Here is a 56056-nt window from a genome sequence, read left to right as displayed (position 1 = left end):
ACCAACCAGCTCCAGCTCTACCAACCTGCCCAGTACGACATCGACAGGAAGCCGGGCCCGTTCGGCAACGGTATCCACGCTCGTGGTCTCATAATCTACGTTATCCAACAAATCGGCATAAGGCAATTCGCTATTATGCTGCGCCTCGGAAGAACCGTTGGCGGGTCCAGGGGGCAAGACCAGCCTTGGAAACTCTTCCAGGATATCGGCGGCATTCAAGACCAGCTTGGCACCCTGTTGAAGCAGACGGTTGCACCCTGCTGCCTGTGCATTTTGCGGGGCGCCGGGAACGGCAAAGACCTCGCGGCCCTGCTCCAGCGCATAACGGGCCGTGATGAGCGAACCACTCTGTTCTGCCGCTTCCACCACCAGTGTCCCCAGCGACAGACCACTGATGATACGGTTGCGGCGAGGGAAGTGTTCAGCCAGGGGGCCTTGCTGGGGCGCCAACTCGGAGACAAGCAGACCTTCCTGCTCGAGGATCTGCATCGCCAACCCCTGATGACGCTTGGGGTAGAGACAATCCAGACCGGATCCCAGCACCGCCAGGGTGATTCCGCCCGATGCCAGCGCCTGCTGATGGCAGACGCCATCGATGCCCAACGCGAGGCCGGAGGTGATCGCCAGACCACAGCCCACCAACTCGGCACACAAGCGTGTCGCATTGTCTTTGCCGGCATAGGTGGGATGGCGGGTACCCACCATCGCCAACTGTGGCAGGGAGAGGGATGAGACGTTCCCGCGGCAGTAGAGCAAGAGCGGGGCGCCGGGAATCTCTTTGAGCAGGGCAGGATATGCGGGGTCATCGGGACAGAGGAGGTGATTGCCGGACTCGGCGGCCCAGCTCAATCCCTGCTCCACGACAGGAAGAGGCCATCTCATCTGCTGAATCTGGGCACTCTGCAGACCAAGAACTCGCAGGGCGCCATCGTCTGAGTCAAACAGAGTTGTGATGTCACCACCCACATGAGCCAGCAGGCGAGCGGCGGTGACCGGGCCTATGCCTGTAACGGCATCCAGCGTCAGCCATAGCGACAACCGCTCCAGTGGCAAGGACACGTCAGAAATTACTGACCTGATAACCAGAGCCGACCAGATCCTGGCTCTGCAGGATAAGACCGTAACTCAATTTGTCGTAGACCTTGAACAGCATGACTCTGGCAACGGCCTCGGCAGGCAGCGATGACTTGCCGGCAGAATAGAACGCCTTGTCATAGACGGATGAATATTCCCGGTATGACACCTTGCCATTCTTGTCCACCATCTCGGCTCCCGGGCGCAGGATCTCGAGCACATCGCCCGGGGCCACCTGATCACGCTCCCCCTTGTTGATGAGTACCACATCAAATTTGCCCCCACCATGTACCTTGCTCGGCAGCTCGATCACATAGCCGGGGGAAATGGAGGGTGCCGCCTTTGGCATGAACACGGCAGAGATGCTCTCCTGCGACGGCAGCGGCATCACCTTGTCACCCTGATACACCTCACGCCGGTTATGGGTCAGCGTCACTTTGGTGGTGTCGTGGGCAAGATACTCCTCTGCCCGCACCGTGCCGACAAAAATCGCCTCCTGACCGAGCGACTCGCCAGTATGCTTGTCCTTGTATGCCACCCCCGGGCGATAGAGGCCATAACTCTGACCCGGGTTCAAGGCTCCTTTCACATAGAGAATGTCGCCCTCCAGCATCCCGACATGCTTGTCATTGTTGCCGAGCACATAGGGCAGGTCCTTGCTCTGCTGGCTATTGGCCAGAATGTGGTCGGTCTGCAGGAAGGGCGCTATCTCGCTCAGAGGCAGGGTCGGTATGGGATTGGCCTTGTTTTCATAGCGGTTCTTGGGCGAGAGACGGATGACCTGCTTGCCCCCCTGACTGGCTTTGCCGAGCCGAGGCTCACCATTGACCCAGCTCAGGTGCAGCACGTCACCGGGATAGATCCAGTGGGGATTGGCGATCTGCGGATTGATGTTCCAGAGGCGTGGCCAGAGCCAGGGTTCGGCCAGATACTGGCCCGAGATGTCCCAGAGGGTGTCCCCTTTTTGCACCACATAAGTCTCGGGGTAACCGGATTTGAGCGTCAACTGCTGTGCCATGGCGCCACCGGCCAGGGCTGTCGCCAGGCAGGCGACGACGATTTGCTTCAGATACATAACACTCCCTGTTACTTCTGCACGCAAAGTGTTGCTGTTTTTTGTCGGCGTAAATGACTAGAATTACGTCAATATTGACTGCGTTTATATGAAACTAAAGAAAAAATTATGGCCATTCTAGATGTATTGCGTTTCCCCGATGAGCGTCTGCGCACAGTCGCGGCCCCTGTCGAAGCCTTTACACCCGAGTTACAACACATTGTAGATGATATGTTCGAAACCATGTACGCGGAGGAAGGCATCGGCCTGGCCGCGACCCAGGTCGACATTCATCAGCGCATCATCGTCATCGATGTCTCCGAGAACCGCGAAGAACAGCTGGTGTTGATCAACCCGGAGATCCTGGAACAGTCCGGCAGCACCGGCATCGAAGAGGGCTGCCTCTCCGTGCCCGGCAACCGTGCTCTGGTTCCGCGCGCCGAGTGGGTCAAGGTCAGGGCGCAAGATCGCCACGGCAACACCTTCGAGCTGGAAGCGGACGATCTGCTCGCCATCTGCATACAACATGAGATGGATCATCTGGTCGGCAAGCTGTTTGTGGATTACTTGTCCCCGCTCAAGCGCCAGCGCATTCGTCAGAAGCTGGAAAAGATGGCCCGTGAAGATCGCAAAGTCCTCTGAGGATCCGCTCCATTGAACAAGCTGAAACTGATTTTTGCCGGTACCCCCGACTTCGCCGCCCGTCATCTGGCGGCGTTGTTGTCTTCCGGCCACGAGGTCGTCGCCGTTTATACCCAGCCGGACAAGCCCGCCGGTCGCGGCCAGAAGCTCACTGCCAGCCCGGTCAAGGAACTGGCGCTGGCCCACGATCTGCCGGTCTATCAACCTGCCTCCCTGCGCAATGAAGCGGCGCAGGCCGAACTGGCCGCTCTGGGTGCCGACCTGATGGTCGTCGTGGCTTATGGCCTCATCCTCCCCAAAGCGGTGCTCGATACGCCGCGTCTGGGCTGCATCAACGTGCACGGCTCCCTGCTGCCACGCTGGCGTGGTGCCGCCCCGATTCAACGCTCCATCTGGGCGGGGGATGCCGAAACCGGCGTCACCATCATGCAGATGGATGTGGGACTGGATACCGGCGCCATGCTCCGCAAGGTAACCTGCCCCATCGCCAGTGATGAGACCTCTGCCAGCCTCTATGACAAGCTGGCTGGTCTGGGCCCGCAGGCACTGGTCGATACCCTGGACGCCATGGCTGCCGGCGACACCGCTGCCGAGCCCCAGGACGATGCGCTGGCCAACTACGCCGAGAAGCTCTCCAAGGAAGAGGCCCGCATCGACTGGTCGATGGACGCCGTTGCCATCGAGCGCTGCATCCGTGCCTTCAACCCCTGGCCCATCAGCTGGTTCGACGTCGCCGGACAGACCGTCAAGGTGTGGCAGGCCGAGGTCGTCGCACAGGATCACGGCCAGGCAGCCGGCACCCTGCTCAAGGCCGACAAGCAGGGGATCGAGGTTGCCACCGGTCAGGGCGTGCTGCGCCTGCTGACCCTGCAACCTCCCGGCAAGAAGGCCATGTCCGTTTCGGATCTGCTCAACTCTCGCCGCGACTGGTTTGAACCCGGCACGCAACTGATTTGATCTGGATTGAATTGACACAAGCGGGGCCCTGGCCCCGACTTGTGCATCTAAGGTAACGCTATGAAAACACGCGCACAGGCTGCTCTCGTCATTCAACAGGTGCTGGATCAGGGTCAATCTCTCTCCGCCGTTCTGCCTGCTGCCCAGGAGAAGGTCGCCCCTCGCGATCGCGCCCTCCTGCAAGAACTCTGCTACGGCACCCTGCGCTGGCTGCCCCGCCTCGATGCGGCGGTCAGCGAGATGATGGACAAGCCGCTCAAGAACAAGAGCCGCATCTTCCACTACCTCATCCTGGTCGGCCTCTACCAGCTCATCTATACCCGCATTCCGGCTCACGCCGCCGTGGCCGAGACCGTCAACGCCGTCAAGCTGCTCAAGGGCTCTTCACTGCGCGGCCTCATCAACGGCGTACTGCGCAACTTCCAGCGCAGCGCCGAAGTGATCCTGCTGCGCATCGACCGCGTCCCCAGCGTCCGCCTCGGCCACCCCGAATGGCTCACCAAGCGCCTGCGTCAGGCCTATCCCGAGGATTGGGAGTTCATCATGGAGGCCAACAACCAGCGCCCGCCCATGTGGATCCGCAACAACAGCCAGCGCCAGAGCCGCGAGGCCATGCTGGCCCGCATGAGCGAGGCGGGCATCCCGGCCATGGCCGGTGTGGAAGGGGAAGATTGCATCCTGCTGGAGCGCCCCTGCGACGTGACCAAGCTGCCCGGCTTCGAGCAGGGTGACTGCTCGGTGCAGGACGGTGCCGCCCAGCAGGCCGCCGCCCTGCTCGATCCCCAGCCGGGCGAGTGGGTGCTGGACGCCTGCGCCGCCCCCGGCGGCAAAACCGCCCATTTGCTGGAACGCCAGCCGGCCCTTGCCGGCGTGGTTGCCGTCGACGCCGACGACAACCGCCTCAAGCGGGTGCAGGAGAACCTGGATCGCATCGGCCTTCAGGCCCAAGTGATCCACGGTGATGCCAGCACGCCGGATCTGTGGTGGCCACAGGGGCAGTTCGACCGCATCCTGCTGGATGCCCCCTGCTCCGCCACCGGCGTCATCCGTCGTCACCCCGACATCAAGTGGTTGCGCCGGGATCAGGACATCCGCGAGCTGGCCGAGCTGCAACGCCGCATTCTCGATGCCCTCTGGGGCAAGCTGAAGCACGGCGGCACCCTGCTCTATGCCACCTGCTCCGTGTTGCCGGAAGAGAACCGGGAGCAGATCCGCGCCTTCCTGGCCGATACCCCGGATGCCCGCCTGGTGCCGTTGCATGCAGAAGACACCCCGGCCTGTCCGGGTCGCCAGTTCCTGCCCGGCGAGGCGGAGATGGACGGCTTCTACTATGCCAAGCTCATCAAGCTGTAGGCCGAACCGGCGGATGGCAGGCCCGGTGACGGGCCGCCTCATTACGAAGCAACAACCTTGAGTAAGATGGCCTTATGAAAATCATCATTCTGGGCGCAGGTCAGGTGGGTGGCACCCTGGCCGAGAATCTCGCCGGCGAGAACAACGACATCACCATCGTCGACACCGACAGCGAGCGCCTGCGCGAACTGCAGGACAAATTCGACCTGCGGGTGGTGAACGGCCATGGCGCCCATCCCAGGGTGCTGCGCGAAGCCGGCGCCCAGGATGCCGACATGCTGGTCGCCGTCACCAACAGCGACGAGACCAACATGGTCGCCTGCCAGGTCGCCTACTCCCTGTTCAACACCCCGAACAAGGTGGCGCGCATTCGGTCCCCCGCCTATCTGGTGGAGCGGGATCGCCTGTTCCTGCCCGAATCCGTCCCCGTGGATCACCTGATCGCCCCCGAGCAGCTGGTGACCGACTACGTGCGTCGCCTGATCGAGTATCCGGGGGCGTTGCAGGTGGTGGATTTTGCCGACGGCAAGGTGGGCCTGGTGGCGGTCAAGGCCTATTACGGCGGCCCCCTGGTGGGCAATGCGCTCTCCACCCTGCGGGAACACATGCCCAACATCGAAACCCGGGTCGCCGCCATCTTCCGCCAGGGGCGCTCCATCCGCCCCCAGGGCACCACCATCATCGAAGCCGATGACGAGGTGTTCTTCGTGGCCGCGGCGGGCCATATCCGCGCCGTGATGTCGGAGCTGCAACGCCTCGAGAGCCCCTACCGGCGCATCATGATCGTCGGCGGCGGCAACATCGGCGCCGGCCTTGCCCGCCAGCTTGAGAAGCGCTACAGCGTCAAGCTCATCGAGCGCAACCAGAAGCGGGCGGAGCAGCTCTCAGAACACCTGGAACACACCATCGTCTTCTGCGGCGATGCGGCGGATCAGGAGCTGCTGGCGGAGGAGCACATCGACCAGATCGACGTCTTCATCGCGGTGACCAACGAGGATGAGGCCAACATCATGTCGGCCCTGCTCGCCAAGAAGATGGGGGCCAAGAAGACCATGGTGCTGATCCAGCGCGGCGCCTACGTGGACCTGGTACAGGGCGGCTCCATCGACATCGCCATCTCCCCCCAGCAGGCCACCATCTCGGCCCTGCTGACCCATGTGCGCCGTGCCGACATCGCCAACGTCTACAGCCTGCGCCGCGGGGCGGCCGAAGCCATCGAGGCGATCGCCCACGGGGACGAGAACACCTCCAAGGTGGTGGGCAAGACAGTGGGCGAGCTCAAGCTGCCCCCGGGCACCACCATAGGCGCAGTGGTGCGCGGTGATGAGGTGCTGATCGCCCACGATCGCACCCAGATACAGCAGGATGACCACGTGGTGATGTTCCTGGTGGACAAGAAGTACATCCCGGAAGTGGAGCGTCTGTTCCAGCCCAGTCCCTTCTTCCTGTAAGCCGGCCATGTCTCTGGCAACGGTATCCGGACCCGGCCCCTTTTCTCAGGAAAGGTCCGGGTCTTTTTTCAATCAACGACCAGGTTTTCTTGCATGATCAAGCTGCATCCCATCGTCTTCACGCTCGGGCTGGTGCTCTCCAAGCTGGCGCTCTTCATGTGGCTGCCCACCCTGCTGGCCCTGCTGACCGGTTCGGAAGGTTTCGTCGAATTTCTCAAGTCGGTCTTGATCACCCATGGTGCCGCCCTGCTCTGCCTCCATTACGGTCGCAAGGCAGAGTTTCACCTCGGCGTGCGGGAGATGTTCCTGCTCACCACCTCCGTCTGGGTGGTCGCCTGTGTCTTCGGGGCCCTGCCCTTCGTCTTCATCACCCATATCGACTTTGCCGACGCCTACTTCGAGACCATGTCGGGGGTCACCACCACGGGATCCACCGTGCTGTCGGGGCTCGACGGCATGGCCCACAGCATCCTGCTGTGGCGATCCATCCTGCAGTGGCTGGGCGGGGTCGGCTTCATCGTGATGGCGGTGGCGGTGCTGCCCTACCTCAACGTCGGTGGCATGAAGCTGTTCCAGACCGAGAGCTCGGATTGGTCCGACAAGAGCGCCCCCCGCGCCAAAACGGTGGCCAACAACATAGTGCTGGTCTATCTGGTGCTCTCCATGCTCTGCTTCCTCGCCTACTGGGTGAGTGGCATGAACCTGTTCGAAGCGGTCAACCACGCCATGACGACCCTCAGCACCGGCGGCTACTCCACCTCCGATCAATCCATGTCCCACTTCTCCCACGCGGCGCACTGGATAGGCACCCTCTTCATGTTCCTCGGTGGCCTGCCCTTCCTGCTCTATGTGCAGGCTCTCTCCCGCCGTGACAACAGCCTGTTCAAGGATGCCCAGGTGCAGGGCTTCTTCTGGCTGATCGTCTGGGTGACCCTGGTCGTCACCTTCTACCTCTGGGTGAGAGACATCTACGGCTTCATGGATGCCTTGCGCATCAGCAGCTTCAATATCGTCTCCGTGCTCACCACCACGGGTTTCGGACTCGGCGACTTCGGCACCTGGGGCCCGCTCACCACCATTATCTTCATCATCCTGCTGGCACTCGGCGCCTGCTCCGGCTCCACCTCGGGCGGGCTCAAGATCTTTCGGGTCCAGGTGGCCTTCGCCCTGTTCAAGAAACAGATGCGCCAGCTGATGCACCCCTCCGCCGTGTTTCCCCAGAAGTACAACGGCCGTCCGGTCAACGACGCCATCATCCGCTCCCTGATCTCCTTCGTGCTGGTCTACTTCGCCATCATCCTGCTGATCGCCGCCCTGCTCGCCGCCATCGGGCTGGACCCCCTGACCGCCATCTCGGGCTCCATCACCGCCGTGGCCAACGTGGGCCCGGGCATGGGGCCTGTCATCGGTCCCAGCACCAACTTCGCCAGCCTGCCGGATGCGGCCAAGTGGATACTGTCGTTCGGCATGCTGCTGGGACGCCTCGAGATCCTGACGGTGGCGGTGCTCTTCTTCCCCTCCTTCTGGAAGCAATAAGCAGCCGTCCAGGCTGTTGCATGAAACGAAAAGGGCAGCCAATGGCTGCCCTTTTCGTTGTCCCGGCGAATGACGACTCCCCTCAGTCCGCCGACTCCTCCCGCTCCAGCGCCCTGTCCACCAGCGCGTCCGGCAAGGGCTTGGTCACCTCGACCCCCAGCTCGCGAAAGCGCTCGGCCTGGGCGATCAGGTTGCCACGACCGTTGACCAGCCGGCCCATCGCCTTGTCGTAGCTCTCCTGCGCCTTGTGCAAGCTGCCCCCCATCTGCTGCATCTCCTCCACGAACAGCCGCAACTTCTCGTAGAGGCGACCGGCCCGCTCCGCTATCTGGCGCGAGTTCTGGTTCTGCCGCTCGTAGCGCCACAGGTTCTCTATGGTGCGCAGCGCCACCATCAGGTTGGTAGGGCTCACCAGCAGGATGTTGTGTTCCAGCCCGTAGCGCACCAGGGAAGGGTCCGCTTCCAGGGCAGCGAGGAAGGCAGGCTCCACCGCCACGAACATCAGCACATAGTCCAGGGTGCGCACCCCGGGCAACTGCTGGTAATCCTTGCGGCCCAGCTCGCGGATATGGTTGCGCACCGAGGCGACGTGCTCCTTGAGCGCCACCGCCTTCTCCAGATCGTCAGCGGCGTTGTACCAGCGCTCATAGGCGGTCAGCGACACCTTGGCGTCGATGATGATGTCCTTCTCCTGGGGCAGGTGGACGATGACGTCGGGCTGGTAGCGCTTGCCCTTGTCCACCTCGATGTTGACCTGGGTGTGGTACTCATGCCCCTCGCGCAGGCCGCACTCGGAGAGGATCCGCGCCAGCACCACCTCCCCCCAGTTGCCCTGCTGCTTGCTGTCGCCCTTGAGGGCCCGGGTCAGCGCCGCCGCCTCTTCGGTCATGCGGGCGTTGAGCTCGGCAAGGCGCTCCAGCTCGAACTTGAGGTTGTGGCGCTGGACCGTCTCCTGGGCGTGGGTCTCTCCCACCTGGCGGCGAAAGCCCTCCAACTGCTCCTTGAGTGGAGTCAGCAGGAGATCCATGCTGTTCTGATTCAGTTCGCGGAAGTTTCCAGCATTTTGTTCAAAGATACGATTGGCGAGGTTCTCGAACTGTTGGCCGAGGCGCTGCTCAGCCTCTTGCTGCAACTGCAGCTTCTCGGCGCTGGCGATGCGTTCGCTGCGCAGGGTCGCCTCGGCCTCCTTGAGGCGGGCGGTGAGCTTGAGCAGCAGGGTCTGCTGCTGATCCAGCTTCTGCTGAGCCAGCATCTTCTCGTCCTGCAGCGCGTCCCAGCGATCCTGCAACCCCTGATAACGCTCCTCCAGCAGCAGCGCCTCTTCACGGCCGCTGCGCCGCCCCCACCACCAGCCGAACAGCAGCGCCAGCCCGCCAGCCAGCATGGCAGGCCACCAGGTCAGCAGCGGGGTCATCGGCGCCCCCGCTGGCGCAGGAAGAGTTCGAGATAGCGGTTGAGCAACAACCAGATCAGCACATAGAGCAGGTAGGCCGCCAGCACCACCCACTTGTGGCTGTTGACCCCGGTATCCAGTTCACTGAACTCGATACCCTTGAGATGGCAGTAGGCCCACATCAGCAGGGGGAAGACATAGAGCAGAGAAGCACGCCACAGAAATAGCCACATGAGTTCATTCAATCCCGCAAAAAGACCCGCCTAGCTTACACAAGGGCAACCCGGCTTGCGATCCTGCCCGCCGCTATTCTCTGGCTTGCCGGCCCAAAACTGGATAAAATTAACCCCTAATAGGTATGGGAGTGGGCATGACGCATTTTTTCTGTCGCTGGCTGGCACACGCATGGGGGAGCCCCCGCAGACCCGAGGTGGTCTGCCATGAGGCACGCCCGCCCTGGGCCATCGACGAGTCCCAGTTCCTCACCCTCTGCACCCGTTGTGGCGACTGCTTCAAGGCGTGTCCCAACGGCCTCATCAAGCCCGCCGATCGCCCCGAATATGACGGCAGCCCCATCGCCGGTACCCCAGTGCTGGATCTCGCCTGTGGCCAGTGCAGCTATTGCGGCAGCTGCGCCAGAGCCTGCCCCACGGGCGCACTGGATCTCTGCCTCGGCCGTCAGGTGCAGACCCGGGTCAGGATAGAGGCGAGCTGCCAGGCCCGTCAGGGCTACTACTGCCTGCTGTGCGAAGATGCCTGCCCCCAGCAGGCGATCAAGGTCGGCAGCGAGGGAGTGACCGTCAACATGGCCGCCTGCGATGGCTGCGGCGCTTGCGGCCTCGCCTGTCTGCACGGAGCCATCACCCTTGTGCCCCAGCTCTGACCGCTGGCAATGACAGAGGGGCCCGCAGGCCCCTCTGTCATTCACCGTGGCATCATGCCATGGTCAGAATATTATCCTGCTCTATGCCGAGAAGGTGGCATAGACGAGTGGGATCCCGCACCGCATCCGCCAAAGTGTACTCCCCCAGCACCTCCAGGAAGGCGTGCATGGCGCGGCGCAGAATGCCCTGGATGCGGCAGCCCCCGGAGAGACGGCAGTTTTCGCGCTTGCAGTCCACCGGGCAGAGCACGTGCTCCATGTCCATCACCACATCGCGCAGGTTGATGGAGACGGCGGCACGGCCGAGGCGGATGCCCCCATGCTTGCCACGCACCGTCTCGATGTAACCCTTGATGCCGAGCTGATGCACTATCTTGACCACGTGATTGCGGGAGATGGCGAAGGTGTCGGCCACTTCCGTGATGGTCGACAGGCGATCACCGGGCTGGATGGCCAGGAAGGTCAGGGTACGCAGGGCGTAATCGGTAAATCGTGTCAGTTGCATGGTCGCACTTGCCTCTTACTACAAGCCAGAAATCAGGACGACAGCCGGTGGCCAAAGAGGGGGTCTGCACATGCGTGCGCACGGGATGGGCTTCTTCGACCGAGTCGTGAAGTCACAAGGGTAAGAGCAGCCCGGGCGGGTGTCGACGAAGATGTACATAAATCGACACTTTCTTTGATTGATCGCAAACTTGCCGCCTCAGCGAGGGGTTTTGGCGGTTTCCGTCGACAAACCCCCACCTCCTCTGCCATCGCCGGAGCCGTTGTCCGGCGAGTTCAGTGGGGCTGCTTCAGCCAGTTGCGCAGCGCCTGGGAGGGGATGGAGCTCTCGGAGGCCACCGCGAAGGCGCCCCAGTCCACGGCGCACTGCAGCGCATCGGCCATGGCCATGCCCCGCGCAAGACCGTGGATGAGACCGCCCGCGAAGGCATCCCCCGCCCCCGTGGTATCCACCACGGAGACCGGTCGCGCCGCCACCCTGACCTGCTCCTCCCCGTGAATGGCCACGGCGCCCGCCTTGCCCTCGGTCAGCACCAGCCATTCAAGCTGCTCCCCCGCGAGCTGGCGGGCATGCTGCCAGGGGTCGCTCACCTCGCCGAGATCGGAGCGGGAGGCCACCAGCACGTGGCAGGGGCGGCGGGCCTGCCCCCCCTTGGGATACTGGGCCACCACGAAACTCTTGGCGAGCATCTGGCGCATGTAGCCCACGATGGCGGTGCCCGGATAGTTCACATAGAGGCAGTCCACCCCTTCGGTCGGCAGATCCCCCGGCAGATCCGGACGACGTGGGCGCCTGAGAATGGTGCGCTCACCGGTGGCGTCCACCAGCACCAGCAGCTCGCCGGTCTCGCCGCCAAAGCGTTCCACATGGCTGCAATCCAGGCCGTATGAGGCCGCCTGCTCCAGCAGCCAGTCACCGGTGTCGTCCAGCCCGACCCGGGAGGCGATGATCACCTCGTGCCCCGCCCACACCAATCCGATGCCGGTATTGGCGGCGCCGCCGCCGAGCCTGCGCCCCTGATCCACATATTGCAGCCGCGCCCCCGCCACCAGAGGTTCGGCCAGGGAGAGCACATGATCACAGTTGAGATTGGCGAGCAGCAGGATGCGGGACATGGAAACCTCGGCGGGAGGAGGCCGACACCCCGGGGTGCCGGCACAGAAACGGAAGCGGGATCAGTAGACGGGCAGCTCCACCCCTGACAACAGCTCGTCGATACGTGCCTGGGTCGGCTGCTGCATCACGTTCTGGATCATCTCCTTGGTGAGATGGGGGGAGAAGGAGCTGATGAAGTCATACATGTAGTTCTGCAAGAGGATGCTCTTGCTGAAGCAGATCTGGGCCGGGCAGGGCTCGAACAGGTGCTCCAGATTGATGGCCACGAGGCCGGGGGCATCGCTATCGTTGGCCACCAGGGAGGAGATGATGCCGATGCCAAAGCCCAGCTCCACGTAGCGCTTGATGACGCCGGCATCCATCACCGTCATGTAGTAGTTGGGAGTGAGGCCGGCCGCCTGGAACACCCTGTCCTGCACCTGACGCCCGGTGGCGCCGCTCTCGTAGCTCAGGATGGGATACTGGCAGAGCTGCTCCAGGGTCGGCTTCTTCACCTTGGCCAGGGGGTGCTCCTGGGGCACCACCAGGGAAAGGGTCCAGAGGTAGGCGGGCAGCGCGATCAGCTCCTTGTCGAAGCCTATCTCGTGGGCCACGATGGAAAAATCCGAGTATCCCTTGCTGATCTGTTCCTTGGTGGCGGACATCACAGGATGCAGGTGGAACGAGATCTTGGGGTACTTTTTGGTGAAGTAGGTGACGCTTTTCGGCAGCAGGTAGCGGGCGATGGTGTGGGTGGTGTGGATGTTGAGGGTGCCCACGGTCGGATCCAGGTACTCCCGGGAGATGGCCTTGATCTTGCTCTCGATATTGAGCATGGCCTCGGCACACTTGATGATCTCCTCCCCCACCGGGGTGATCCGGTGCAGGTGCTTGCCGCGGCGCTCGAAGATGCGCACCCCCAGCTCGCTCTCCAGCAAGCCGATCTGCTTGCTCACCCCAGGCTGGCTGGTATAGAGCGCATCGGAGGCAACGGAGACGTTGAGATTGTGGTCCCGCACCGCGATCAGATACTTCAACTGCTGTAGTTTCAAGGTTGCCCCCTCACAGACTGACGCGGCGCTCGTCGATGGACTAGGCCGCCAAAAATGGCGGCCAGTGTATCATCCGGACTGGGCATATCGCCGCTTGATCCTTCATTTTGCTACAAAATCTAGCATCAGCGCGGTGGATATGACAAACGGGGTTCAGCGCGCGTCGGCCCCGATCGGCAGGATGCCGAGGAACTGCAGCAGCCACTGCATCATGGTGGCGGAATCCACCTCCCCTTCCAGGGAAGAGAGACTGCTCTGGTAATGTGCATCGGGCAGCCTGTCCCGTCGCCGCTCGATCAGGGCCCGGTTGTACGCCACCGAGAATTCCGGGTGCCCCTGGATGGCGACGATGTGATCCCCCTGCAGGAACATGAAGTTGGGGCAGAAGTCGTTGCCCGCAAGCAGGGTCGCCCCCGGCGGAAGCTGCTCCACCTGATCCTGGTGGCTTGCCAGGATGCGGATGGTGTCCAGACCCGGCGCCATCCAGGGTTTTGTCGTCTGCATGGCATGGACCGACACCCCCAGCCCCCACCCCTTGGTGGACTTCATTACCTCCCCTCCCAGCGCCTGGGCGATCACCTGGTGGCCGAAGCAGACCCCGGCCAGCTTGACGTTGGCATCGTGGGCCCGGCGGATCCAGTCGCGCAGCGCCAGGATCCAGGGGATGTCGCTGTAGGCATCGTGACGCGAGCCGGTAATGAGCCAGGCATCGCATTCGGTCAGATCCGGGGGCAGATCGCCGTCGAGGGCGGACCAGACCCGAAATTCCAGCTCGGGGGCCAACGCCCGGAAACCCTTGATAAACATCTCGGAGTAAACGGGACCAAAATCCCCCACCAAATCGGGGTCCAGCCGGTCACAATCGAGAATACCCAGTCGCATCTGTTACTCCTTGACAGAAGCGCCCCCGCAGACCGGCGGCCTGCGGGGGCAAGAGATTAAAGCCATGGCAGCGAGCCGGTGGCTCACTTCATGGTCGGCATGGAGAACTCGGCGCCGGCGCGCAGGCTCTGGGGCCAGCGGGCGGTCACCGTCTTCATCCGGGTGTAGAAGCGCACCCCATCCGGCCCGTGCATGTTGAGCGGCCCGAAGATGGACCGTTTCCAGCCACCGAAGCTGTGAAACGCCATGGGCACCGGAATGGGAACGTTCACCCCTACCATACCGACCTGAACCCGCGTGGTGAAGTCCCTTGCGGTATCTCCGTCACCGGTGAAAATGGCGGTGCCGTTGCCGTACTCGTGTTCGTTGATGAGGCGCAGGGCCGTCTCGTAGTCCGGGGCCCGCACGATGGCGAGCACGGGGCCGAAGATCTCCTCCCGGTAGATGCGCATCTCGGGGCCGACCCGATCGAACAGGCTGCCCCCGATGAAGTAGCCCTCGCCATGGCTCAGGCCCCGGCCATCCACCACCAGCTCGGCCCCCTCGGCCACCCCCTGATCCACGTAGCCGCGCACCTTGGCCAGGTGTTCCCGGCTGATGAGGGGCCCCATCTCGTTCTCCGGACTCTGACCGAGGCCGGGGCCGACCCGCAGGGCCGCCACCAGGGGCGAGAGCTTCGCCACCAGGGCATCGGCGGTCTCGTCACCCACCACCACGGCCACCGAGATCGCCATGCAACGCTCGCCCGCCGCACCATAGGCGGCCCCCATCAGGGCGGAAACCGCCTGATCCAGATTGGCATCCGGCATGACCACCATGTGGTTCTTGGCGCCGCCCAGGGCCTGCACACGCTTGCCGTGGGCCGAGGCGGTGGCATAGATGTACTGGGCGATCGGGGTGGAGCCGACAAACGACACGGCACCGACCCTCGGGTCGGTCAGCAGCACATCCACCACCTCCTTGTCGCCGTTGACCACGTTGAGCACCCCGTCCGGCAGGCCCGCCTGCTTGAGCAGTTCGGCCATGCGCAGAGAGAGGGACGGATCCTTCTCCGAGGGCTTGAGGATAAAGGTGTTGCCGCAGGCCAGGGCCACCGGGAACATCCAGAGCGGCACCATGGCAGGGAAGTTGAACGGGGTGATGCCGGCGCAGACCCCCACCGGCTGCATCATGGAGTGACTGTCCACCCCGCGGCCCACGTTGAGGGAGTGCTCCCCCTTGAGCAGATGGGGAATGCCGCAGGCAAACTCCACCACCTCCAGCCCCCGGGTCAGCTCCCCCTGGGCGTCGGAGAAGACCTTGCCGTGCTCGCGGCTGATGAGCTGGGCCAGCTCGTCCCTGTGCTGCTCCATCAGCTCCTTGAAGCGAAACAGCACCCGGGCCCGCACCAGCGGCGGGGTCTGGGACCACTCCCCAAAGGCGCGCTCGGCGCAGGCAATCGCCTCGGCACACTCGTCGGCCGTGCTGAGAACGACGGAGCCCTGCTGCTGGCCGGTGGCCGGATTGAAGATGGCACCGAAACGCTCGCTGCGACTCTCGGTCGTCTCGCCGTCGATGAAGTTGTCGATCCTGTAACTCATAAATCCTCCGTGATGGGTCATCCGTCCTCCCCTCGCCGCGCCGGGGCAGCACAGGGGGATGACGCCCGGGACGAGCGCCATCCTGTGTGATGTGGGGGTCAGTCCTGGGCCTGCAGGGCGTCCTGCAGCAGGGTGAAGAGATCGTCTATCTGGCTGCGCTCGATGATGAGGGGAGGCGACAGGGCGATGATGTCGCCGGTCACCCGGATCAGCGCCCCCTTCTCGAAACAGCGCACGAACACCTCGTAGGCCCGCTTGCCCGGCGCATCGGGCATGGATTCGAGCTCGATGCCCGCCACCAGGCCGTAGTTGCGCACGTCCTTCACGTGCTTGCAGCCCTTGAGGGAATGGGCCCCCTCCTCCCAGTAGCCCGCCAGCTCGGCTGCCCGGGTCAGCAGATTTTCGCTCCGGTAGATCTCGAGGGTGGCCAGACCCGCCGCCGCGGCCACCGGGTGGCCGGAGTAGGTGTAGCCGTGGAACAGCTCGATGGCCCCCTTGCCCGCCGCCATCATGTCGTCATAGATATGGTTTTGCACCAGCACGGCCCCCATGGGGATGGCGCCGTTGGTGAGCCCCTTGGCGCAGGTGATCATGTCGGGGATGACGTCGAACTCCTGGGCGGCGAAGGGGGAGCCGAGGCGGCCGAAACCGGTGATCACCTCGTCAAAAATCAGCAGGATGCCGTGTTTGGTACAGATCTCCCGCAGCCGCTTGAGATAGCCCTTGGGGGGCATGATGACCCCGGTGCTGCCGGCGATGGGCTCGACGATGACCGCCGCGATGTTGCTGGCGTCGTGCAGGAAGACAATCTTCTCCAGTTCATCGGCCAGGGTGAGGTCTTCTGCTGGCAATCCCTTGGTGAACGCATTTTTCCCTATATTGAGGGTGTGGGGCAGATGATCCACCCCGGTCAGCAGGGAGCCGAACCACTTGCGGTTGCCGGGAATGCCCCCCACCGAGATGCCGCCAAAACCCACCCCGTGGTAGCCGCGCTCGCGGCCGATGAGCCGGGTACGGGTCCCCTGGCCGCGAGCCCGCTGCCAGGCCAGCGCAATCTTGAGCGCGGTGTCCACGGACTCCGATCCGGAGTTGGTATAGAAGACGTGACCGAATCCCTTGGGGGCGATCTCCACCAGCTGGTTGGCCAGCTCGAACGGCAGGGGGTGGCCCATCTGGAAGGTGGGGGCAAAATCGAGGTGGGAGATCTGCTGGGAGACCGCCTCGGCGATCTCGCGCCGACCATGGCCTGCGTTGCAACACCAGAGTCCGGCAGTGCCATCCAGTATCTTGCGGCCATCCTCTGAGTGATAATACATCCCCTCTGCCGACTTCAGGATGCGCGGCGCCGCCTTGAACTGCTGGTTGGCGGTGAACGGCATCCAGAATGCGGACATGTCGGGGGTATTGATGTCGCTGACAGGTTTCATGGTCACCTCATCCTTAAGGCGTTTAGTAACACCCGGCTCATGCCTATTAAATTAAACACCTGAATCCATAAAAAAGGGCTTTTATCGCCCGGCTTGGTGTCACCCCTCAGGGGTGGTATAAGATATTTAACACAATTTTAATAATAGTAAACAGTCAAGGAGTGTCTATCGATGGATATCGGTCACCGCCTCAAGGCGGTTCGCACCAAGGCGGCCCTCTCCCAGCGCGAGCTGGCAAAACGCTCCGGTGTGACCAACGGCTTTATCTCCCAGATCGAGAAAAATCAGGTGAGCCCCTCGGTGGCCTCCCTGCGCAAGGTGCTGGAAGGCATCCCCATGTCATTGGCCAGCTTCTTCACCGACGAGACGGAGATGGATTCCGAGGTGATCTTCCGTGCGGACGACATGCCGGATCTCGGCACCCACCCCATCAGCTACCGTCTGGTGGGTCACAGCCGCGCCAACCGCGCCATCGGCATGATGCAGGAGATACTGCCCCCGGGCGCCGACACCGGTGACGACATGCTGAGTCACGAAGGGGAAGAGTGCGGCATCGTCATCCGGGGTCAGGTGGAAGTCACCGTGGGCGAGCAGGTTCACCTGCTGGCACCGGGGGATGGCTACTACTTCGACAGCCGCACCCCCCACCGTTTTCGCAACGTGGGGGATCAGGAGTGCGTGCTGATCTCGGCCAACACGCCCGCCAGCTTCTGACGGGCCTTCTCCCGGAACAGCCCGCCGGGATCCACCCCTGCCCGACCCGGGGAGCAGGCCCGCGACACGGGCTCCAGCCCCGCCGCGCGGCCCCCGACACCACAGGCCAGGGCGCCCGGTTTGCCCCGCCGTTGGCCCGGGTTGTTCGGGGTCAGTGTTTAATGAATTGTTACAAGATGGATTTACAAGCGGCAGGATGTTTAGCATATTGATACGCGGAGACTGACTTTCTGCCGGTTCAAGGAGTGAACATGAGTGACCTGACCCTGGCCCAGTGGCAACACAAGGCCGCCCATCTGACCCTGCCCTCGCAAGCCTTTATCGACGGCACCTACCGGGATGCCGTCAACGGCGCCACCTTCGATTGCATCAATCCGGCCAACGGCCAACTGCTGACCAGGGTCGCCTCCTGCGACGCCGCCGATGCCGAGCTGGCGGTCAAGGCGGCCCGTGCCGCCTTCGACGACAAGCGCTGGTGCGGCCTCTCTCCCAAGCAGCGCAAGCTCATCATGCAGCGCTTCGCCGAGCTGATGCGCCTGAACCTGGTGGAGCTGGCACTGCTGGAGTCGCTGGATATGGGCAAGCCCATCGGCGACGCCATGGGGTATGACGCCCCCGCCGCCGCGAACTGCATCGCCTGGAACGCCGAGGCGATAGACAAGATCTACGATCAGGTCGCCCCGGTGGAAGAGTCCGCCCTGGCCCTGGTGACCCGCGAGCCCCTCGGTGTCGTGGCTGCCATCGTGCCCTGGAACTTCCCCCTGGTGATGGCCTGCTGGAAGCTGGGCCCGGCGCTCGCCACCGGCAACTCGGTGATCCTCAAACCCTCCGAGAAATCCCCCCTCACCGCCCTGCGCATCGCGGGTCTGGCGAAGGAGGCGGGCATCCCCGACGGTGTCTTCAACGTGCTACCGGGCTTTGGTCACACCGTGGGCGAGGCGCTGGCCATGCACATGGACGTCGACTGCATCACCTTCACCGGCTCCACCAAAATCGGCAAGCACCTGGTGCAGTGCTCCGGCAAGTCCAACCTCAAGCGCGCCTTCATGGAGTGCGGCGGCAAGAGCCCCAACATCGTGCTGGCGGATGCACCGGATCTGGACGCCGCCGCCAAAAGCGCCGTCGGCGCCATCTTCTACAACCAGGGGGAAGTGTGCACCGCCGCCTCCCGCCTGCTGGTGCAAAACAGCATCAAGCCCCAGTTCATGGAGCGGCTGCTGGCCCATGCCCGCGAGTGGATCTCGGCCAACCCGCTCGACCCCACCACCCGCATCGGTGCCATGGTGGACCACATCCAGATGGAGCAGGTGCTCAACTACATCGCCATCGGCCAGCAGGAGGGCGCCAAGCTGCTGCTGGGAGGCAAGCGTACCCAGCCCGAGGAGGGCGGCTACTACATCGAACCCACCATCTTTGACGACGTGACCCCGACGATGCGCATCTTCCGCGAGGAGATATTCGGCCCCGTGCTGGCGGTGACCGGCTTCGACACCCTGGAAGAGGCCATCGCCCTTGGCAACGACACCGACTACGGCCTGGCCGCGGCGATCTGGACGGCGGATCTCAACCAGGCGGTGAAAGGGTCGCGCGCCCTGCGCGCCGGCACCGTCTTCGTCAACAACTGGGATGGCGGCGACATGACCATGCCGTTTGGCGGCTTCAAGCAGTCCGGCAACGGGCGCGACAAGTCCCTGCACGCCCTGGAGAAGTACACCGAGCTGAAAAGCACCTGGATCCAGCTCGAATAACGTCATAAATGACGCTTATCAACAAAACAGGGGGAGAAATCCCCCTTTCTCATTTTTACTCTTTTATCCCCTCGCTCAATCGATATAATCGTCAAATAGCAAGCCATTAAATTTAAAGATAAAAATGCTGTTTTTTCTGGGAAGTGTACTGTTTCTGGTGGTGGGACTGCCGCTGTTGTTCTTCGTGCTGGGTCAGGGGGAAGCCTATGTCACCTGGGGCCCCTGGATCTCCGCCATCGCCCTCATGCTGTGGCTGCTGATGGACGTGGAGAAGATCCGCCGCGGGGGCGGTCGCTGAAGTCGCTCCTGCTGTTAAAATCCCGTCAGACCCATTTATTGTCTTCTTTCCCTGCAAAAGGATCGCTACACTGACTTTTTGCGATGTTTCCCGACATCCGCACTCCAGTGAAGGTTATCCGCATGCAACAACAGATCCAGCGCCAGGGCGTCCTCTATGCCCTCGGCGCCTACACCCTTTGGGGCCTGGCACCCATCTACTTCAAGTCCCTCTCCGCCGTGCCGGCCGCCGAGATCCTGACCCACCGCATGATCTGGTCCTGCGCCCTGCTGATGGTGCTGGTGCTGCTCGGACGCCAGTGGCACAAGGTGCAGGCGGTGCTGCGCCAGCCCAAGGTGCTGCTCACCCTGGCCTTCACCTCCGTCACCGTCGGCGGCAACTGGCTGCTGTTCATCTGGGCCATCAACAACGGCCACATGCTGGATGCGAGCCTGGGCTACTACATCAATCCCCTGTTCAACGTGCTGCTCGGCATGGTGTTTCTGAGCGAGAAGCTGCGCCGCCTGCAGTGGTGGGCGGTGGGGCTCGCCTTTGTCGGTGTCGCCGTCCAGCTCATCGCCTTCGGCTCCCTGCCCTGGATAGCCCTGGTGCTGGCCTCGAGCTTCGCCATCTACGGCCTCATTCGCAAGAAGCTGGCCCTGGACGCCCTCACCGGCCTGCTCATCGAGACCCTGATCATGCTGCCGCCGGCCGCCTTCTATCTGTGGGGCATCGCCGACAGCCCCACCAGCCACCTCACCCAGAACGACTGGCACCTGAACCTGCTGCTCATCGCCGCGGGCGCCGTCACCACGGCCCCCCTGCTCTGTTTCACCGCGGCGGCCACCCGGCTCAAGCTCTCCACCCTGGGCTTCTTCCAGTACATAGGCCCCAGCCTGATGTTCATCCTGGCGGTGACCCTGTATGGCGAGGCGCTGGCGCTGGACAAGATGATCACCTTCGGTTGCATCTGGAGCGCCCTGGTGCTGTTCAGCCTGGATGGCCTGCGCAGCGGCAAGCGGCGCCAGGAGGCCGGCTGAGGCGCCGGCGCAATAATCTACAAGCCAAGGGGCCGCTTTCGGGGTATCAATAGGGGATGAACGCACCCCACTCCCGCATCCACTACTGGCAATCCCGGCTGCTGCCGGGGGTTGAACTCTCCCACTCCCACCACAGGGAGTTCAGCTATGGCCGCCACGTGCATCTGGACTACCATATCGGTCTGGTGCAGCGGGGCGGCCAGAAGTTCATCCACAAGGGGAACAGCCACAACCTGGTGCGCGGCGAACTCTCCACCGTCAACCCGGACGAGATGCACGACGGCCTCAGCCTGCTGCCGGAAGGGTACGAGGTGCGGGTCTTCTCCATCGCCCCCGAGCAGCTGGCCCGCTGGCTGCCGGAGCACCCCGAGCCCTTTTTCCACCAGGGATTGCAGAGCCGCCCCGACCTCTATCAGGGCTTTGCCCGCCTGCACATGCACCTGGACGGCCCCGCCCCCGACGGCCTGCTGGCGGAGAGCCAGTTGCTGGCCCTGCTGGGCGAACTGTTCCGGCTCGCCCCCGAGCGCCACGCCCTGGCGGATCCCCAGCTCAGGTACCTGCGCGACCATCTGCTGGCCCGGCTGGACGAGCGCCACACCCTGGAGGACCTGGCCGCCCTGTTCGGGCTGGATCGCTTCGCCTTCCTGCGTCAGTTCAAGAAGAAGACCGGCATGACCCCCTATGCCTGGCTCAAGCGGCTGCGCCTCGAACAGGGCAAGCGCCTGCTCGGCAGCGGTCTGCCGGTGAGCGAGGTGGCACTGGCGGTGGGCTTCTTCGATCAGAGCCACTTCCACCACGGTTTTCGTCAGGCCTTCGGGCTCACCCCGGCGGAGTATCGCCAGCAGATGCTGCCCGCCTGAATCACCGCTGCTGCAATCTTTTACAATCTCCCGTCCCCCGTCCTGCCCCATGCTGTCACCTCCATACCGCTGTCGGAGGTCTTTTATGTTCACCAGCCTGTTTCTGACCCTGGGTCTCGTCCACCTCGTCGCCCTGGCGAGCCCGGGCCCGGATTTCGCACTCATCCTGCGCACCAGCCTGCACAGGCCCACCGCCCTCGGAGCGGCCCTTGGCATCGCCCTTGCCATCCTGCTCCACGCCACCCTGAGCCTGACCGGCATCAGCCTGCTGATCGCAAGCCAGCCCTGGCTCTTTCTCGCCGTGAAACTGGTGGGTGCCCTCTATCTGGGCTGGCTGGGCTGGGGGGCGCTGAAGGCGGCCTGGCAGGGAAGCGGGGATCTGGCGCTGCGCGCCGGGGGCGAGCGGCCGGGCTGGCGCAAGGGGGTGAAGAGCGGGCTGGCCACCAATCTGCTCAACCCCAAGGCGATGCTGTTCTTCATGGGACTGCTGGCCGCCATGGTGACGCCCCAGGTGGATGGCCTGACCCGGGGATTGCTGATCCTAGAGCTGTTCCTGCTCTCCCTCGTCTGGTTCAGCGCCCTGGCCTGGAGCCTCTCCACTCCCCGCGCCCAGCACCTGCTCGGCCGCATCCAGCGCCCGCTCAACCTGATGACAGGCCTGCTGTTTGGCGCGGTCAGCCTCTCCATCCTGGTGGATCTGCAGGGGCACTGGCCAGCGGCCTGACCGGCACGCCCTTGTTGGCGGCAAGCAGGGACAGGCCTTGACGGACGGCGCGACTACTCCCCGCGCCGCATCCCCTTGCGCAGGTAGACGTAACCCTCCCCCGGGCTGCCCCAGCGCTGATGGGCGCCGTTGTCATAGGCCCTGTCCAGCAGCCGGACACTGTCCGGGCCGATCCAGAGGTACTGCACCAGGGTGGTGGCACCGCCAAAATCGGTGGCGCAATGCCCGACCCGGGTCTGTCCCTTGTACTCCCCGCCCGGCTGGCGGGTCAGCCAGATCTCGCACCCTTCGCGCAGGGAGAGTTGCTGCGGGGTGAGGGAGTCAAGCAGCTCGGGCCGACGCCAGGCGCCGGCAAAATCCGTGGCCCTCGGCATGGTCAGTTCGGCCATCAGGATGCGGCCATCGGGCAGGGAGGAGAAGCGGTAGATGCGCTGGCGAAACGGTCGCTGCGCCCGCTCGGTCAGAAACTGCTCCGCATAGACCCAGCGGAAGGGGCCTTCCCCGGGCCAGATCTCCACCAGCCGCAGCTCGGCGCTGGTGAAGCGGGCATCGAAGGTGGCCTGCTCCTGGCTGGAAAACTCCCCCGAGAACCAGGAGAGCAGGGGCTCCAGCCTCCCCTGCGTGGCATGGGGGCCGGGGGCCGTCACGAAGGGGACGGGCGCCGCCCAGATCAGGCTGGCGTAAAACAGCCCCAGCAGGGCCGCCATCAGCTGTGTCATCGAATCCTTCCGAGTCGCTTGCATGGCGGCGATTATATGAGCGAACGGTGACAATAACCTCTATCTTGATCAACTCCTTGAAGAGAAAACGAAAAATCCTCTCTGCAGGCGAAAGGAGGCGACGCCCCCCGCAGGCCACGGGGATGACGGCTATCCTTGCTGCGACCCGTCCCTGTTGCCACCAAGAGGAGTCTCCCATGAACACTGTCACCCTGCATCGCGTACTCAAGGCCCCGCCACAACGGGTATACCAGGCCTTTATCGAGCCGGACGCCCTGGCCAAATGGCTGCCCCCCCATGGCTTTACCTGCAAGGTGGCGGCGCTGGATGCCAAGGTCGGCGGCCAGTTCAGGATGTCGTTCACCCACTTCGCCAGCGGCCACACCCACGCCTTCGGCGGCGAGTATCTCGCGCTGGAGCCGGGCAAGCGCATCCGCTACACCGACCGCTTCGACGACCCCAACCTGCCGGGGGAGATGCACGTCACCATCACCCTCACCCAGGTGCTGTGCGGCACCGATCTCGCCATCGAACAGGCGGGTATTCCGGCGGTCATCCCGGTGGAGATGTGCTACCTCGGCTGGCAGGAGTCCCTGATGCAGCTCGCCACCCTGGTAGAGCCCGAGATCCCCGCCGAGTGACCCGACACGGGGGCTCCCACGGTGGCCCCCGCACAGATACCCCTTGTGAGAGAGGGGCCTGATCAGGTATCTCTGTGGGCAGGGCGGGCTGCGTTCTTGCAGCGACCATCCACCGCCAGGAGCCCCCATGAAGCGAGTCTTGATGATGACCATGGCCGCCGCCCTGCTGGGCGGGTGCGCCGTGAAGAACCAGGTCACCCACAGCCTGCAGGCGATTCCGCTCACGGCCTTCCAGCAAAGCGAGAGCAACCCCAACCAGCGCATCTACAAGGAACCCGGCGTGGATCTGCGCCAGTACCATCAGGTGCTGCTCGATCCCTTGCAGTTCATCCGCCAGGAGAACGGCCAGTGGTATCTGCTGACCGCCAACGAGCAGAACGAGATCGGCCGCTACTACCACGCCACCTTCCAGCGGGAGCTGATGAAGCAGGGCGTCAAGATGGCTACCGAACCCGGCCCCGGCGTGATGCGGGTGCAGGCGGCCATCACCAACTTCGACCTGACCCGACCCGACCCCAAGCTGCGGGATCTGCTGCCCGCCAAGATCGCCATCAACGTCACCCGCGAGGTAATAGGCAAGGAGCCCTATCTGCTCAAGGTGGGCAGCATGGCCCAGTTGCTCGACGCCCAGAGCGGCAAGCTGCTGGTGCGGGTGATGGACGCCCGCGAGAGCCCGAACACCACCCACAAGGATTCCCCCATCACCGCCCTGGAGATGGAGAAGATGATCGATCAGTGGGCCGCAAGCCGCGCCAAACAACTGGCCGACAACCTGGGGCGCTGAGCCGGGCCGAAAATGACAAAGCCTGCCAGGGGGCAGGCTTTGTCGTCGCTGAAGCGCGGCTTATTGCAGGTTCAGACCGCCCAGGTAATCCCGCTTGCCCAGATCCACCCCGGCCTGGCGCAGCAGGGCATAGGTCATGGTGAGGTGGAAGTAGAAGTTCGGGATGCCGTATTCGTGGACGCAGCTGTGGCCGTCCATCCCCTTGCCACCCGCCCAGTAGGGGTAGTAGTGGCCGCTCGCATACTGGCTGAAATCCGCCTCCAGCTTGCTCTGCAGGTAGGCGATGGTCTTGGCCACGTGGGCGCGCAGATCCGCCATGGTCTTGGGATCATCCCCCAGCACCGGCGGCTCGCTCAGGCTGGCGGTGGCCACCACGGCGCGGGCGCTGTCACAGCAGATCAGCACCTGCTTGCTCAGGGGCAGCATGTCGACGATGAGGCGCTCATTGAAGAAGTTGTCCACGTTGAACTTCTTCGCCTCGGCGTGGGCCTCGGCCTTGGCCAGACACTGGTCCAGGTTGGTCAGCATCTTGATGAACTGGGCGGCAATTTCACGATTCATAATGCACTCTCGGTTGGTTGAAGGCAGTAAAACGAGCGGCTCCACTATAGCGCATCCCCCTTGCAGTTCGAGCCCGAGGGGATGAAAAGCGGGGGCGTCCTCCTTGCCCTGCGACAGGCAGTGGCGATCACCGGCGAGCTGCGAGGCCAGAGCGCCATACCCCGTCGCCGCCCCGAGTCCCTCTTTCCCCTTTTTTTGATCTGTGACAGGCATCTCGTTTTTCGAGGGGCGTAGTCTGGAGCCCGTTGCCCCGGCACGGGCCGGGGCACCCATCCCACAAGGAGAATGCCATGAAGATCTACGACAGAAACCGCAATGTGCTGACCCTGGGCCAACGGGTGATGATTGCCGCCACCGGCGCAGTCGACACCCTCAAGGAGGCGCACACCGACAACCTGAGCCCCTATGAGGCGGAACATGAGAAGTGCGTGCTGCTGACGAACAGCCAGGAGCGCTACGCCCCCATCGAGTTGATTAGACTAGGCTGATCCCGTTTTCCGTCACCCTACTCTTTACAATTCACCCGGCCGCACGTCCGTCGCTGGCCGGGTTTCTCTCTCCCCTCTCTACTCCTTCTCCGAGCCGCTGCACCTTATGAGGGCGAGGCGATGCAGCTGGCCGGGATCCAGCCTGATTGCCCCGCTTCGTTGTGAACCCAGAGCCAGCCTGCCAGCTCCCGATCCACCCGTACCCGCTCCCCCGCCGCCACGTCCAGCTCCCGGGCGGTATAGTCCTGGCGCGCCTGCGCCTCCTCCGTGCCGATCGGGGTCAGCAGGGACAGGGGCGCCCACCCCTCGTTGCCGTCTGCGGTAAAGGTGCGCACCCAGCCCGGGAACTCGTCGTCCTCGTGGCCGATGCGCACCCGCTCTCCGGCCCGAAAGGCGATGGGATTGGGGTAGCAGGTGTGGTGCGCCGTGGTGATCAACGCCAGCATTGTCTCGTCCTCCGACAGGTTCTGATGAGTAACGTCCAGAGTCATACCACAAGCAGGGCCCCGTTGCGTCAACCGGGCTCACACCCTCTGGCAGAGGGCGATCTCCCCCGGGGCGGGCCGACGACCCTGACCCCCACGATTCATTACTGTCAGTGAATTTTCATATCATCCGAGTGTCATTTCAGTGAACACATCGCCGCCCTAGACTGCTTCTCGAACCTTAACGAGGAGTCTTGTATGAAACTCACCCCTATCCCGTTGCTGGCCGGCACCCTCGCCTCGGCCTTCTCTTTCAACACCTTCGCCGGTGACCTTGTCTCGGTGCAGTTCAGCGATGGCCGCCCGGCCGTGACCGGCGTCGAAGCGGTCAACAACGCGCTCAACCCCATCGGCGTCAACGTGGTCACCGTCGACATTCCCGAGGCCGCCAGGCCGCTGCTCGCCGCTTCCCACCGCCGCGCGTTGACCAAAGCGGAGCACGGCGCCCTGATTGCGGCCTTCAACCTGAGTCAGGGGGAGCTGCTGGAGCAGGCCAGGCTCGCAGGGCGCGAGCCCGCAGTGCAAGGGGGCGGCGTCGCCACCGAGGAGACCGGTGTCGGCCCCTACCCCAAGGTCTATGACCTGATGGCGCTGGACGAGCGCACCCGCAGCGCCGTGCTCGGCAAATATGGCCGCATGCACGTCAACTCCGCCGAAGACGGCACCGACATCGACGAGGTGATGACGGTGGTCAGCGGCGGGCCGTTCCGCTGGGGCTTTACCCTCAAAGACGGCAGCATCGCCCGCTTCCAGATAGACAAGGTGGGCCTTGAGGACAAGGCCGTGCGGATCAGCTATCACGGGCTCGGCATGCACGCCGGGTTGATGGATGCAAAACAGGGGCTGCTGGTGGCCTTCGCCCACGGTCCAAAGGCATTCACCATGCGCTATCAGGCGGACGTGCCCCACGCCCAGCTGCTCGGCACCAACCCCTGGGCCGATGTCGGCATCACCCTGCCCCCCGCCCCCGGCAAGGTGCAGTAAGCCGGTGCGTGCCATCTGGCGGCGGGACCCGGGCCCTGCCGCCTGCTTTTATGCCTGCCGTCACGGGCCGGGGTGCCCGGGGCTCATCGCCTCTCTTTCGTCTGCGTCTCTGCCGGGCCCGCCACGCCCCGGAGGGCCATGATCCGGGCCGCTCTACCACCGGCAACTCTCTGTCTGGCGGGGGATGGGGGGTGGACACCCCGGGGATCCGCACTATTGTGATAAAAGTGCGCAATGATGGCGCCATCATTTACCAGTAGTGAATTAACGGGGGCAGGATGAACAAGATCACGGCGCTGAACGTCTTTCGCCGGGTGGTGGAAATGGGCACCTTCAGGGCGGCGGCGGATGACCTGCGCCTCTCCCAGGCGGCGGTCAGCAAGAACATCAACGAGCTGGAAGCCTTTCTCGGCATTGCGCTTATCAACCGCACCACAAGGCGGCTGAGCGTCACCGAATCGGGTATGGCCTATTACGGCCAGATATGCGCCGTGCTGGACAGCCTGGAGGCCGCCGACCAGTCCATCATGGCCGCCTCCTTCACCCCCAGAGGCAGGCTGAGGATCGGCATGCCCATGTCCTACGGGCTGATCCGCCTCAACCCCCTTGTCTGCGAATTCCAGCGCCGCTATCCGGAAATCGGCATCGAGGTGATCCTGAGCGACGCCTACATGGATCTGGTGGATCAGGGGCTGGACGTGGTGATCCGGGGGGCAGGCACCCTGGAGGACTCCACCCTGCGCGCCAAACCCCTGTGCGAGGTGCAGCGGGTGCTCTGCGCCGCCCCCGACTACCTGAAGGAGGCGGGCCAACCCGCCCACCCGGCGGATCTCAAGGGCCACAACTGCCTGCGCTACAGCCTCTCCTCCTCCCCCAACAAGTGGTTCTTCACCCGGGACGCGGAGAGCGTGGCGGTGGAACTGCCCCCCGCCAGCTTCTGCGCCAACAACGGCATCGCCCTGAAACAGGCGGCGGTGCAGGGGCTCGGGGTGATCCTGGTACCGGATGAATTCGTGTCGAACGAATTGGCAGACGGCACCCTGGTCAGACTGCTCCCCGACTGGCAACCCGACCCCCACGCCCTGTTCGCCGTCTACCCCTTCCACAAGGAGCAGTCCCGCAACGTGCGGCTCTTTATCGAATTTATCGTCAAGGCGTTTCAGCCGAGGTGAGCCAGACAGGCGGGAGTGTGAGGCATTCACCTGTTGGAACCCGCCTGCATGTAGGTTCGATTAGCGAAGCGTAATCGGACGATCGCGTGATTGGTTATATAGCGGCAAGGCTATGCTTGGCTTTATCAAAGGAAGCGAGGGGAAGGTATGGCCAATTGGCGGCGGGCATGGTGGCCCGGCGGAACCTGGTTCTTTACCGTCAACCTGCTGGAGCGGCGCAACAACCGGTTGCTGGTGGAGCAGATTGACCTGCTGCGCCACAGCGTTGCCAAGGTGCAACAGGCTCACCCCTTCGCCATCCACGCCTGGGTGGTGTTGCCAGACCATCTCCACTGCATTCTCTCTTTGCCGGAGGGGGACACCGATTTCCCCCTGCGCTGGCGGCTGAGCAAAAGCCACTTTTCCCGCGCCTTGCCGGTGACTGAGCGGCGCAGCCAGACCCGGTTACGCCACGGGGAGCGGGGTATCTGGCAGCGCCATTATTGGGAACACCTGATCAGGGATGAGCAGGATTACCGCCACCATATGGATTACGTCCATATCAACCCGCTCAAACATGGTCATGTCACCCGGGTGGCTGATTGGCCGTATTCCACCTTCCATCGTTATGTGGCAAATGGCGTCTATCAACCGGATTGGTGTGGGTCGGTGGACGGAGTGTTGGGGGGATTGGAGTAAACTTCTAAAGGACTTTTCCTTCGCGAATGTCCGATTACGCTTCGCTAATCGAACCTACGGCCCTAAAACTGACATAAATCAGAGCACATATTAGTCTATCAAGCGATAGACTTGCCCATATAAGGTGGGTGTCCCAAACTTTCCTAGTATAGATTCCTGCCCCATGATATGTAGTTGTATAGATGAACATTTACGTATGAAAATAAGAGGATACCATGGACATAACATATAAATTACCACATCCAGTACGTTTATGTTGCACGGAAACTATGGAACAGGGTGTCAGAAAGCAAGACGCTTTCTTTGACCTTATATTTTCCGATTTGGATTTGGAACTGTGTAGCATGGATTATCTAACCTCTGTTCTTAATGAAAGAGCGCCTGAGATTATAAAGGCTCAATGTTTTCAAGGCCTCAGCGAGCATAACATTGGAATGGCCATTAGTAGCATGCTCATTCCTTATAAGTTTAGAAAGTCAGATGGGAATATATTGACGACATCAAATGATATTGATGCGTTACTTGAAAAAACCGATATTGGTGATGAAATACCAATCGCATACTTACGTCCTCCATTTAAGAACTGTTATATAGAGTTTACGGAGGATAGACTGTCATCTCTCAAAGTCTTCAATGAAGAATCAGGTGAGCACATACTGGAGGGTGTTTATCTTTCTGAGGTTGAAATATCACCAAATACTCCACAAATGGCAAGCTATGAAAAAAGTGAGCTTTTTCTAAAAGCATTTTCAGATGTTTTCAACAAGGACAAACCTTTTAGAGTTATAGACATGATGTTTACTGGCTCACCTGTAGGTAAGAAACATAACGCCGATGATGCTTTGAGAATTCAAGGTTTTTATGTTCATGATGATAATCTTACAATTAAAGAAGAATTGAAACTAATAATTAACCGATATGGTAATGATGATGATTTTGCCAATGATGTAAACTATTTATCAGGAATTCTAGAGCACATGGCAAAAGTGCTATTGTTCACAAACTGCAAACAATATAGAGATACTGCATTTAATGAGAGGGAAGAGTTAGAGAAAGAAATAAGCGCTATTAAAAGTCCATCTAAAATCATTAAATACAATAAAAAACTGAGGCGTACCTATAACAGACTAATTATTAAGCCAGAGGATAACGTAATTTATAATAGCATCCATAATAACAAGCATAGTGATGGACATAGTCCCAAAAAAGCTCATTGGCGTAAAGGCCATTTTCGTATGCAACCTTATGGCACAGGTGCAACAAGCAGGAAGGTTATATATATAGAACCCACTATTGTTGGCGGTGTGTTTGCTGATAAAAAACCATACTATGTACGTGAAAAATGATTTATAGCAACACGTAGGGTAAATACCATCTCCATACACGCCGTCACCAGCCACTTGGCGCCGACGTCGTCGAACTGGATCTGCACCCGGCTCTGCTGGCCGACCCCTTCGAAGTTGAGCACTATGCCTTCCCCGAATTTCGGATGGAGCACCCAAGCCGAAGGCAGGCACGGTATTGATCCCCCTCCAATCCGCCGAGGGGAAGGCACAAGGTCAGGAGCGCCATCAGGGATGATGGCGCAGCCGCAGCGGGGCATGGATGCCCCATCTGCGGCGCTCCGTCCGACCTTGTGACTGACCCGAGGGCAACCGCGAAGCGGTCGGATTGGTGGGGGAGAAGACCTTTGGTGACTTTGGGTCTTTCCAAAGTCACTCGCCCAAGCCCGAAGGGCGGGCGAAACCCTGTCGAGGGCCATGCCCTCGCGTCCTGCACGGCGCCAGCCGTGCCATCAGAAAGCGCCCCTCATCCCCAACCCTTCTCCCGCAAGGGGAGAAGGGAGCAAAGACGATCTCAGAAACAGGCCCCTCTCCCGCCATGGGAGAAGGAAGCAAAGACGATCTCGAGAACAAGCTCCTCTCCCACCATGGGAGAAGGAGGCAAAGACTATCTCGGGGATGAACCCCTCTCCCGTTGGGAGAGGGTCAGGGTGAGGGGATTAAAGCGCCTCCAATCTCGCGTAAGCCGTCACCAGCCACTTGGCGCCAACGTCGTCGAACTGGATTTGCACCCGGCTCTGCTGGCCGACCCCTTCGAAGTTGAGCACTATGCCTTCCCCGAATTTCGGATGGAGCACCCGCTGGCCGAGCTTGATGCCGCTGGCGTCGAAGCTCTGCTGCACCTCGTTCTGGCTAAAGCGGCCGTACTGGGTGGGGCGGCTCACCTGGGTGCGCAGCCGGATCTCTTCCAGACACTCGGCGGGCATCTCGCGGATAAAGCGGCTCGGCTTGTGGAACATCTCGCGGCCATAGATGCGGCGGCTCTCCGCATAACAGATGTAGAGCTTCTCCATGGCGCGGGTCATGCCGACGTAACAGAGGCGCCGCTCCTCCTCCAGCCGCCCCGACTCCTCGGTGGATTGCTGGCTGGGGAACATGCCTTCCTCGACGCCGACCAGCAGCACCAGGGGATATTCCAGCCCCTTGGCGCTGTGCAATGTCATCAGTTGCACCGCGTCGGCATATTCGTCCGCCTGATTCTCGCCGGATTCCAGCGCCGCGTGGGCGAGGAAGGCGGAGAGATCGCTCATGTCTTCCAGCTCGTCCGGGCGCTGGTACTGGCGGCAGGCGGTGACCAGTTCGTCCAGGTTCTCTACCCGCGCCTGGGATTTCTCGCCCTTTTCCGCCAGATACATCGCCTTGAGGCCGGAGTGCTGGATGGCGATATCCGCCTGCTGGTGCAGGGGCAGCAGGGAGACCTGCTCCTCCAAGGCGTCGATCAGCTCGACGAAGCCGCGCACCGCGTTGCCGGCGCGACCGGTCAGCACCTTGTCATTGAGCAGTGCCTTGGCCGATTGCCACAGGTTCTGGCCCTGATCCCGGGCGTTGTTGCGCAGGATTTCGAGGGTGCGATCGCCGATGCCGCGGGTCGGGGTGTTGACCACCCGCTCGAAGCTGGCGTCGTCGCCACGGTTGTTGATAAGCCGCAGGTAAGCCATGGCGTCCTTGATTTCCTGGCGCTCGAAGAAGCGCAGGCCGCCGTAGATGCGATACGGCATGGCGTCCTGCATCAGCGCCTCTTCCAGCACCCGCGACTGGGCGTTGGAGCGATAGAGGATGGCGCAGTCGGCCAGCAAGCCACCTTTCTCTTTCCAGTCCTTGAGGCGGCCAACCACAAAGCGGGCCTCGTCCACCTCGTTGAAGGCGGCGTAAAGGGAGATCGGCTCCCCCTCGGCCCCTTCGGTCCACAGCTCCTTGCCAAGGCGCTCCGAGTTGTTGGCGATGACGCTGTTGGCCGCTTTGAGGATGTTGGCGGTGGAGCGGTAGTTCTGCTCGAGGCGGATGGTCTGCGCCCCCTGATAGTCGGTCAGGAAGCGCTGGATGTTTTCAATCTTGGCGCCGCGCCAGCCGTAGATGGACTGGTCATCGTCTCCGACGATCATCACCTTGCCGGAATCCCCTGCCAGCATGCGCAGCCAGGCGTACTGGATGCCGTTAGTATCCTGGAACTCGTCCACCAGGATGTTCTGGAAGCGGTCGCGGTAGTGCTCGAGGATGTGGGGCTTGTTCAGCCACAGCTCGTGGGCGCGCAGCAACAGCTCGGCAAAATCCACCAGCCCGGAGCGATCACAGGTCTCCTGATAGGTCTTGTAGATCTGCTGATAGGTGCGGGTGACGGGGTCGCCGTAGAGATCGATGTCGCCGGGGCGCAGCCCCTCGTCCTTCTTGCCGTTGATGTAGCCCATCACGGCGCGCGGGGCCCAGTGCTTCTCGTCGAGGTTGAGCGCCTTGAGCACCCGGCGGATGAGACGGTACTGATCGTCGGAGTCGAGGATCTGGAAGTCCTGCGGCAGCCCTGCATCCAGATGGTGGGCACGCAGCAGGCGGTGGGCGATGCCGTGGAAGGTGCCGATCCACATGCCGCGCACGCCGTCGCCGATCACCTTCTCGACCCGGCCGCGCATCTCGGCCGCCGCCTTGTTGGTAAAGGTCACCGCGATGATGGAGAAGGGTGAACAGCGTTCCACCTGCATCAGCCAGGCGATACGGTGCACCAGCACCCGGGTCTTGCCCGAACCGGCACCGGCCAGCACCAGCAGGTTGCAACGGGGGGCCGCCACCGCGTCTCTTTGCTTGTCATTGAGCCCGTCGAGCAGGGTTGAAACGTCCATCACCACTCCTGTTTATTTATACAGGCGGGGATTATACGGCCTGAGCCGCCAGAGACCAAGCCGTGAGCAGCCGGGGGCCAGCCCGCCCGCCAACGTGACGTCGATGAGGCCGCAGGGCTGGTGCCGATGGAAGCCAGTTTTTTCATCAGGGGAGGAAAACGGTTGCGCCTAACGTCATGAATCCAAACACAAATGTCGATCGAGCCCTATTAATCCCGGAATTTAATTCTGCAAAAATACCATAAAACAAACACTTATAAGGCAATTTGCTTATATTTCAAACCGTTAACGCAAACGTTTTTCCTCTATGATCCCCTTGACCAACGGGCTGGCTCACTTACAGTTAGCCAGCGTGCTTTATGACCTGCCAAGACAGGTTGTGGACCCTCACATAACAATCAAGGATACGATCGTGACTAAAGTGCTCAAGCTGGCCACCGTGGCCGCCCTCACCCTCGCTGCCCTGTCCGCCCAGGCAGCCTCCGAGCCCGCCGTCATCTATGACACCGCAGGCAAATTCGACAAGTCCTTCAACGAAGCCGTGTTCCGCAACGGCGTCGAAGTCTACAACAAGGACAAAGGCGTCAAGGTCAAGGAGTTCGAACCCCAGAACGAAGCCCAGCGCGAGCAGGGCCTGCGTCGTCTGGCCAGCCGTGGCAACGGCCCCATCGTCGCCGTCGGCTTCAACATGGGTTCTGCGGTAGAGAAAGTAGCCACCGAGTTCCCGAACACCCAGTTCACCATCATCGACATGGTGGTCGACAAGCCGAACGTCCAGTCCCTCATCTTCAAGGAGCATGAAGGTTCCTTCCTGGTGGGTGCCCTGGCGGCCATCGCCTCCAAGACCGGCAAGGTCGGCTTCGTGGGCGGCATGGACATCCCGCTGATCCGCAAGTTCCAGTGCGGCTATGAGCAGGGCGCCAAGTACATCAATCCGAAGATCGACGTCTATCAGAACATGACCGGCTCCACCCCGGCAGCCTTCGCCGACCCGGCCAAGGGTGCAGAACTGGCCAAGTCCCAGTTCGCCAAGGGCGCCGACGTGGTCTATGCCGCCGCCGGTGGCACCGGTATCGGTGTCTATCAGGCTGCCAAGGACGAAGGCAAGCTGGCCATCGGTGTGGATTCCAACCAGAACCACCTGCAACCGGGCACCATGCTGACCTCCATGGTCAAGTCCGTGGGTCTGGCCGCGTACAAGAGCTGGGATGACGCCGCCAAGGGCAGCTGGAAGCCGGGCATCCAGTCCCTGGGTCTGGCCGAAGGCGGGGTTGACTGGGCGCTGGACGAGAACAACGCCAAGCTGATCACCCCGGAAATGAAAGCCAAGGTCGAGAGCATCAAGGCCGACATCATCGCCGGCAAGATCAAGGTGCACGACTACATGAGCGACAACTCCTGTAAGTACTGATCCTGCAAATACCGAGTCACTGCTACGACTCTCAACCAGTGATGACCGGCCCGCACGGGCCGGTTTTTAGTCTCTACTTCATGACCCGCAAGGACTGCATCATGGACCAGACAGATCGCTATGCCATCGAATTAAGAGGTATCGATAAGCGCTTTGGCGAGGTTTACGCCAACAAGCAGATCGACCTTCAGGTTCGTAAAGGCAGCATTCACGGCATCGTCGGCGAAAATGGCGCCGGCAAGTCGACCCTGATGAGCATCATTTACGGTTTCTACCACGCCGACAAAGGCGAGATGCTGATCGACGGGAATCCGTTCAAACCCCATGGCTCCCAAGATGCGATTGCCGCCGGGGTGGGCATGGTGCACCAGCACTTCATGCTGGTGAACAACTTTACCGTATTGGAAAACGTCATCCTGGGGGCCGAGAACGGCTGGCGCCTGGGCAAGAGCCTGGCGGCCGCCGAGAAGCTGCTGGGCGAGCTGGCACGGGACTATGGTCTCGAGGTGCCGCTGCACGAGAAGGTCGAGGATCTGCCGGTGGGCCTGCAACAGCGGGTCGAGATCCTCAAGGCGCTCTATCGCGGTGCCCGCATCCTGATCCTCGACGAGCCCACCGGGGTGCTGACCCCGCAAGAGGCGGATCACCTGTTCGAGGTGCTGAAAAAGCTGCGGGATCAGGGGGCGACCGTCATCCTCATCACCCACAAGCTGCGGGAGATCCTGGCCATCACGGATCAGGTCTCCATCATGCGCCGGGGGGAGATGGTGGCCCATGTCGCCACCAAAGACACCGACAAGGAGCAGCTCGCCGAGCTGATGGTGGGCCGCAAGGTGCGCCTCAAGGTCGACAAGGGCACCGCCCAGCCGGGCGAGGCCAAGCTCAAGGTCGAGGGCCTCTCTTACGTCGATGACGCCGGGGTGGAACGGGTCAAATCCGTCAGCTTCGAAGTGCGGGCGGGGGAAGTGGTCGGCATCGCCGGGGTCTCCGGCAACGGCCAGTCCGAGTTGCTCAGCATGCTCGGCGGCATCCTCAAGCCCAGCAAGGGCGGCTTCATCATCGCCGGGGCGCAGTGCCACGAGGTGAGCCAGAGCCACCCGGCCGATCCGGAGCAGGTGCGCAACTTCGGCCTCGGCCACATCCCGGAAGACAGGCACAAGATGGGGCTCATCAACCGCTTCGAGGCGAAAGAGGCCTTCATCCTCGGTTATCACCGCCGTGCCCAGTACAACAAGGGCTGGCTGCAGGACAAGGAGGCGATCCGCCAGGATTGCCAGGCCAAGATGGACAAGTGGGACGTGCGCCCGCCGAGCCCGGAGCACAAGACCGCCAACTTCTCCGGCGGCAACCAGCAGAAGCTGGTGATCGCCCGGGAAGTGGAGCAGGACCCGGATGTGCTGCTGGTCGGCCAGCCGACCCGGGGCGTCGACATCGGCGCCATCGAGTACATCCACCAGCAGATCATCGCCATGCGCGACAAGGGCAAGGCGGTGCTGCTGGTGTCGGTGGAGCTAGACGAGATCATGAGCCTCTCCGACCGCATTCTGGTCATCGCCGATGGCCGCATCGTCGGCGAGCTGGACGGCGCCAGGGCGGATGAACGCACCATCGGCCTGATGATGGCGAACATAGTTCCTGACGACGTGGCGGCAAGCCAATCACAAGGAGCCACATCATGAAGGTCACAACCACTTGTAACGGATTCGGCCTGATGATGGTCAACACACCAGTCCCCGACGATATCAAGGAGGCCCATTCATGAGCCAAGCACGTGTTCCTGCCTGGATATCCGTGGGCGTGCTGCCCGCAGTCAATATCCTGCTGGCCTTCCTGGTGTCGGCCATCCTGTTCTATTACCTCGACATCAGCCCCATCGAGGCAGCCGAAATCATGTGGTACGGCGCCTTCGGCACCGGCGAGGGGATAGGCTTCACCCTCTATTACGCCACCGGTTTCATCTTCACCGGTCTGGCGGTTGCGGTGGCCTTCCACGCCGGCCTGTTCAACATCGGCGGTGAGGGGCAGGCCTATATCGGCGGCCTCGGGGTCGGTCTGGTCTGTCTGCTGCTCGGGGACGTGCTGCCGTTCGCCCTCTTGCTGCCGCTCGCCATCATCGCCGGCGGCCTGTTCGGCGCGGCCTGGGCCTTCATCCCGGCCTGGCTGCAAGCCAAGCGGGGCAGCCATATCGTCATCACCACCATCATGTTCAACTTCATCGCCGCCTCCCTGATGGCCTACCTGCTGGTAGACGTCTTCAAGCCGCCAGGATCCATGGCGACCGAGAGCAAGGTGTTCGCCGTGGCGAGCTGGCTGCCGAAGATGAGCGAGCTGGCGGCCGGTTTCGGCATCGCCATGCCCAACAGCCCCCTCAACATCAGCTTCTTCTGGGCGCTGATCTGTGCGGCCCTGGTGTGGGTCTTCATCTGGCATACCCGCTGGGGCTACGAGATCCGCTCCGTGGGCGCAAGCCAGAGTGCCTCCGCCTATGCGGGTATCTCCTACCCCAAGGTGGTGATCCTGGCCATGGTGATCTCCGGCATGCTGGCGGGCTTCTTCGCCCTCAACGTGCTGCAGGGTGAGCTGCACCAGATCAAGCTCAACTTCGTGGAAGGCTTCGGCTTCACCGGCATCGCGGTGGCCCTGATGGGCCGCAACCACCCGGTCGGCGTCATCATCGCCAGCCTGCTGTTCGGCTTCCTCTACCAGGGCGGCGCCGAGCTCAGCTTCGAGTTCGGGGTGGACCGCAACATCGTCGTGGTGCTGCAGGGTCTGGTAATCCTGTTCTGCGGCGCCCTGGAGCACATGCTGCGCCCGCGCATCGAGCAGGCCTATCTGGCCTTTGCCAACCGCCCGGCCGCCCAAGTGAAAGGAGCCTGATCATGTTCGAAATGCTGATCCTGATGCTGGATGCCACCATCCGCACCGCACCGCCACTGATCCTGGCGGCCATGGATGACGGGGATGTTTTGCGAGCCGAAGGGAGTCCAAGCCATGTTTGAAATGCTGATCCTGATGCTGGACGCGACCATTCGTACCGCGCCTCCGCTCATTCTTGCCGCTATGGCCGGGATGTTTTGTGAACGCTCCGGGGTGGTCAACATCGCCCTGGAGGGCAAGCTGCTGGCCTCCGCCTTCGCCAGTGCGGCCGCGGCCGCCGTCACCGGTTCCGCCTGGATTGGGCTGGGAGTCGGGGTGGGGATCTCCATCCTGTTCGCCCTGCTGCACGGCTTCGCCACCATCACCCACCGGGGTGATCAGGTGGTGAGCGGCATGGCCATCAACATCCTGGCGGCCGGTCTCACCGTGACCCTGGGGCGCTACTGGTTCGATCAGGGCGGTCAGACCCCGGCGCTCTCCGGTGCGGCACGCTTCGCCCCCATCGACCTGCCCTATGCCAAGGAGCTCTATGACGTGCCCGTCATCGGCCAGCTCTACAGCGAGCTCTTGAGCGGTCACTCCCTGCTGGAGTACGTGGCCTTCGCTGCCGTGCCCCTGGCCTGGTGGGTGCTGTTCCGCACCCGCTTCGGCCTGCGGCTGCGGGCGGTGGGCGAGGCCCCGGCGGCGGTCGACACCGCCGGTATCTCTGTGGTGCGGATGCGCTACACCGCCCTCATCATCGGCGGCCTGCTGGCGGGGATCGGGGGCACCTATCTGGCGGTGGCCCAGACCGCCCAGTTCATCCCCAACATGAGCGCGGGCAAGGGCTTCATGGCGCTGGCGGCCCTGGTGTTCGGCAAGTGGCGCCCCTGGAACGCCATGGCGGCCTGTCTGCTGTTCGGCTTCCTCGACGCGGTCGCCATCCGGCTGCAAGGGGTCAGCATCGGCGATGTCCCGATCCCGGTGCAGGCCATCGAGGCGCTGCCCTACATCCTGACGGTCTTCCTGCTGGCCGGTTTCATCGGCAAGGCGGTGGCCCCCAAGGCCCTCGGCACCCCCTACGTCAAGGAGCGGGAATAGCCCCGCCCTTCATGCCATGCAAAAGGCCCGCACATGCGGGCCTTTTCTTTGAGATATCCAGGATGTTCTTGGCTGAATAGAAAAATAACCCGGCCTTGTCAAAGAGCGGGTTATTCCTTCATCAGCACAACATATCAATAAACCTGTAATTAGCCGGGTAATTTATCGGCTAGAACCATACTTTCTTATTGATAATATAGGTCTGCTCAAATTCTTCATCCGACTTGGAGATATAAACAACAAATTCGATGAAGGCAATGATCCCGATAACAACCGACGGCAAACCAAGCAGAATGAAACCAAGCAGAAATATCAGCAGCATGATCACACCTTGTTTGGTGTAACCCAGGTAGAACTTGTGAGCACCGAAAGCGCCCAGGAAAAATGCAAACAGCGCAGCTGCGACCTTCTTGGAAGAACCAGCATTAGAGGCTATGGCATAGATGGCTTTTGCATGCTCGCCTTCAATAGAAAAATCAACTTTCAAGCCACTCTTCGGGAGCTGATTCCCTTTCCATTCAATAATGTCAAACTGATATCTATTACTATCATCCCCAGAAATCAAACCAGTACGAGCTGATTCATTAAAATCAATAACCGTGCCTTTCATTATTATCTGTCCTTTAGCAATAAGAGGATAAAGACCCGGTATGAACAGGTCTATTGCGTTTGACAGGCTACAACAACAAAGGCTCATTTGAAACAAAAATTCATTTATGAATACTTGTATTCTACCAACCCATTCAAGCCTCTTTCTTATACCTGTATCGCCCCCATCAACCGATGGGCCGAACCAGGGCGGGTTGGTGGGGATCGCTGAGGCGCTCGGCCAGATAGTCCACCAGCAGCCGCACCTTGGGGGAGAGGTGGCGGTTGTGGGGATAGAGGGCCCAGATCCCCTCCTCGGGGGCCCGCAGCTCCGGCAGCAGCTCGATGAGCTCCCCCCGGGCGAGGTGGTCGCTCACGTAGTAGTCCGGCAACTGGATGATGCCGATCCCCTTGATGGCCGCATCCAGCAGGGCGTGGCCGCTGTTGCACTGCAGCAGACCGCGTACCCGCACGCTGTGGGGTTTACCGTTCAGGGTGAAGTGCCACTCGTCCCCGTTGCCCACCAGGCAGGTGTGACGGGCCAGCTCCGAGAGACTGTTGGGCATGCCGTGGCGGGCGGTGTAGGCGGGGGAGGCGCATACATAGGGAACCCGCTGCGCCAGCTTGCGGGCCACCAGGGTCGAATCCTTGAGGTGGCCGAGGCGGATCGCCAGATCGAACCCCTCGTGCACCAGATCCAGCAACTGGTTGGTGAGGTTGAGGGTCACCTCCAGCTGGGGGAAGCGCACCATGAAGTCATTCACCAGGGGGGCGATGCGGCTCTCGCCGTAGGAGACCGGGGCCGTGATGCGCAAGGAGCCCTGGGGCACCGCCTGATGGCGTCCCACCGCCAGCTCCGCCTCGTAGAGGTTGTCCAGCAACTGGCGGCAGTGACGAAAATAGATCTCCCCGAGTTCGGTGAGACGCACCTGACGGGTGGTGCGCAGCAGCAGCTTGGCCTGCAGCCTGTCTTCGAGCTGCGCCACCTGGCGGCTCACCTGGGCCACCGACACCCCGAGCTTGCGCGCGGCCGGGGTAAAGCCCCCCTGCTCCGCCACGCTGACAAATTCACAGACCCCTTCCCAGCCGAACATTATTACCTGTGTGTAAAAGTGATTTGATACTTAGCGTTATTATCACCAAATCGGCGGGAAACTACACTGGATCTCCGAACTCATTTCCGTTCATCCAACCACTACGAGGACGACATTCATGGCACAGGTTCAGAGCATCAAGTGTAAAGCCGCCATCGCCTGGGGACCGGGTCAGCCCCTCTCCATCGAAGAGGTCGAGGTCATGCCGCCCCAGGCCGGCGAGGTGCGGGTGCGGATCGTCGCGACCGGCGTCTGCCACACCGATGCCTTCACCCTCTCCGGTGAAGATCCGGAAGGGGTCTTCCCCTGCATCCTGGGCCATGAAGGGGGCGGTATCGTCGAGTCCGTCGGCGAGGGCGTCACCAGCGTCAAGGTCGGCGATCACGTGATCCCGCTCTACACCCCCGAGTGCGGCGAGTGCAAGTTCTGCAAATCCGGCAAGACCAACCTGTGCCAGAAGATCCGCGCCACCCAGGGCAAGGGGCTGATGCCGGACGGCACCACCCGCTTCTCCAAGGACGGCCAGCCCATCTATCACTACATGGGCACCTCCACCTTTAGCGAATACACGGTACTGCCCGAGATATCCATCGCCAAGGTGGATCCGGCCGCCCCCCTGGAAGAGGTCTGCCTGCTGGGCTGCGGTGTCACCACCGGCATCGGCGCCGTGATGAACACCGCCAAGGTGAAAGAGGGTGAGAGCGTCGCCATCTTCGGGCTGGGGGGCATCGGCCTCTCCGCCATCATAGGCGCGCGCCTGGCCAAGGCCGGCCGCATCATCGCCATCGACATCAACGAGAGCAAATTCGAGCTGGCACGCAAGCTGGGCGCCACCGACTGCATCAACCCGAACACGTTCGACAAGCCCATTCAGGAGGTGATCGTCGAGATGACCGACGGCGGCGTCGACTTCTCCTTCGAGTGCATCGGCAACGTCAAGGTGATGCGCGCGGCGCTGGAGTGCTGCCACAAGGGCTGGGGCGAATCCGTCATCATCGGCGTGGCCGGTGCGGGCCAGGAGATCAGCACCCGTCCGTTCCAGCTGGTCACCGGCCGGGTGTGGCGCGGCAGCGCCTTCGGGGGCGTGCGCGGTCGCAGCGAGCTGCCGAGCTACGTACAGCGCTACATGCAGGGTGAGTTCAAGCTGGACGACTTCATCACCCACACCATGCCCCTCGAGCAGATCAACGAGGCGTTCGATCTGATGCACGAAGGCAAGAGCATCCGCACCGTCATCCACTACTGATCCCATGAGCGCCCCGCCCATCGCATGGGCGGGGCAAGGAGTCCTTACATGAATCTGGACATCATCAGCAGCAACAAGAGCTTCGGCGGCTGGCACAAGCAGTATCGCCACCGCTCCAATGTGCTGGGGTGCGAGATGCGCTTCGCCATCTACCTGCCGCCCCAGGCCCTCACCGGCCAGAAAGTCCCGGTGCTCTACTGGCTCTCCGGTCTCACCTGCACCGACGAGAACTTCATGCAAAAAGCCGGGGCCCAGCGCATCGCCGCCGAGCTCGGCATCGCTCTGGTAGCGCCTGACACCAGCCCCCGCGGTGAAGGGGTGGCGGACGATCCCGGCTATGACCTCGGCATGGGGGCGGGTTTCTACGTCAACGCCACCCAGACCCCCTGGCGGGATCACTACCAGATGTATGATTACGTCACCCGGGAGCTGCCCGAGCTCATCGAGACCCACTTCCCGGTCTCGACGAAGCGCGCCATCAGCGGCCACTCCATGGGGGGCCACGGCGCCCTCATCGCCGCCCTGCGCGAGCCGGGTCGCTACCGCTCGGTGTCGGCCTTCAGCCCCATCAGCCACCCGAGCCGCTGCCCCTGGGGCCAGAAGGCCCTCGGCGCCTACCTCGGCAACAACCCCCTGCTGTGGCAGGAGTGGGATGCCTGCCAGCTGCTGCGCCACCACGACAGCCCGCCCCTGCCGACCCTGGTGGACGTGGGGCTGGACGACCCCTTCCTGGCGGAGCAGCTCGGCATCGACACCCTGGCCGAAGTGGCCGCCACCCGGGCGTGGCCCCTGACGCTCAACCGCCATGCCGGCTACGACCACAGCTATTACTTCGTGGCGAGCTTCATCGAGGCACACCTGCGCTTTCACGCCAACCACCTGGGCGAACCGGCCTGAGGCTGACCCGCTCGTGGCCGCCCCGTCAGCGGGCGGCCATTCACCCGGAAACAGGAGACAAGGATGCCTCTCTTCACCACATTGCTGGCCATGCCGGACCAGTTCGAGCGGCTGCTGGCACAGGTCCCCACCGGCCATCTGGACTGGGAACCCGCCAACTGGGCCGGGATCCCCTCCGAGCGTTTCAGTGCCAGGGGGCACCTCTGCCACCTGCTGGACATCGAGGTGCTGGGCTATCAGGTGCGGTTTCGTCGCACCCTGGCAGAAAGCCTGCCGGAGCTCGCCTCCCTCGATGGTTATCAGCTGGCGCTGGACCATGATTACCCCCGGCAGGATACCGCCACGCAGCTCGACCGGTTTCGCACCGCCCGCCTGCAGACCGTCGAATGGCTGAAGACGGTGCCGTCCGACGCCTGGCAGCGCCGCGCCCGCTATGGCGGCTATGGGGAGGTGACCCTGGACGGTCTGGTGCGCCTGCTCGTCAGCCATGACCACCAGCACCTCGCCGGCATGCAGTGGCTGCTGATGCGCCTGAACGCCGATCTGGGCCTCGCACTCCCCCTCGAGTGAGGCGTCGCCCCACAGTGTCGCATCCTGCAAAAAAGGCCCCGAGGGGCCTTTTTCATTGTTGCGATGATGGGATCAGCTCCCCAACCGGCTCACCTGACCCGAACCCGCGATCTCGCTGGTCAGCGCTGGGCTGCCCCAGTAGTTGACCGCACCGGCACCGGCGATCTCTATCTTGAGCCGCGACCGGGCCCGCACCTCGACCTCGCCACTGCCGGCGATGCTCACCTCGACCTCCTCGCTGGCGAGCCCGGCCCCCTTGACGCCACCGGCGCCGGCGATGTTCAGCGCCATCACCCGGGCGGAGCCCTGCCCCAGATCCAGGTTGCCCAGCCCGGCGATGTTGCCTTCCAGCCGATCCAGCGTCAGCCCGCTGGCGACGATGTCCCCCGTGCCCGCCAGGGAGAGCACCAGATCATCCCCCTTGAAGTCGCGCAAGGCGCCGTTGCCAACCCCCGCCAGTGCCAACTCGTGCAGCGTCGGCAGGGTGATGGTGATCTCCAGCGGCTGGGTGGGGTCGAGCCGGTAGCCATCCTTGACCTCGATCTCCAGCTTCTCCCCCTTCTCGGTGAGTACCAGATAGGGCAGCAGGTTGGCCTCCCCCTTGACCCTGAGGGTGTGGCTCTCTCCCGCCACCAGGTACAGGTTGGCGGGCACGCCTGCCAGCACCCGGGTCACCTCCCGCCCCAAGGGATGCTGCTGCTCCACCACGGCCCCCTCCCCGCGCACCTTGACGTCATCCTGCCAGCTGCATCCGGTCAGTCCCAGGGCCAGCACCACTCCCAGCATCCATTTCATCCCGCTACTCCTCGTTTCCTCTTTGCCGCACGGCGCGGCAGGTGAGTGGCAATCAGCAAACCCTGTGCCATATAGCTAACATAATGATTTATCTATGCATTTCAATATTTCGAGGCTCGAAGGGCACACAACAAAGAGCCATTCAGACCACAATCTGGTCAATCTGACCACACCCGAAGGGGGGCGTTGACCCATTTTTTTGGTTGCCGCCCCGGTTCGTTGAGCCAATAGTGATACCTGGTGCGTATAGAGCACTCCATCGCTGCTTCACCCGCCAGAATCAACAAGGAGTCAGAGCGTGACCCAAGCCAGCCACCCATTCGTCCATCCGGGCCTGCCTGCCCCCACCCGCACCCCGCTGCTGACCGGCGACGATCCCGACCACAAGCGCCGCGAGCTCCTCGCCTACTTCTGCCAGACCTTCGATCTCTACGACTCGCTGTTCGACTGCCTGGCCGACGAGCAGGCCTGGTTCAACAAGGCAATCCCCCTGCGCCACCCCCTCATCTTCTACTACGGCCACACCGCCGCCTTCTTCGTCAACAAGCTGCTGGCGGCCCGTCTCATCGAGAGCCGCCTCGACCCCCGCATCGAGGCCCTGGTCGCCATCGGGGTGGACGAGATGAGTTGGGACGATCTGGACGAGACCCACTACGACTGGCCCACGGTGGCCGAGCTGCGTGACTACCGCGGCCGGGTGCGCGCCCTGGTGTGTGATTTCATCGAGCGGATGCCGATCGAGCTGCCCATCCATTGGCAGAGCCCGGCCTGGGTCATCCTGATGGGGATAGAGCACGAGCGCATCCACCTCGAGACCTCCAGCGTGCTGATCCGCCAGCTGCCCCTGGCCTGGGTGCGCAGCCAGCCCCAGTGGCCCGTCTGCCCCGAGGCGCGCCACGAGCTCGCCGCCGTCCCCGTCAACACCCTGCTGCCGGTGGCCGGCGGCCAGGTGCGCCTCGGCAAACAGGATGCCACCTACGGCTGGGACAACGAATACGGCGAGCGCCACATCGAGCTGGCCCCCTTCCAGGCCAGCCGCATGCTGGTGAGCAACGCCGAGTACCTGGCCTTCGTGCAGGCGGGCGGATATGAAGCGCCCGCCTGGTGGGACGACGAGGGCCGGGGCTGGCGCCAGTATGCCAACGCCCGCATGCCTACCTTCTGGGTCGGCGATCCCAATGAACCCGAGCAGTTGCAACTGCGGCTGATGACCGAGCAGGTCCCCATGCCCTGGGACTGGCCGGTGGAGGTGAACCAGCTGGAGGCCGCCGCCTTCTGCCGCTGGAAGGCGGATCAGACCGGCCTGCCCGTCCAGTTGCCAAGCGAGGGGGAGTGGATGCTGCTGCGGGAGCAACTGGCCGGCGATCAGCCGGACTGGATGGAGGCCCCCGGCAACATCAACCTGGCCCGCTTCGCCTCCTCCTGCCCGGTGGATGCCTGCCCCCAGGGCAGCTTCTTCGATCTGGTGGGCAACGTCTGGCAGTGGACCAGCACCGCCATCGACGGCTTCGAGGGGTTCAAGGTGCACCCCCTCTACGACGACTTCTCCACCCCCACCTTCGACGGCAAGCACACCCTCATCAAGGGCGGGAGCTGGATCAGCACCGGCAACGAGGCGCTCAAATCCTCCCGCTACGCCTTCCGTCGCCACTTCTTCCAGCACGCGGGCTTCCGCTACCTGGTCTCGCGCCATCAGGAGCCCGTCATCGTGAACCCTTATGAAACCGACACCCTCGTCGCTCAGTACCTCGACTTCCAGTACGGTCCGAGCCACTTCGGGGTCGCCAACTACGCCGAGGCTCTGGCCGGTCTTGCCAGCGAGCTCTGCGGCCGCCATGAGCGGGCGCTGGATATCGGCTGCGCCACCGGCCGCGCCAGCTTCGAACTGGCTCGCCGCTTCGCCCACGTGGACGGGGTGGACTACTCGGCCCGCTTCATCGACGTGGCCCTGACCCTGGCAAGACAGGACAGCTTCCGCTATGCGGTGCCGGTGGAAGGGGATCTGGTGGAATATTGCGAGGCGCGCCTCTCCCGCCACGAGCTCGGTCGCGAGCAGAGCGAACGGGCCCACTTCAGCCAGGGGGATGCCTGCAACCTCAAGCCCAAGTACGGCGACTACGACCTGGTGCTCGCCTCCAACCTGATCGACCGGCTGCGGGAGCCCGCCCGCTTCCTGCGGGACATTGCTCCGCGCCTTCGCAGCGGCGGCCTGCTGGTGCTCACCAGCCCCTACACCTGGCTGACCGACTACACCCCCAAGGCCAACTGGCTCGGCGGCATCCGGGAAAACGGCGAGGCCCTCGGCACCTATCAGGCGCTGCAACGGCTGCTGGCGGAGGAGTTCGAGGAGCACATGCCCCCGAGGGACGTCCCCTTCGTCATCCGCGAGACCGCCCGCAAGTACCAGCACACGGTGGCCCAGCTCACCGTCTGGCGCAAACGCTGACGACGCGGCAAACGAAAGAGGGAGGCCCATGGCCTCCCTCTTCTTTATCCGGACCGCTTACCCCTCCTGTACCTGGGGCACCGCCTCCTGCTCGCGGTAGCGGCGGGCCAGCACGGCGCACACCATCAGCTGGATCTGGTGGAAAATCATCAGCGGCAGCACCATGACACCGACGCTGGCGGCGGGGAACATGACGTTGGCCATGGGCACCCCGTTGGCCAGGCTCTTCTTGGAGCCGCAGAAGACGATGGTGATCTCGTCCGCCCTGTTGAAACCGAGGCGACGGCTGATCCAGACGTTCCAGCCCAGCACCAGCGCCAGCAGCACGCAGCTCAGCAGCACGATACTGGCGAGATCGTACCAGCCGACCTGGTGCCAGATCCCCTGCACCACCGCTTCGCTGAAGGCGACGTAGACCACCAGCAGGATGGAGCTCTGATCCAGCTTGCCGATGAGCGGACGGTGGCTGTCGACCCAGCGACCGATGAGCGGACGCGACAGGTGGCCGACCACGAACGGCAGCATCAGCTGCACCATGATGGACTGGATGGAGTGCCAGGTATCGACCCCCTCCCCCTGCACATTGATCATCAGCCCCACCAGCACCGGCGAGAGGAAGATGCCGAGGATGCTGGAGGCCGAGGCGCTGCACACCGCCGCCGACACATTGCCCCCCGCCATGGAGGTGAAGGCGATGGCCGACTGCACGGTGGCGGGCAGGGCGCAAAGGTAGAGGAAGCCGAGATAGATGGCCGGGCTCAGCCACTGGGGCACCAGGGGCGTGAGCAAGAGCCCCAGCAGCGGGAAGAGCAGGAAGGTGCTCGCCATCACCACCAGGTGCAGCCGCCAGTGGCCGAGGCCCGCCAGCAGGTTCTGGCGCGACAGCTTGGCACCATGCATGAAGAACAAGAGCGCCACCGCCAGCTTGGTCAGCAGACCGAACCAGACGGCCACCTGCCCCTCGCAGGGGAAGAAGGAGGCCAGGGCCACCACGGCAATCAGCACAGAGGTAAAAGGATCCAGACGCACGGAGAATCTCCAGAGAAAGCGCGTCCCGCACGGGATGGGGACGACAGGGCACGGGGAAGGCGTCATCAGGCGGCGACCCCGGATACGAAGGGACAAGCTTACCCCGAACACCCTGTGGTGCAAAGTTGAGCGGCAGCTTCATTTGTTTCATTTTGTTAAACGATAACGCACATTCTCACAGCAAAACTAAACGATTTTGACCCTCCGGCCCCGGATCCGGCCAATAAAAAACGGGCGACCCTGGTCGCCCGTCTCCTGTTTGCCACATGCCGATCAGCGCTGGCTGGCCAGCTTGCCGTTGCCGGTTTTCTTCTCATTGCCACCGAGCTTGCGGGCCTGCCGCTTCTCGAAGCGGGAGATCCACCAGTAAGCCAGCGCCGAGAAGACCGCGGTCATAAAGACGTTGATGAAGAAGGCGCGCACCAGATCCACCCCGGCCGGGAAGGCGGAGGCGCTCATGCTCACCACGAAGATGGCGATCAGCACAGACACCACCCCCATGCCGAATTTGCGCGACCCCATGCGGAACTCGCGCGGGGTGTCGTCATGTTTCCAGCGGAACACGAAGTAGGCCACCATGATGAAGATCGGCGGCAGCATGGCGGTGCCGGCGGTGAGGTTGATGGCGGTGTTCATCATCTGCTGCACCGATTCCGAGCCGAAGCCGTTGACCACCAGCATCACGAACACGAAGACAAACTGCCACCAGGCGGCGCGCACCGGCACCCCGTGCTCGTTGAGCTGGGTGGTCTTCTCGCCGTAAACCCCCTGCGGGATCTCGGAGAAGTGGATCTTCACCGGCGCCGAGGTCCACATCATCATGGAGCCGAACATGGCGATAAACAGCACCACGCCGACGAAGCGGCCCACCAGCGCTTCCGACAGCTGGAAGTACTGGGCCATGCCGGTGAAGATCTCCACCATGCCGCCGGCGTAGGTGAGGCTCTCGCGCGGCACGAACACGTTCACCAGCAGGGAACCAACCGCATACATGGCACCGATGACGATACCGGCGCTGATGATCACCTTGATGAAGGACTTCTGACCCCCCTTCACGTCATTGAGGTAGGCCGCCGCCGTCTCGGCACCGCCCGCCGCCTGGAAGATCCAGCACATGATGCCGAGGGTCGCCCAGTTGACGGTGGGAGTCATCGCCTCCAGCGTGATGGGCTGGGCCGGCACATGATCGCCACTCAGAGCCATCAGGGCGCCCAGCACATAGATGGCGAACAGGGCAAATACCCCGTAGGCCACGATCTCGGCAATCTTGCCGAGCCAGCTCGCCCCCTTGGTGGAGATGTGGGTCGCCGCCGCAAACAGCACGATGGAGATGACCGAGGTGACCATGGGCGAGAAGCTGTACTCATAGCCCAGCATGGCGTAGGAGGCGTAGGCGATGACGTTGGGCAGCAGGGAGACGAACCAGAACAGGTTCACGAACCAGTAGAGAAACGAGCCCAGATAGGCCATCCGGGTGCCGAGCGGCTTTTTCAGCCAGTCGTACATCCCCGACTCGGAGTTTTTATTGGCCGAGACGAACTCGGCGATGATGAAGACGAACGGGATGAAGTAGACGATGGTCGCCAGCAGGAAGATGGGGGCGGAGCTGAGCCCCAGCTCGATGTTGTTGTTGACGATGTTGCGCACGTTGAACACGGCGGCAAAGGTCATCGACAACAGGGCAAACTTGCCTATGGTGCCGCGTACGGATTCAGACATGGTGTCCTCCAGTGGACTCGCGCTCCCTGCGGGGAGCGCTGTGACTCAGTGATGTGTTCGGCAAGGGTCTGTCGGCCCCGCGCGTTACTCTCTTGTTATGATCGGGCCGCGTGGACGGCCTCGTTGGTGAACCGGTGCAATCTCACCGCACCGGCTCGCAATACCAGTCAGACGATCGGGGTGCCCGGCGCCATCGGCACCCGCGGTTGCAACAGCACGCTCTGGCTCTCGTCCGGGGTCTCGGCACAGAGCAACATGCACTCGGAACGCTCGCCGCGCATCCTGGTGGGTTTCAAGTTGGTCAGTACCACCACCTCGCTGCCCATCAGCTCCTCTTCGCTGTAGTAAGGCACCAGACTGGTGACGGTCTGCAGCGGCCGCTCGCCACCCACGTCGATCTGGACGATGTAGAGTTTGTCGGCACCGGGGTGACGCACCACCTCCAGCACCTTGCCCACCTTCATCTCGACCCGTTTGAATTCGGCAAACTCGATCGTCTCGCTCATGCTCTTTTCCTTTTCTGGTTCAACGGTTTGCGGGTGGCCAACGGCCACCCGGTTTGATGGGGAGTCAATGCCGTGCCTATGGCGTCTGCATGGCGACCTGCGCCGCCGGCTGGGCCTCTTTCGCGCGCGCCTCGGCGCTGAGGGAGGCCTCGTATCGGTTGTATTTCCACCAGGCGAAGCCGAGGAAAATCACGATCCCGCCGACGTTGTAGAAGACGATGGTCATGATGTCGGCACCGGTCGGGAAGGTGGAGGCGAGGAAGCCCACCGAGAAGAGGACGATCAGCACCGAGACCACGGCGATGCCGGTGGAACGCGACCCCATCTTGAAATCCCGCGGCAGGTGGTCGAGCTTCAGCCGCAGATTGAGGTAGGCCAGCATGATGAACAGCGGCGGCAGCATGGAGGCGGCAGCGGTCATGTTGATGACGGTGTTCATCAGATCCTGCGCTGTGTTGGAGCCCAGGGTCGGGATCACCATCAGCGGCAGCACGATGAGGTACTGGATCCAGGCTGCGCGGGCGGGCACGCCGTGCTCGTTCAGCTCGACCGTCTTCTTGCCGAAGATGCCGGCCGGGATCTCGGAGAAGAAGATCTTCACCGGGGTCGCCGTCCACATCAGCAGGGAGCCGAACATGGCGGTGAAGGAGACCAGACCGACGAAGCGGTTCATCAGGATCTCCGGCAAACCGAAGTAGGCCGCCAGCCCTTCAAACACCTGCACCGAGCCGCCGGTATATTTCAGGGTGTCGCTGTGGACGAACACGTTGATCAAGAGCGAGGCGATGGAGTAGAGCACGCCGATAAAGATCCCGGCGACGATGATCACCTTGACGAAGGACTTGGAGCCGCCTTTTACGTCATTGACATAGACCGCCACCGACTCGGCGCCACCGGCTGCCATAAAGATCCAGGTGGTGATGCCGAGGAAGGCCCAGCTGAAATCGGGGACCATGGCCTCTACCGTGATGGGGTCAGCCGGCTGCACGCCGCCCACCAGTGCCGCACCCGCCAGCAGGATGTAGGAGAGGGTCAGCAGCAGCATCAGGGACGAGGTCACCGAGGTGATGGGGCCGAGCATCTTGGCACCGTTGGTGGAGACGTAGGTGGCAAAGGCGAACAGCACCATGCTCAAGGCCGTGGTCGCCACCGGGGTGAGAATGTACTCGTAGCCGAGAAAGGCATAGGAGGCGTAGGCGATGACCCGCGGCAGTAGCGAGGTGAAGAAGAAGAGGTTCACGAACCAGTAGGTGTAGGCGGAGATAAAGGCCCAGCGACCGCCGAGGGAGCTCTTCACCCAGGCATACACCCCCGCTTCGGAGTTCTTGTTCAGTGATACGAACTCCGCAATGATCAGGCAAAACGGAATGAAGTAGAAAATGGTGGCCAGAAAGAACATCGGGGCCGAAGCCAGACCGATCTCGATGTTGTTGTTGATGACGTTGTTGAAGCTGAATACCGCCGCGAAGGTGAGCGACAGCAGACCAAACTTGCCTATCGTATTGCGTTTGGAATCAGACATGGTGCATCTCCAGACCTGTAGTTATCTCAGCGAAAGGGCGGGGCATGATGTGTAGGGTGAGCCCCGCCCTTCCGGCTTTGTCAGTGCAGAACCGGCGGCTTGTTATTTGTTCTTGAAGTAGCCGCCTTCGACGGTGACCTTGATGATCACCTTGCGCACCGGCCCGTCGCCGACGAAACGGTAGGCCTCGTCGTTCTCGAAGATCACCACCTGACCGTTGCCGACCTGCTGGCGCTCACGCACCTCACCGGCCAGCCACTCGCGGTCTGTGGTGTCGTCATAGGCCTGCTCGACCCGCAGCTCCGACTTGAGGGCCCACTCCACCGTCTCTGCCCCTTCCAGGTAGTAGTGAACGTTGAAGTAGCGGCGCTGCCCCTCGAACAGTGAGGTGGCCGGACTGGCCCCCTCCTGCAAGCGATAGGTGAGGGAGTCACCGATGGAGTGGCAGATGCCGGGCTTGAGGTTCGGCAGGTTGTTGATGGCCTCCACGCAGCGGCCCCACTTCTTGCCCTCCCGGTAGATGTTTTTGAACAGGGTCAGGTTGTCCAGGGTGATCATGCGAGGTTCCTCCCGCCGTTGATGGTGAGATCGAGCCCGGCCAGCGCAGCCGGATTGAGGTTGCCACGGGCGATGGGCAGCAGGGTCAGACCGAAGCTGAACGGCTCGAAGCGCACCCGCCAGGAGTCCAGCACCTCGGAGCCCCAGGAGTTGGAACCCAGCCCCAGCACCTTGTGATCCAGATTGAGGGTGAGATAACCGCAGGGTTCCAGCTCGTTGATGTGCTGAGCCGCGTGGATATGCTCCCAGCTGTAGGGCCAGACGCTCAGGTTGATGGGGGCATCGGGTCGCACGTAGAGACCGGCACCGTGACGATTGGTCAGGGTCGCCCAGCGCACCTGCTGGCGGTTGCCGTTGTCCTGCGGGAAGGGGTAGTGCTCCCACATCTCGCTGACTGTGCTCTGGAAGCTGTCGATCCAGTTGCTCTGGCGGCTGTCCTGATAGTTCTCGCCCGGCCCCATGCCGTAGTAGTGCACCCGGTCGAGATCCTGACGAATGCCCAGCTCGAAGCCGATCTTGGGGATGATGTCGTCATAACTGCCGTAGGGCTGGCCGGACAGTGCCACGTGCAGCTGGCCGTTCGGGCTCAGGGTGTAGACGTAGCGGCAGCGCATGCCGAAGTCGAACACCGGCGGCGCGATCAGACTCTCAACCGTCACCTCGACCGCCTCGCCCAGCTGACGCCAGCTTAAGGTGCGGAAGTGCTCCTGCATGATCTGCAGGTGGTTCGGGTGCCACAGGCTCTCGTACTCCTGCTTGTGGTTGTCGATCATCGGCTTGAAGAAGGTGAGGCGTGGGGCTCGCTCGATGAGTTCGATACCATCCTGCTGCCAGCTCACCAGCTTGCCGTCGAGGCGCGAGAAGCGCAGGGCAAAGCCGCTGCCACTCAGGGTCAGGTCAAGGCGCTCATCGGCGATATGCAACGGGGTAGCGTTGGGATTGGCAAAGGGCTGCAGCTGACGAGTCGATGCCTTCAGCTGGAACTGGTACTGGCCCAGCTCGTGCTCCGCCGCGCTGTAGCGGGTGGCGGTGGCCTTGATGACCCGCAGCTGGACGAAGGTTTCCCGTCCATCGAGGGATGGCAGTTCGAGTTGCAACTCGGTGGTGGCACCGGGGGCAATCCCTTCCAGCCGGATTTGCTGGCTGGCCAGCAGTTCGCCCTCGGCCTTCACTTCGACCAGCAGGCGGATGTCGTCGAGAGTGGAGAACCAGTAGCGGTTTTCCACCGCCAGCTTGCCGCTGGCCAGATCCAGCGCGCGCACCTTGACCGGGCAGATCACCTGCTTGTATTCGCGCAGGCCCGGCCCCGGGGTTTGATCCGGATAGATGAGGCCATCCATGCAGAAGTTGTAGTTGTTGGGGTAGTCGCCGTAGTCGCCGCCGTACTTGTAGACCGGGCGGCCCTGCTCGTCCTGATCCAGAATGCCGTGATCGCACCACTCCCAGATGTAGTGACCCTGAATGTGGGGATGACGGTCGAACACCTGCTGGTATTCGCTGAGGCCACCCGGGCCATTGCCCATGGCGTGGGCGTATTCGCAGAGGATGCGCGGCTTCGCCATCGGGAACTCGCCGAAGCAGTTCATCTGGGAGACGCGCGAGTACATGGTACTGACCACATCCACCACCTCGGCATCGCGATCCTCTTCGTAGTGCACCAGCCGGGTCGGGTCGATCGCCTTGCAGCGCTGGTACATGGCTCTGATATTGCAGCCGTAGCCGGACTCGTTGCCGAGCGACCAGATGATGATGGAGGGGTGGTTCTTCTGGGCGTGCACGTGGCGCTCGATGCGATCCACGAACACCGGCTCCCAGAAGGGGTCGTCGGTGATGCGGCTGAGATCGCCGACGTTGGCAAAACCGTGGGTCTCCACGTCGGTCTCCGCCATCACGAACAGACCGTACTGGTCGCACAGCTCGTAGAAACGCGGGTCGTTCGGGTAGTGGGCGGTGCGCACCGAGTTGAGGTTATGCTGCTTCATCAGCACGATATCGCGCTCCACCCGATCCATGCCGACCGCGCGGCTCTTGAGGTGGTCGTTGTCGTGGCGGTTCACCCCGTGCAGCTTGAGGTAGTGACCGTTGACATGGAAGAGGCCATCTTTGACCTTGATTTCACGCACCCCGACTCGCTGCGGGATCACTTCCAGCAGCTCGCCCTGACCGTTGTAGAGGGAGAGTTGAAGCTGATAGAGGTAAGGGTCTTCGGCACTCCACAGATGGGGATTGGCCAGATCCAGCGTGAAACGGCAATCACACTTGCCGTCAATGGCGAGATGATCGAGCGAGCCGCTGGCGATCTCGCTGCCCTGATCCAGCAGCACCCAGACCAGACGGTGATCCCGGGCAGGCGCCCCCAGGTTCTCCAGCTGGATGTCGCAGCTCAGGGTAGCGCTCTGATTGTCATCGGCCAGCGCGGTGCGGATGAAGAAGTCCTGCACATGGGCGGCCGGTTTGCCCACCAGATAGACGTCGCGGAAGATCCCCGCCATCCACCACATGTCCTGATCTTCGATATAGGTGGAGTCAGCCCACTGCATCACCCGCACCGACAGCAGGTTCTCGCCGATGTTGGCGTAGGCGCTGATATCGAACTCGGCGGTGAGGCGACTGCCCTTGCTGAAGCCGACATAGTGGCCGTTCACATAGACCTCGAAGTAGGTCTCCACCCCGTCAAACTTGATGATCACCTGCTCGCCGTCCCAGGCCGGGCTCAGCGTGAAGCTGCGCTGATAGGCGCCGGTGGGGTTGTTGGTCGGCACGAAGGGCACGTCGATGGGGAAGGGAAAACCTTCGTCGGTGTACTGCAGCTGGCCATGCCCCTCCATCTGCCACATGTTGGGGACGGCTATCTGGCCCCAGTCGCTCATGGGGCTGTGATAGAAGGCCTCCGGCACCTGCAGGGGGTGGTCGAAGTAGTGGAACTGCCACTGACCGCTAAGGCTCAGAAAACGGCGGCTCAGCTCCCGCTGCATGGTGGCCGCCAGCGCGTGGTCGGCATAAGAGAAGAAGTAGGCGCGCGGAGCCAGCCTGTTTTCACCAACGAATTGGACGTTTTCCCAGTTATTCACATGTCCTCCCGGAACAAGGCAACGTTAACTGGGTAAACTCTAGATAAATATTTACTAAATATCAGTTTTGAATAGGTAAAGTTTTAACCTGATCACAGTGAACGGATGGTTTTGTGAGCGAGATCAGAAGCGGGAGACAAAGGAGGGCAAGGTATAGATGAGTGGCATGGATGTTGATGATAGCTGGCTGAATGGCAGTAAAATCAACTATAAAACAATGTGATGTGACGTCATTGGATGATATTGCAAAGCAGTTTGCTTGGGAGAGGAGTCGCACCACCATAAGATAGTGCGACTAAAATGCAGGTTGTTTTACTAAAATCAGCGCGTGGTGCCACGCAGGGTCAACTTGCTCGGTACCAGCACCCGCAGCGGGATATCCCGCTCGTCACGCAGCCGTTCGACCAGCAGATTGACCCCCTGGGAGCCCATCAACTCGGAGTGGATCCGCACCGTGGAGAGCGGCGGGAAGGTGAACTTGGCGGTCGGGATATCGTTGACGCTGATAAGCTCGATCTGCTGGGGAATCGCCAGTCCCTTCTCGTGGATGGCACGCAGCACGCCGATGGCGATGGAGTCGGAGGCGACAAACAGCGCCCTGGGCCAGTCGCCGGCCAGCATCTCCTTCGCCAGCTTGTAGCCGGAAGCGCTGGAGAAGTCTCCGCGATAGAGGTCGCTCTCCTGTACCACGCCAAGCCGCTGGCCATAATCGCGAAAGGCGAGTTCCCGCAGATCCGGGCCATCATCCTGGCCACCGATATAGCCGATGCGCTGATGGCCCTCGGCGATGAAGAAGTCCACTACCTGCTGGCTGATGAGTGCCAGATCCACGTCAATCGAGTCAAAATCCCCCTGGGAGCGGCAATCCACGAACACCAGCTGGGCAGACAGGCCGCGCAGCACGGCCAGCCGTTCTTCCGGCAGATGGCCGATGACCAGGATGCCATCGACGGCAGAGAGCTCACGCCCCTCGGCACCGTTGTAGCAGTGGGCCAGCTCGATGTTGAGGCGGGTGCACTGGGTCTCGATGCCGTAGCGGATGGCGAGGTAATAGGGATCGTTGACCTCGGTGCTCTGGGGATAGGCGTAGACAGCCAGGAGCTGCAGCTTGCTCTTGTGCACCCCTTTGCGGGCGCTGCTGGTCTTGTACTCCAGCCGCTCGGCAATCTCGAAGATCTTCTGCCTGGTCTCGTCCTTGACGCTCAGGCTGGGATCCTCGTTCAGCACACGGGATACGGTAGCAAGCGATACCCCCGCCTCCTGTGCAATTTCCTTCAACGTAGCCATCAATACCTCGCAGGCAGCATCACGTGTTCATCGGGCAACGGCTAAAGAGTAACGAGCAATCCCTTGATAGCCCAGCATTTTTACTGAAATAGAAGCAGGGAATTGCGGCGGGAGGACAGAAATGCAAAAAGGCCTCCCGCATGGGAGGCCTCTTCTGAATAGGTGCCTGACAGTGTCCTACTCTCGCATGGCGAATGCCACACTACCATCGGCGCTACCGCGTTTCACTTCTGAGTTCGGCATGGGATCAGGTGGTTCCACGGCGCTATTGCCGTCAGGCAAAAGCTTGTACTGCTTGAAAATGGTGCTGATACCCAGAATCGAACTGGGGACCTCATCCTTACCAAGGATGCGCTCTACCGACTGAGCCATATCAGCACACTAACCGGTAAAGACCACGCTCAATGCGTAATCTAAAATTGGGTGC

General features: G+C 62.3%; 51 protein-coding genes, 1 tRNA gene and 1 rRNA gene (1 of these 53 cut by a window edge). 27 read left to right on the top strand and 26 right to left on the bottom strand.

Translation table 11 applies throughout. From position 1 onward, the window contains the following. Both dprA and AB7E19_RS18465 read right to left on the bottom strand, forming a co-directional pair. Positions 1 to 1059, bottom strand: partial view of a DNA-processing protein DprA gene (gene dprA, locus AB7E19_RS18470; RefSeq protein ID WP_041212158.1) — the 5' portion only. Its footprint begins 57 nt before the window's first position; the window shows 1059 of its 1116 coding nt (coding positions 1-1059); its start codon is at positions 1057 to 1059; its stop codon lies off the left edge, out of view. 1 nt (position 1060) lies between these two features. Continuing rightward, complete coding sequence (locus AB7E19_RS18465; RefSeq protein ID WP_041214093.1) at positions 1061 to 2149, bottom strand: LysM peptidoglycan-binding domain-containing protein; 1089 nt, start codon at positions 2147 to 2149, stop codon at positions 1061 to 1063. A 108-nt stretch (positions 2150 to 2257) separates the two neighbouring features. Here AB7E19_RS18465 and def point away from each other — a divergent pair, with 108 nt between their 5' ends. The 5 genes from def to AB7E19_RS18440 all read left to right on the top strand — a co-directional run bounded on the left by def (position 2258) and on the right by AB7E19_RS18440 (position 8067). Then, positions 2258 to 2770: a peptide deformylase gene (gene def, locus AB7E19_RS18460; RefSeq protein WP_010672507.1), complete on the top strand. Its 513-nt coding sequence runs from the start codon at positions 2258 to 2260 to the stop codon at positions 2768 to 2770. 12 nt (positions 2771 to 2782) lie between these two features. Further along, positions 2783 to 3727: a methionyl-tRNA formyltransferase gene (fmt, locus tag AB7E19_RS18455; RefSeq protein ID WP_183149171.1), complete on the top strand. Its 945-nt coding sequence runs from the start codon at positions 2783 to 2785 to the stop codon at positions 3725 to 3727. 60 nt (positions 3728 to 3787) lie between these two features. Continuing rightward, entirely contained in the window at positions 3788 to 5080 is a 1293-nt protein-coding gene (gene rsmB, locus AB7E19_RS18450) for a 16S rRNA (cytosine(967)-C(5))-methyltransferase RsmB (RefSeq protein ID WP_322131274.1), read from the top strand. Positions 5081 to 5154: 74 nt separating this feature from the next. Beyond that, positions 5155 to 6531 carry a Trk system potassium transporter TrkA gene (trkA, locus tag AB7E19_RS18445; protein ID WP_010672504.1) on the top strand — a complete coding sequence of 459 codons (1377 nt, stop codon included), beginning with the start codon at positions 5155 to 5157 and terminating at the stop codon, positions 6529 to 6531. 93 nt (positions 6532 to 6624) lie between these two features. Further along, a complete protein-coding gene (locus AB7E19_RS18440; RefSeq protein WP_010672503.1) occupies positions 6625 to 8067 on the top strand; it encodes a TrkH family potassium uptake protein in 1443 nt (480 codons plus the stop codon). An 82-nt stretch (positions 8068 to 8149) separates the two neighbouring features. Here AB7E19_RS18440 and rmuC read toward each other — a convergent pair whose 3' ends face one another. Beyond that, positions 8150 to 9481, bottom strand: a complete 1332-nt coding sequence (rmuC, locus tag AB7E19_RS18435; protein WP_322131277.1) for a DNA recombination protein RmuC — start codon at positions 9479 to 9481, stop codon at positions 8150 to 8152. After that, entirely contained in the window at positions 9478 to 9693 is a 216-nt protein-coding gene (locus AB7E19_RS18430) for a hypothetical protein (protein WP_010672501.1), read from the bottom strand. Before AB7E19_RS18430 ends, rmuC begins: the two co-directional genes overlap by 4 nt. 137 nt (positions 9694 to 9830) lie before the next feature. Between AB7E19_RS18430 and AB7E19_RS18425 the strand changes: the two genes are divergently transcribed. Further along, complete coding sequence (locus AB7E19_RS18425) at positions 9831 to 10343, top strand: ferredoxin-type protein NapF (RefSeq protein WP_010672500.1); 513 nt, start codon at positions 9831 to 9833, stop codon at positions 10341 to 10343. Between the two features lie 52 nt (positions 10344 to 10395). Here the strand turns inward: AB7E19_RS18425 and AB7E19_RS18420 are convergent, their stop codons facing one another. From AB7E19_RS18420 to AB7E19_RS18395, 6 genes are all read right to left on the bottom strand, one after another. Beyond that, positions 10396 to 10848 (bottom strand): Rrf2 family transcriptional regulator, encoded by a 453-nt coding sequence (locus AB7E19_RS18420; RefSeq protein ID WP_010672499.1) that lies wholly within the window; start codon positions 10846 to 10848, stop codon positions 10396 to 10398. Between the two features lie 275 nt (positions 10849 to 11123). Further along, positions 11124 to 11963, bottom strand: coding sequence for a PfkB family carbohydrate kinase (locus AB7E19_RS18415; protein ID WP_041212154.1), 840 nt, complete (start codon positions 11961 to 11963; stop codon positions 11124 to 11126). A gap of 60 nt (positions 11964 to 12023) precedes the next feature. Beyond that, positions 12024 to 12995, bottom strand: coding sequence for a LysR substrate-binding domain-containing protein (locus AB7E19_RS18410; protein WP_041212153.1), 972 nt, complete (start codon positions 12993 to 12995; stop codon positions 12024 to 12026). A gap of 153 nt (positions 12996 to 13148) precedes the next feature. Then, positions 13149 to 13877: a glutamine amidotransferase-related protein gene (locus tag AB7E19_RS18405; protein WP_010672496.1), complete on the bottom strand. Its 729-nt coding sequence runs from the start codon at positions 13875 to 13877 to the stop codon at positions 13149 to 13151. An 83-nt stretch (positions 13878 to 13960) separates the two neighbouring features. Next, positions 13961 to 15457 (bottom strand): CoA-acylating methylmalonate-semialdehyde dehydrogenase, encoded by a 1497-nt coding sequence (locus AB7E19_RS18400; RefSeq protein ID WP_039039524.1) that lies wholly within the window; start codon positions 15455 to 15457, stop codon positions 13961 to 13963. A gap of 98 nt (positions 15458 to 15555) precedes the next feature. Further along, positions 15556 to 16884, bottom strand: coding sequence for an aspartate aminotransferase family protein (locus AB7E19_RS18395; RefSeq protein WP_427936181.1), 1329 nt, complete (start codon positions 16882 to 16884; stop codon positions 15556 to 15558). Positions 16885 to 17055: 171 nt separating this feature from the next. Here AB7E19_RS18395 and AB7E19_RS18390 point away from each other — a divergent pair, with 171 nt between their 5' ends. The 6 genes from AB7E19_RS18390 to AB7E19_RS18365 all read left to right on the top strand — a co-directional run bounded on the left by AB7E19_RS18390 (position 17056) and on the right by AB7E19_RS18365 (position 22247). Then, positions 17056 to 17598, top strand: a complete 543-nt coding sequence (locus AB7E19_RS18390) for a cupin domain-containing protein (protein ID WP_010672493.1) — start codon at positions 17056 to 17058, stop codon at positions 17596 to 17598. Positions 17599 to 17849: 251 nt separating this feature from the next. Continuing rightward, entirely contained in the window at positions 17850 to 19346 is a 1497-nt protein-coding gene (locus tag AB7E19_RS18385; protein WP_322131278.1) for an aldehyde dehydrogenase, read from the top strand. 124 nt (positions 19347 to 19470) lie between these two features. Continuing rightward, on the top strand, positions 19471 to 19644 hold the full coding sequence (locus tag AB7E19_RS18380; RefSeq protein WP_010672491.1) for a hypothetical protein: 174 nt from the start codon (positions 19471 to 19473) through the stop codon (positions 19642 to 19644). Positions 19645 to 19766: 122 nt separating this feature from the next. Further along, positions 19767 to 20663 carry an EamA family transporter RarD gene (gene rarD, locus AB7E19_RS18375; protein WP_010672490.1) on the top strand — a complete coding sequence of 299 codons (897 nt, stop codon included), beginning with the start codon at positions 19767 to 19769 and terminating at the stop codon, positions 20661 to 20663. A gap of 56 nt (positions 20664 to 20719) precedes the next feature. Then, on the top strand, positions 20720 to 21523 hold the full coding sequence (locus AB7E19_RS18370) for an AraC family transcriptional regulator (protein WP_322131279.1): 804 nt from the start codon (positions 20720 to 20722) through the stop codon (positions 21521 to 21523). Between the two features lie 85 nt (positions 21524 to 21608). Then, a complete protein-coding gene (locus AB7E19_RS18365; RefSeq protein WP_010672488.1) occupies positions 21609 to 22247 on the top strand; it encodes a LysE family translocator in 639 nt (212 codons plus the stop codon). A 53-nt stretch (positions 22248 to 22300) separates the two neighbouring features. Here AB7E19_RS18365 and AB7E19_RS18360 read toward each other — a convergent pair whose 3' ends face one another. Continuing rightward, the gene (locus tag AB7E19_RS18360) at positions 22301 to 22966 is read right to left on the bottom strand and encodes a chromophore lyase CpcT/CpeT (RefSeq protein WP_041212148.1); all 666 of its coding nucleotides are present in this window, start codon (positions 22964 to 22966) and stop codon (positions 22301 to 22303) included. A gap of 197 nt (positions 22967 to 23163) precedes the next feature. Here AB7E19_RS18360 and AB7E19_RS18355 point away from each other — a divergent pair, with 197 nt between their 5' ends. Both AB7E19_RS18355 and AB7E19_RS18350 read left to right on the top strand, forming a co-directional pair. Next, positions 23164 to 23607: an SRPBCC family protein gene (locus AB7E19_RS18355; RefSeq protein WP_322131280.1), complete on the top strand. Its 444-nt coding sequence runs from the start codon at positions 23164 to 23166 to the stop codon at positions 23605 to 23607. A 127-nt stretch (positions 23608 to 23734) separates the two neighbouring features. Beyond that, positions 23735 to 24391 carry a DUF3313 domain-containing protein gene (locus tag AB7E19_RS18350; protein ID WP_427936177.1) on the top strand — a complete coding sequence of 219 codons (657 nt, stop codon included), beginning with the start codon at positions 23735 to 23737 and terminating at the stop codon, positions 24389 to 24391. A 60-nt stretch (positions 24392 to 24451) separates the two neighbouring features. On the opposite strand, the gene AB7E19_RS18345 is transcribed toward AB7E19_RS18350, so the two are convergent. After that, positions 24452 to 24952 carry a DUF1993 domain-containing protein gene (locus AB7E19_RS18345; protein WP_427936175.1) on the bottom strand — a complete coding sequence of 167 codons (501 nt, stop codon included), beginning with the start codon at positions 24950 to 24952 and terminating at the stop codon, positions 24452 to 24454. 290 nt (positions 24953 to 25242) lie between these two features. Here AB7E19_RS18345 and ydfZ point away from each other — a divergent pair, with 290 nt between their 5' ends. After that, on the top strand, positions 25243 to 25440 hold the full coding sequence (gene ydfZ, locus AB7E19_RS18340) for a putative selenium delivery protein YdfZ (RefSeq protein WP_043153571.1): 198 nt from the start codon (positions 25243 to 25245) through the stop codon (positions 25438 to 25440). A 104-nt stretch (positions 25441 to 25544) separates the two neighbouring features. On the opposite strand, the gene AB7E19_RS18335 is transcribed toward ydfZ, so the two are convergent. Beyond that, positions 25545 to 25886 carry an SH3 domain-containing protein gene (locus AB7E19_RS18335; RefSeq protein WP_103244057.1) on the bottom strand — a complete coding sequence of 114 codons (342 nt, stop codon included), beginning with the start codon at positions 25884 to 25886 and terminating at the stop codon, positions 25545 to 25547. Between the two features lie 237 nt (positions 25887 to 26123). On the opposite strand from AB7E19_RS18335, the gene AB7E19_RS18330 reads away from it, so the two are divergent. The 4 genes from AB7E19_RS18330 to AB7E19_RS18315 all read left to right on the top strand — a co-directional run bounded on the left by AB7E19_RS18330 (position 26124) and on the right by AB7E19_RS18315 (position 30105). Next, positions 26124 to 26909: a hypothetical protein gene (locus tag AB7E19_RS18330; RefSeq protein ID WP_104455080.1), complete on the top strand. Its 786-nt coding sequence runs from the start codon at positions 26124 to 26126 to the stop codon at positions 26907 to 26909. A 278-nt stretch (positions 26910 to 27187) separates the two neighbouring features. Further along, complete coding sequence (locus AB7E19_RS18325; protein WP_427936171.1) at positions 27188 to 28081, top strand: LysR family transcriptional regulator; 894 nt, start codon at positions 27188 to 27190, stop codon at positions 28079 to 28081. Positions 28082 to 28228: 147 nt separating this feature from the next. Beyond that, the gene (locus AB7E19_RS18320; RefSeq protein ID WP_427936169.1) at positions 28229 to 28759 is read left to right on the top strand and encodes an REP-associated tyrosine transposase; all 531 of its coding nucleotides are present in this window, start codon (positions 28229 to 28231) and stop codon (positions 28757 to 28759) included. 215 nt (positions 28760 to 28974) lie between these two features. Then, on the top strand, positions 28975 to 30105 hold the full coding sequence (locus AB7E19_RS18315) for a hypothetical protein (protein ID WP_427936167.1): 1131 nt from the start codon (positions 28975 to 28977) through the stop codon (positions 30103 to 30105). Between the two features lie 656 nt (positions 30106 to 30761). On the opposite strand, the gene uvrD is transcribed toward AB7E19_RS18315, so the two are convergent. Continuing rightward, a complete protein-coding gene (uvrD, locus tag AB7E19_RS18310) occupies positions 30762 to 32933 on the bottom strand; it encodes a DNA helicase II (protein WP_427936165.1) in 2172 nt (723 codons plus the stop codon). Between the two features lie 412 nt (positions 32934 to 33345). Here uvrD and AB7E19_RS18305 point away from each other — a divergent pair, with 412 nt between their 5' ends. From AB7E19_RS18305 to AB7E19_RS18290, 4 genes are all read left to right on the top strand, one after another. Next, positions 33346 to 34344, top strand: a complete 999-nt coding sequence (locus AB7E19_RS18305; protein WP_041212138.1) for a BMP family lipoprotein — start codon at positions 33346 to 33348, stop codon at positions 34342 to 34344. Positions 34345 to 34445: 101 nt separating this feature from the next. After that, complete coding sequence (locus tag AB7E19_RS18300) at positions 34446 to 36023, top strand: ABC transporter ATP-binding protein (protein ID WP_427936163.1); 1578 nt, start codon at positions 34446 to 34448, stop codon at positions 36021 to 36023. A gap of 79 nt (positions 36024 to 36102) precedes the next feature. Beyond that, entirely contained in the window at positions 36103 to 37221 is a 1119-nt protein-coding gene (locus AB7E19_RS18295) for an ABC transporter permease (RefSeq protein ID WP_010672473.1), read from the top strand. A gap of 114 nt (positions 37222 to 37335) precedes the next feature. Continuing rightward, a complete protein-coding gene (locus tag AB7E19_RS18290; protein WP_427936160.1) occupies positions 37336 to 38301 on the top strand; it encodes an ABC transporter permease in 966 nt (321 codons plus the stop codon). Between the two features lie 169 nt (positions 38302 to 38470). Here the strand turns inward: AB7E19_RS18290 and AB7E19_RS18285 are convergent, their stop codons facing one another. Together AB7E19_RS18285 and AB7E19_RS18280 are read right to left on the bottom strand one after the other, a co-directional pair. Continuing rightward, positions 38471 to 38911: a TM2 domain-containing protein gene (locus tag AB7E19_RS18285; RefSeq protein WP_033131364.1), complete on the bottom strand. Its 441-nt coding sequence runs from the start codon at positions 38909 to 38911 to the stop codon at positions 38471 to 38473. Between the two features lie 166 nt (positions 38912 to 39077). Then, entirely contained in the window at positions 39078 to 39983 is a 906-nt protein-coding gene (locus AB7E19_RS18280) for a LysR substrate-binding domain-containing protein (protein WP_039039541.1), read from the bottom strand. Positions 39984 to 40101: 118 nt separating this feature from the next. On the opposite strand from AB7E19_RS18280, the gene AB7E19_RS18275 reads away from it, so the two are divergent. The 3 genes from AB7E19_RS18275 to AB7E19_RS18265 all read left to right on the top strand — a co-directional run bounded on the left by AB7E19_RS18275 (position 40102) and on the right by AB7E19_RS18265 (position 42696). Further along, on the top strand, positions 40102 to 41229 hold the full coding sequence (locus AB7E19_RS18275) for an S-(hydroxymethyl)glutathione dehydrogenase/class III alcohol dehydrogenase (RefSeq protein ID WP_010672469.1): 1128 nt from the start codon (positions 40102 to 40104) through the stop codon (positions 41227 to 41229). 48 nt (positions 41230 to 41277) lie between these two features. Then, positions 41278 to 42126, top strand: a complete 849-nt coding sequence (gene fghA, locus AB7E19_RS18270) for an S-formylglutathione hydrolase (protein WP_039039543.1) — start codon at positions 41278 to 41280, stop codon at positions 42124 to 42126. A gap of 63 nt (positions 42127 to 42189) precedes the next feature. Next, entirely contained in the window at positions 42190 to 42696 is a 507-nt protein-coding gene (locus AB7E19_RS18265) for a DinB family protein (protein ID WP_319882279.1), read from the top strand. Between the two features lie 72 nt (positions 42697 to 42768). Here the strand turns inward: AB7E19_RS18265 and AB7E19_RS18260 are convergent, their stop codons facing one another. Next, positions 42769 to 43491, bottom strand: a complete 723-nt coding sequence (locus tag AB7E19_RS18260) for a GIN domain-containing protein (RefSeq protein ID WP_266110138.1) — start codon at positions 43489 to 43491, stop codon at positions 42769 to 42771. A 298-nt stretch (positions 43492 to 43789) separates the two neighbouring features. On the opposite strand from AB7E19_RS18260, the gene ovoA reads away from it, so the two are divergent. Continuing rightward, positions 43790 to 45937 carry a 5-histidylcysteine sulfoxide synthase gene (gene ovoA / locus AB7E19_RS18255; RefSeq protein ID WP_427936156.1) on the top strand — a complete coding sequence of 716 codons (2148 nt, stop codon included), beginning with the start codon at positions 43790 to 43792 and terminating at the stop codon, positions 45935 to 45937. Between the two features lie 57 nt (positions 45938 to 45994). On the opposite strand, the gene AB7E19_RS18250 is transcribed toward ovoA, so the two are convergent. The 9 genes from AB7E19_RS18250 to AB7E19_RS18210 form a co-directional block, all read right to left on the bottom strand. Then, positions 45995 to 46966: a bile acid:sodium symporter family protein gene (locus tag AB7E19_RS18250; RefSeq protein ID WP_427936154.1), complete on the bottom strand. Its 972-nt coding sequence runs from the start codon at positions 46964 to 46966 to the stop codon at positions 45995 to 45997. A 273-nt stretch (positions 46967 to 47239) separates the two neighbouring features. After that, positions 47240 to 48685, bottom strand: coding sequence for an amino acid permease (locus tag AB7E19_RS18245; protein ID WP_322131916.1), 1446 nt, complete (start codon positions 48683 to 48685; stop codon positions 47240 to 47242). 167 nt (positions 48686 to 48852) lie between these two features. Further along, a complete protein-coding gene (locus AB7E19_RS18240) occupies positions 48853 to 49191 on the bottom strand; it encodes a tRNA-binding protein (RefSeq protein ID WP_026080427.1) in 339 nt (112 codons plus the stop codon). Between the two features lie 76 nt (positions 49192 to 49267). After that, positions 49268 to 50713: an amino acid permease gene (locus AB7E19_RS18235; protein ID WP_427936152.1), complete on the bottom strand. Its 1446-nt coding sequence runs from the start codon at positions 50711 to 50713 to the stop codon at positions 49268 to 49270. A 102-nt stretch (positions 50714 to 50815) separates the two neighbouring features. Next, complete coding sequence (locus AB7E19_RS18230; RefSeq protein ID WP_427936150.1) at positions 50816 to 51271, bottom strand: beta-galactosidase subunit beta; 456 nt, start codon at positions 51269 to 51271, stop codon at positions 50816 to 50818. Continuing rightward, complete coding sequence (gene ebgA, locus AB7E19_RS18225) at positions 51268 to 54342, bottom strand: beta-galactosidase subunit alpha (protein ID WP_427936148.1); 3075 nt, start codon at positions 54340 to 54342, stop codon at positions 51268 to 51270. The genes AB7E19_RS18230 and ebgA overlap by 4 nt, the downstream gene beginning before the upstream one ends. Before the next feature lie 321 nt (positions 54343 to 54663). Further along, positions 54664 to 55629 carry a transcriptional regulator EbgR gene (gene ebgR / locus AB7E19_RS18220; protein ID WP_041214116.1) on the bottom strand — a complete coding sequence of 322 codons (966 nt, stop codon included), beginning with the start codon at positions 55627 to 55629 and terminating at the stop codon, positions 54664 to 54666. A 164-nt stretch (positions 55630 to 55793) separates the two neighbouring features. Continuing rightward, a 5S ribosomal RNA gene (gene rrf / locus AB7E19_RS18215) occupies positions 55794 to 55908 on the bottom strand. A 23-nt stretch (positions 55909 to 55931) separates the two neighbouring features. Beyond that, positions 55932 to 56007, bottom strand: a tRNA-Thr gene (locus AB7E19_RS18210). Positions 56008 to 56056: the final 49 nt, after the last annotated feature.

It is taken from the genome of Aeromonas sp. (assembly GCF_050252055.1).
Taxonomy (GTDB): domain Bacteria; phylum Pseudomonadota; class Gammaproteobacteria; order Enterobacterales; family Aeromonadaceae; genus Aeromonas; species Aeromonas caviae.
This window is presented reverse-complemented; position numbering and strand designations above follow the sequence as displayed.

What these genes read in the sequence shown, in the direction of transcription:
- AB7E19_RS18465 (WP_041214093.1), bottom strand. Translation starts at nt 2,149, where the DNA reads ATGTATCTGAAGCAAATCGTCGTCGCCTGCCTGGCGACAGCCCTGGCC.
- def (WP_010672507.1), top strand. Translation starts at nt 2,258, where the DNA reads ATGGCCATTCTAGATGTATTGCGTTTCCCCGATGAGCGTCTGCGCACA.
- rsmB (WP_322131274.1), top strand. Translation starts at nt 3,788, where the DNA reads ATGAAAACACGCGCACAGGCTGCTCTCGTCATTCAACAGGTGCTGGAT.
- trkA (WP_010672504.1), top strand. Translation starts at nt 5,155, where the DNA reads ATGAAAATCATCATTCTGGGCGCAGGTCAGGTGGGTGGCACCCTGGCC.
- AB7E19_RS18440 (WP_010672503.1), top strand. Translation starts at nt 6,625, where the DNA reads ATGATCAAGCTGCATCCCATCGTCTTCACGCTCGGGCTGGTGCTCTCC.
- rmuC (WP_322131277.1), bottom strand. Translation starts at nt 9,481, where the DNA reads ATGACCCCGCTGCTGACCTGGTGGCCTGCCATGCTGGCTGGCGGGCTG.
- AB7E19_RS18430 (WP_010672501.1), bottom strand. Translation starts at nt 9,693, where the DNA reads ATGTGGCTATTTCTGTGGCGTGCTTCTCTGCTCTATGTCTTCCCCCTG.
- AB7E19_RS18425 (WP_010672500.1), top strand. Translation starts at nt 9,831, where the DNA reads ATGACGCATTTTTTCTGTCGCTGGCTGGCACACGCATGGGGGAGCCCC.
- AB7E19_RS18420 (WP_010672499.1), bottom strand. Translation starts at nt 10,848, where the DNA reads ATGCAACTGACACGATTTACCGATTACGCCCTGCGTACCCTGACCTTC.
- AB7E19_RS18415 (WP_041212154.1), bottom strand. Translation starts at nt 11,963, where the DNA reads ATGTCCCGCATCCTGCTGCTCGCCAATCTCAACTGTGATCATGTGCTC.
- AB7E19_RS18405 (WP_010672496.1), bottom strand. Translation starts at nt 13,877, where the DNA reads ATGCGACTGGGTATTCTCGATTGTGACCGGCTGGACCCCGATTTGGTG.
- AB7E19_RS18400 (WP_039039524.1), bottom strand. Translation starts at nt 15,457, where the DNA reads ATGAGTTACAGGATCGACAACTTCATCGACGGCGAGACGACCGAGAGT.
- AB7E19_RS18395 (WP_427936181.1), bottom strand. Translation starts at nt 16,884, where the DNA reads ATGAAACCTGTCAGCGACATCAATACCCCCGACATGTCCGCATTCTGG.
- AB7E19_RS18390 (WP_010672493.1), top strand. Translation starts at nt 17,056, where the DNA reads ATGGATATCGGTCACCGCCTCAAGGCGGTTCGCACCAAGGCGGCCCTC.
- AB7E19_RS18385 (WP_322131278.1), top strand. Translation starts at nt 17,850, where the DNA reads ATGAGTGACCTGACCCTGGCCCAGTGGCAACACAAGGCCGCCCATCTG.
- AB7E19_RS18380 (WP_010672491.1), top strand. Translation starts at nt 19,471, where the DNA reads ATGCTGTTTTTTCTGGGAAGTGTACTGTTTCTGGTGGTGGGACTGCCG.
- rarD (WP_010672490.1), top strand. Translation starts at nt 19,767, where the DNA reads ATGCAACAACAGATCCAGCGCCAGGGCGTCCTCTATGCCCTCGGCGCC.
- AB7E19_RS18370 (WP_322131279.1), top strand. Translation starts at nt 20,720, where the DNA reads ATGAACGCACCCCACTCCCGCATCCACTACTGGCAATCCCGGCTGCTG.
- AB7E19_RS18365 (WP_010672488.1), top strand. Translation starts at nt 21,609, where the DNA reads ATGTTCACCAGCCTGTTTCTGACCCTGGGTCTCGTCCACCTCGTCGCC.
- AB7E19_RS18360 (WP_041212148.1), bottom strand. Translation starts at nt 22,966, where the DNA reads ATGACACAGCTGATGGCGGCCCTGCTGGGGCTGTTTTACGCCAGCCTG.
- AB7E19_RS18355 (WP_322131280.1), top strand. Translation starts at nt 23,164, where the DNA reads ATGAACACTGTCACCCTGCATCGCGTACTCAAGGCCCCGCCACAACGG.
- AB7E19_RS18350 (WP_427936177.1), top strand. Translation starts at nt 23,735, where the DNA reads ATGAAGCGAGTCTTGATGATGACCATGGCCGCCGCCCTGCTGGGCGGG.
- AB7E19_RS18345 (WP_427936175.1), bottom strand. Translation starts at nt 24,952, where the DNA reads ATGAATCGTGAAATTGCCGCCCAGTTCATCAAGATGCTGACCAACCTG.
- ydfZ (WP_043153571.1), top strand. Translation starts at nt 25,243, where the DNA reads ATGAAGATCTACGACAGAAACCGCAATGTGCTGACCCTGGGCCAACGG.
- AB7E19_RS18335 (WP_103244057.1), bottom strand. Translation starts at nt 25,886, where the DNA reads ATGCTGGCGTTGATCACCACGGCGCACCACACCTGCTACCCCAATCCC.
- AB7E19_RS18330 (WP_104455080.1), top strand. Translation starts at nt 26,124, where the DNA reads ATGAAACTCACCCCTATCCCGTTGCTGGCCGGCACCCTCGCCTCGGCC.
- AB7E19_RS18325 (WP_427936171.1), top strand. Translation starts at nt 27,188, where the DNA reads ATGAACAAGATCACGGCGCTGAACGTCTTTCGCCGGGTGGTGGAAATG.
- AB7E19_RS18320 (WP_427936169.1), top strand. Translation starts at nt 28,229, where the DNA reads ATGGCCAATTGGCGGCGGGCATGGTGGCCCGGCGGAACCTGGTTCTTT.
- AB7E19_RS18315 (WP_427936167.1), top strand. Translation starts at nt 28,975, where the DNA reads ATGGACATAACATATAAATTACCACATCCAGTACGTTTATGTTGCACG.
- uvrD (WP_427936165.1), bottom strand. Translation starts at nt 32,933, where the DNA reads ATGGACGTTTCAACCCTGCTCGACGGGCTCAATGACAAGCAAAGAGAC.
- AB7E19_RS18300 (WP_427936163.1), top strand. Translation starts at nt 34,446, where the DNA reads ATGGACCAGACAGATCGCTATGCCATCGAATTAAGAGGTATCGATAAG.
- AB7E19_RS18295 (WP_010672473.1), top strand. Translation starts at nt 36,103, where the DNA reads ATGAGCCAAGCACGTGTTCCTGCCTGGATATCCGTGGGCGTGCTGCCC.
- AB7E19_RS18290 (WP_427936160.1), top strand. Translation starts at nt 37,336, where the DNA reads ATGTTTGAAATGCTGATCCTGATGCTGGACGCGACCATTCGTACCGCG.
- AB7E19_RS18285 (WP_033131364.1), bottom strand. Translation starts at nt 38,911, where the DNA reads ATGAAAGGCACGGTTATTGATTTTAATGAATCAGCTCGTACTGGTTTG.
- AB7E19_RS18280 (WP_039039541.1), bottom strand. Translation starts at nt 39,983, where the DNA reads ATGTTCGGCTGGGAAGGGGTCTGTGAATTTGTCAGCGTGGCGGAGCAG.
- AB7E19_RS18275 (WP_010672469.1), top strand. Translation starts at nt 40,102, where the DNA reads ATGGCACAGGTTCAGAGCATCAAGTGTAAAGCCGCCATCGCCTGGGGA.
- fghA (WP_039039543.1), top strand. Translation starts at nt 41,278, where the DNA reads ATGAATCTGGACATCATCAGCAGCAACAAGAGCTTCGGCGGCTGGCAC.
- AB7E19_RS18265 (WP_319882279.1), top strand. Translation starts at nt 42,190, where the DNA reads ATGCCTCTCTTCACCACATTGCTGGCCATGCCGGACCAGTTCGAGCGG.
- AB7E19_RS18260 (WP_266110138.1), bottom strand. Translation starts at nt 43,491, where the DNA reads ATGAAATGGATGCTGGGAGTGGTGCTGGCCCTGGGACTGACCGGATGC.
- AB7E19_RS18245 (WP_322131916.1), bottom strand. Translation starts at nt 48,685, where the DNA reads ATGTCTGAATCCGTACGCGGCACCATAGGCAAGTTTGCCCTGTTGTCG.
- AB7E19_RS18240 (WP_026080427.1), bottom strand. Translation starts at nt 49,191, where the DNA reads ATGAGCGAGACGATCGAGTTTGCCGAATTCAAACGGGTCGAGATGAAG.
- AB7E19_RS18235 (WP_427936152.1), bottom strand. Translation starts at nt 50,713, where the DNA reads ATGTCTGATTCCAAACGCAATACGATAGGCAAGTTTGGTCTGCTGTCG.
- AB7E19_RS18230 (WP_427936150.1), bottom strand. Translation starts at nt 51,271, where the DNA reads ATGATCACCCTGGACAACCTGACCCTGTTCAAAAACATCTACCGGGAG.
- ebgR (WP_041214116.1), bottom strand. Translation starts at nt 55,629, where the DNA reads ATGGCTACGTTGAAGGAAATTGCACAGGAGGCGGGGGTATCGCTTGCT.